We start from the raw sequence: 57671 nt of genomic DNA on the forward strand, positions 1-57671 counted from the left end.
GACATTAAGTCGGCTTTTTCTTTTTCTGCTGCTTTACAATAAAAACGCGACGCCCCGGGGTGCCGCATCAATTATTATTCCGCGGCGTCTTCTTCTGCTGTTTTCACTACTTCCAGTAATTCAACTTCAAAGATCAAGGTTGAATTAGGAGTGATGTTACCTGTGGCACGTTCACCATAAGCCAGTTCAGAAGGAATGAAGAAACGGGTTTTGCCACCCTCTTTCATGGTTTGAACGCCTTCGGTCCAGCCTGGGATTACCCGGTTTAGTGGGAATACGGCAGGCTCACCGCGCGAGTATGAAGAATCAAACTCAGTGCCATCCAGTAAGGTTCCTTTGTAGTGAACCTTAACCGTGTCGGTGGCAACCGGGCTGGCGCCTTCACCTTCAGCCATCACTTCATACTGCAGGCCTGATTCAGTGGTTACTACACCTTCTTTCTGACCGTTTTCAGCCAGGAACGCTTCGCCTTTAGCGATGTTTTCTTCAGCCATTTTGCTGGCCAGTTCCTGTTGCTTGGCTTGCATTGCCTGCTCGCCAGCTTGTGCCAGTTGCTGAATTTCTGCGGTTTCAAACATCAGGGTGTTACCCATGCCGTCTTTGATACCTTGCATCAGTGCTTCTTTGTCGATGCTTTCACCAAACTGTTGCATTTGCTTGTCGCGGGTAAATACGAACATACCCATGCTGGCACCCATCGCGTACGCTTGTTTTTGCGTATCGGTCATTTCTTCTTTAGTCAGCTTAGGGTCCTGGGCGGGTTCGGTAGTGGTGCCCTGTTGAGGCTGACAAGCTGCCAGACCCAGTGTAGCCATGATAGTTAGGGCAACGAGCGACTTTTGCATAAACTTCTCCGTTAGTTGGTCTCTTGCAACAGCGCCTGTGGTGCTGCTACAAATAAAATTCTAAAAATGTAAACCAGGTTGTTAACGCATTACTGTAACACGCCTGATGCGATAATCACGAATATCGCTACCACATTGCGTCTAATCCCGGGATCAGCGACGTATATTACGATTTCGTGCTATGTTAATGCGAGCATTCGCAATAAGAAAGGCCTATGACAACACCACAACTGAAAATGTTCACTCATCGTCTGATTGTTACGCTACTGGCGGGATTTAGTTTAGCCGGGTGTATCGTACCCGACACCACGCCGGACAATCAGTGGCGCATTGTAGAGGATGGTGCGTACGCTGCAGACGTATCAGTGGATGGTCAGTTAAGTGTGGTGTCGGGCATTAATAACGGCATACATGTGTGGCGTTATGGAGAGGCGCAGCCGCTGTTTCAATGGAGCCATCAAAGCGAAGACGGCGATCAAAGCAATAACCTGGTGGCAAACGTGCATATTAGCGCGGACAATCAGTTTGCCGTGACGTCGGATCGCGAGGCGTTTGCTATCTGGAGTTTAACTTCCGGCGAACCCATTGGTTTTTGGCGTATTGATGAATCGACGATTCGTGACGTTGCACTGGCCAATGGCGGCCGTGGTGTGCTGGTGGGGCGCTCCAGCGGCAAAGTGATGTTTTTTGAACCGGAAAGTGGCCGGCGCATTGAGTTTCTTGGTCATCAGGAACGCATTAATAGTGTGGATATTACCCCTAATGGCCGTTACGCCCTCACGGGGGGAAACGACTATGTGGCTTACCTCTGGAACACAGATAGCGGCCAGGTGATCCACACCTTCACTCATCCCAGTCGCGTTACCCTGGTGGCACTGGATGATGAAGGGCGTTATGCCTTTACTGCCGACAGTCAGCAAAAATCGCAGATCTGGAACGTACAAACAGGTGAACCGATTAGTCAATTGCAGTATATTGCGCGCCAGAAGATATTTACCGATGCCGTGTTTTCTAAAGATGGTAAGTACTTGCTTACCGGAGCCCCTTCCCGAAGGTTGTATTTGTGGGAAGTCGCCACAGGTGAACAGGTGGGAGAATGGAAAGTCGCGCCTCGCGAGAATATGTCACCCCCTTCGGCCGTGGTGTATGGTGTGGGCTTTTTGGATGGCGAGCACGTGTTATCGGTAAGTAGTAGCGGATTGGCTGAGCTGTGGAGTATGCCCTGATATGACAACGAACAACGAAACACTGGCTGGCGATTTAGCCAAAGCAGAAGACGCTATTGCCGAGCTTGAAACTAAGCTGGCATTTCAGGAGCACACCATAGAGGCTCTGAACGAAGCGTTATCGAGTCAGCAAATGCAAATCGATAAAATGCAGTATCAGTTGCGGCATGTTATCGATAAGATCAAAGGCATGGAGCCTTCCAATATTGCCAAAATGTCGGAAGAGACCCCGCCGCCCCACTATTAAGTGCTGCGTCTAAAGCTTGCCTGCCAGTAATACCTGTAACCAACGAATATCCTCCTGCCCGAGACGTGCTTTGGCATGCAGGGCCGGATCGGCCAGAATATCCTTATACACATGACAAACCGCGGTTTCGGTAAGGTTGCGCCAGTGTTCGCTGTTTAGCTCAGGCAGACTGGCCCTGGCCAGATTAGGATCGTGCAGCGGATCGTGCTGTGCTTCGCTGGTCCGCAAGGCAAATTCCAGTTCGTGAAGAATGGGGTTAATCACTTTAAGCGTGGTGGACTCTGAAAACTGACCCAGTACATGCTGTTCTGCTTCGTGGGCCCTTTTCTCCAGTTGTGCCCGGGTTGCTTTTTCGCCTAAGGGCTTAAGACCATGCCTTGCCAGTAAGGCTGAGATGCCAGGTAAAACCGCTTTAATGGCAATCCCCGCACCGATGAGCGGATTAAACACGGCGGCAATCGCTCCGATAAGCAGCATGCCATAGGTCAATTTAGTATCCAGCGCGTCAATATCGTTAGCCAGTTTTTCCAGCGAGCTGACATTCCCCTGATGAGAGGCGTTAGAGAGGTTGCGGGCTGCTTCAATCATGTAATGGCGTAGCGTGCCCTCGTAATGCTCATTGGGAAAGTGAAAAATCCGTCGCTTGGGGAGCGCATTAACCTCTGGCACGCCTTTGGGCAGATAGCGCATGGTATGCAGAGAAAAACCGGCGTCGCTGGTGAAGTTGGGGATCACAAAATAGTGTTTTTCATCGTACAGGCGTTCGCTCTCTTCGCCACGTTCCAGCGAGATCAACACAGGTAATTTACCCACCTGCTGTTTAATCAGAGTTGCGGTGTTATCCAACTCTGATTTCAGGCTATCCAGTCCGTCGCTCAAACGGTTGAAGAATGACTTCATAGCCGGTTATCCTATCAGCCCGGCTAACAGTTTGTGCCCGCTTTCGGTTAGCAGGTAACCCAGACCAACCAGATTAAGCAGTACCGTAAACCAGAACATGGCTTTAAAGTCGCGCTTTGCGGATTTATGACGCAGCCACTGCTGCGCTAAATAAGCGCCGGGCCAGCCGCCAACTAATGCTATCAGGTGTAATTGGCTTTCAGGAGTACGCCAACGGTTCTTGCGGGCGGCTGATTTATCAGTGGCATACATCACCAATGCAATCAGGCTGGCCAGTAGATAGACATAAGCTACCTCAACGGGTAATCGGCCAAACAAAATGGCGCCACTGAGCAGGGCAGCAAAGGGCAATAACACCGGTAGTCGCATCTTGTTCCTGTTGCCTGGGGGGGGCGGCTTCGCTGTTTTTCGGCGACTGGGCTTAGCGGCCGAAGGGCTGTCGTTAACCAGACTCACCTCTACGGCTTTAATTTTACCTTTGCGGTCCTGACGGGTTTGGTACTGGATCATATCGCCGCTCTGCGGGCGGCGGGAATAAAAGCTAAACGCTTTAATGTGTACAAACGCTCGCTGGCCGCCACCTTGGGGCTCAACAAAGCCGAAGCCCCGGTTATCGTCCCAATTTAGCAGTTTGCCCCGTAACTTCACGAGTTCAGGCCGGGCAAACGGCTACCGGCGCCTGGGGCGCGGTAGCAAGGCAGGAAAAAAACATTAACTGTTTGGCTTGTCATCTTCTGCCGGGGTTTCACTGGCGGCGGATTTAGCAGACTGGGATTGCGGTTTTTTCGCCTTGGTAGTCACCAGGTCGCCGTCAATTACGGCACTGCCCTGAATAAGGTCTTCCAGTGTGCCATCTTCAGCATCCACTAAACCCACTTCGCGCAGTAAAGAGTCCACTAACGGGGCATTGGCGCGGTAGTTAAGTGCCGCGCTGGTAACCTGATCCGCCAGGCCAGCACCGCCGCTTTCGCCATTACCGCCAGCACCACCAAGACTGTTGCCATAGCCTTGTAAAATCTTAATGCCGTCAATGTTTTCTAAAGGTTTAACCGCATTGGCGATAATGTCTGGCAGTATTTTAAGAATGGCCAGAGACCGTTGCAGATCAATCTGTTCGTCTTTAAGCGTGTTTTCGGCTTCATACATGGATTTCTTACCGGCCGCTTCCACTGCAAACACTTTCTCGTCGGCTTCGGCTTGCAATTTCTTGGCATCGGCGCTGGCCCGGGCTTCGGTAAGAATGGCCTCTGAAGTATTAATCGCCGCTTCACGTTTCGCTTCAGCTTCAACGGTAATGTTCACCGCTTCACGCTCTGCTTCCTTACGGGCGTCGATCACTTCAATTTCCATGCGGCGATTGGCTTCTGCTACCTGGCGGGTAGTGATAACGGCTTCTTCTTTTTCTACTTTGAGCTTCTCAGCTTCGGCCGCTTTGGCCCGTGCAGCCGACTCTTCTTCTGATTTACTGGCAATGGCGATTTGCTTGTTCTGCTCAGCCACTTCAATTTGTTGCATTTGCAGAATGCGCGCTTCGTCGATAGCTTTACGTTTTTCTATCTCGCGGGCTTCAATGGTTTGCGCTTTTTCGATTTCTGATTCTGAAATCGCTTTCTCTTTAGCAATTTCAGCCTGGCGTTCTTCCTGGTCTTTTTGCTCGCGTTGCTTGGCGATTTCGGCCTTTTGCTCCTGGCGTTTGAAGGCCAGCGATTGTTCCTGCTGGATGCGGGCTTCTTCTTCGTCGCGTTTAATATTTAACGACAGTTTTTCCGCTTCCAGGTTACGCTGTTCAATCTTAATTCGGTTTTCTTGCTGAATATCGTTCGTTTCTTTGCGCTTTTCTTCAATGATTTTAGCTAACCGGGCCCGGCCTTCGGCATCGAATGCATTGTTTTCGTTAAAGAATTGCAGGTCGGTCTGGTCGAAGCCGGTTAAGCTCACCGATTCCAGCTCCAAACCGTTCTTTTCCAGATCGTTAGCTACACTTTGCTGTACCTTTTGCACAAAGTCGGCACGCTGCTCGTGCATTTCGGTCATGGTCATCTCCGCCGCTACTGCACGCAGTACGTCAACGAACTTGGATTCCATGAGCTTTTTGACTTCTTCGGCACGGGTAGTACGTGTGCCCAGGGTTTGTGCCGCCATGGAAATGCCGGCGGCGTTTGGCGCTACGCGCAGGTAGAAATCGGCTTTTACATCTACCCGCATGCGGTCTTTGGTGATCAGCGCATCTTTAGAGGTTTTCTCTACCTCAATGCGCAGGGTGTTCATGTTGACCGGAATAATTTCGTGAACCACCGGCAGTACCAGCGCGCCACCATCTTTAATCACTTTCTCACCGCCAAGGCCGGTTCGAACAAAGGCGGTCTCTTTTGTGGCCCGGGTGTATAAACGGGCAAAAATAAAACCAATAACGAGCAGGCCAATGACGGCTGCGCCAATCATTACCAGCATAAAAGGTAAATTACCTAATCCTGAAGTTTCCATAGTTACAGCTTCCATCGTAAAGAGTTAAAGGTCGGAATAGCGACTTGCTAACCAGCGGTAGTCCCGCTTTTGTATTAATAATATTTTTTCGCCCTGGCTGAATTGCTCATCAGGCTCAAGGGGCTCTACCAGCAAATAGTGTGGCTGGCCATGGGCATCAACAAATTTGCCCTCTGCCGGGCTGTTCTGGCGGGCAACGCCAACGGTGATGTGACCAACCGTGCCAACCAGTTCATCGGCTGTGGTGGCTGATGACTCCTGTTTAGGGAGCAGGCGGGCGATAAAGGTGCCGAACCGGGCCGTGAAAAACAGGCCGGCTACCACAGCCAGAAGCGTTATCAGCCAACGGGCAAAATAGGTGTCCAGCAGCGTAAGAGAAAGAAAATTAAATGTCAGACCGGCAGAACCGAAAGTGGTAAGCAGTAATACCAGCCAAACCAGCAGGGGGACTCTATCGAGCGCCAGCCAGCTACCAAACTCGGTAAAACCTGAAGAAGTATCAGCGTCGGCATCCAGTGCCGCCTGATCGTCGACTAGCCCTAGCAGGCTAACCCCAAAAAACATCCCTGCCATTTCCAGAATGAAAAGCGCTATAACAATGCCCAGCGCACAGCTAAACCAGAAATTGGCATCATCTAATAAGAATGACAACATGCCACCGTCCCTGATGGTGAATCCATAAGCAAGAAAATAAGTTTAATCCCAAAGTATTGGGTTGGCAAAACATTTAGAAAAAGCCTGACTGACTTGCTTAAATCAGTGATATCGTTAATCTACTCTGAACAGATTATAATCAGCAGTTAATAACCGCTTTCAGCTATGAAATGCTGTTAGCAAGACAACGGAAGTTCACATGGAAGGCTCTATCCACTATACCTTTGCCGGCTTTTCGCTGGAAAGCGGCACCGGCCGTTTGTGTTACAACGGTGAAGCCCGGCAAACTACAGGTAAAGTCGCGGATTTTTTGCTGCTGCTGGTTGCCAATCCAGGTGAGGTGGTCACCAAAGACCAAATTCTCGATTCATTATGGCCGGATCAATTTGTTAGCGAAGCCTCTATTTCGCGATTGGTGTCTGACACCCGGCAACTTCTCAATACCGATGAACCTGAAAATGAATTTATTCAAACCGTGCGCGGCAAAGGGTTTCGCTTTGTCGCACCGGTTGCCATAAAAGAAAATACCGTTACTCAGCCGTCACCGTCAGCTAACAGCAGGCCTCGCTGGAAGCTGTATGGCGGAGTGGTTTTTCTGGCGGCGCTGGCCTTCGTTGCCGTGTTAGCCGTAGCCAGATGGTGGCAGTCACCGGGTAGCTACGTGGTGGAGGCCGACCAACGAATTGTTGTGCTGCCCGTATGGGTCCAAACCGGCGATATCCAGGACAGCTGGGCGGAGTTTGGCATTATGTCCATGTTCACCCAACAGCTTAGAGAATATCCGGATATTCAGATTGCCGATGTCGACTCGGTATTAAGCGGGCTCAATGCCCTGCCTTACAACGCCAATGCAAGCCCGGCCGACAAGTTTGAACTGATATGTAGCGCGTTGGGTTGCCAGGCATTGGTGATCCCAGAACTTAAAGTACTAAAGGGTAAGCCGGTACTTACTTATCGTATCGTTCAGGCCACCATGCAGTCTCCGGAATTTATTTTTAATCATGCCAGCGTGATGGAATCCGCCCGTCAAATGCTCACCCATGCAGTGGGCCAATTGGTCCCCGTGATGCAGGAACGCCTGGAGCTCAAGCCGCTGTACAGTGACAACCAACGGGCCAATATGCAGTTTGCCATGGGCGTGAGTGCGCTGTATCACGGAGATTACGTTTCAGCGCAACAATCACTGCGTTTAGCTATCCAGCAACAGGATGATTTTTTCTGGGCGCGTGCCTATCTGGCCGATGTGCTGTACCGCACCGGTAATTACCAGGGCGCAGAGCTTGCGGTCACAGCTTTAACCGAGCAAGCCTCATCAGCCCGGGCCGAGCTGTATTTGGGTAACCTTACGGCCAATATTTTGTATGCCAGGGGGCAGTTAAAAGACTCTATCGATGCCTCCGCCCCATTAATTGTAGCCGCTTCAACCGCCAGTGAATATGAGCTTCAGGGCAACCTGCTGATGAACACTGGCTCCAGCTATACGGCGCTGGGGGAGACCGCTGAAGCGATAGATTACTTGCAGCAGGCTATCACCGTGTATAGCCAGTACGAGCTTACTCTTAGAGAAGGGCAGGCCCGCCTGAATCTGGGTAATGCCTTGTTTTTAAGTGAGCCCAACTCGGCCGAATCTACCCAGCAATACGAGCGTGCTGCAGCGATTTTTCGTCAGTTTCAGGCTAAGGCCTATTTAGCTTATGCCTTGTCTGCGCTGGCTCAGCAAAAGCGTCATTTAGGCAGGTTAAAAGAAGCCAGTGCGCTGATTAGCGAAGTAGCTAACTTGTACGCGCAGGCGGGTGATGAGGAAGGCCTACTGTTTGTTAAAATCGAGCAGGCCGATATTGCGGTGCTACAGGACGACCTGGCAGGCGCATTGGCATTGGCCACAGAAGCCTTTGAGCAGGCGGGTAGTCAGTATACTTATGTGCGTTCCTATTCGTCTGCCATGATGGCGCTTATCTACCTTGCGCAGGATAATCCGCAGCCAGTGCCGGCGCTGCTTGCTGAGCAGGACAAGTATGAATGGTTTGATCCCCGCGCTAATTTCAGTTTGCTAAAAGCCAGCTACGCACACTGCACGGGAAAACTAAAACAAGCTTTAGCCGAAGCGCAGGCAGTGAAGGCTGAGCTGGGTGAGCAGTGGTCAGATGCACATCAGGCTTATCTTACTATTTACCAGCAAGATGCTCAGACCGGCAGCAGGCGGTCGGTGGATTATTTGAAAGGGCAGGTAATCGATGGAATTTAACAAAAAGGTCGTTATCAGCAGTCTGGTTTACTGCCGGCATTTCTGGCAATGATTGGTGTAATTTTACTGGTACTTTCGTGGTTACTGCTTCGTTTTGAAGGTAAGTCGCTACGTGCTATTGGATTTAACCAGCCTGTTAAACGCAGTGCAGAATTTGCCTGGGGCATACTGCTGGCTTCGGCTTTTGTTGTGGTGCAGTTTTTACTGATAGCTTACTTTGCCGGCTTTGAGTGGCGCCTTAACCCTGATTTTAATCTGAGAGATGTTTTACTTAGCGCACGCTGGAACGTTAATTCAGTGTTGTTTGAAGAGTTTATCTTTCGCGGTTACCTGCTTTACAAAACTATCTCAATGGTAGGCACTGGACGAGGCTGTTGGTTGTCGGCTGCCGCCTTTGGTATATATCACTGGTTTTCTTACAAAGTGTTCGGCGCTCCGGTACAGATGATTTACGTATTCGTGCTAACGGGCATGTTTGGTTTGATGCTGGCCTACGCTTTTGCCAAAACCGGTTCGCTGTTTTTACCGGTAGCGCTACATCTGGGTTGGAATTTAACTACGGGGATGGTGTTCTCTAACGGCCCATTGGGCGAGCAACTGCTGATCCCTTCTCAAGCAGAAATGGCGGTACTCTCCGTTGTGCAACAGTTACTTACCAGTATAGCAATTCCTATGGTCCTGGTCGGGCTGGTTATCTGGCTGCTGCACTATCAACCCAGTCGCTCTGGTCATTAAGCTCAACTTTTCAGAAACTTTCAGACTTGTCTTCTCCGGTTTTCAGGCTTTTCAGTGTTAATGCTGTCAGCATTCAGGCTGACTCAATATGCCGGAGGCCCTTATGCTTAACCTTACCCGACACCCCTATCGCCTGTGTTTTCTGATTGTCGCCATTACGCTGATTATTCTTATTGCATGCCAGCCCGGGAAAGGTGCGATAAATACCTTCATAAGCGAAACCGATAAGTTTTATACCTGCCCGGACAGCTTTACCTTCGAATCCCGTCATCAGGCGGCGCGCTGCATTCGCTATCCACAGGAAAGCTTTGTTGCGCCTGAGCCCTGTAACGCTCCTTTTTCAAGTTACCGCATGGACTATCAGCATCATCAGGATAGCTGCCTCAGCGCCGCCTCTCAATCAACTGAATTAACCTGCCCTGATGGCGCAGAAATTTATGTTCAACCCGGAAATGATCTTTGTGTAAAGCGTTTGGAAGGCGCCATCAGTGCACCAATGGTGTTAACAAAACGGTAAGTTAACACATTGAAATTAATGGCTTTCAGAAAGTTTCAGACTGGATTCAGGCAACTCAGAAACACAAAGCGCAAAGTGACATGGTCAGGTTCAACAGGAGAAGACCATGGACATAACTCAATACCCAGTAGTTACCCGCGTAACCACCTTAAGCCTGCTGCTCGGCACACTGAGTGGCTGTGATTTATTTAATAAGGACGATGAAACCGAAGCGCCTGAGGCTAGTTTTTCAGTTAATGAAACCAGTGGCACCGCGCCGGTAACGGTTGCATTTACCGATACGTCTGAGGACGGCAGCGAGGATATTTATCAGTGGTTATGGGAGTTTGGCGACGGTAACACCAGCAGTTTGCAAAACCCGCAACATGACTACCCCATCCCGGGCACTTATACCGTGAGCTTAACGGTGACCTCGGAAGATGGCGCTGATACCGAAACCCGTACCGACTTAATCAGTGTTGAAGCCCTGCCTCCGGTTGCGGCGTTTAGCGTAAGTAGCACCACCGGTGATGCGCCTCTCACTGTAACCTTTAGCGAAGACTCAACCCAGGGCACTGGCACAATCAACCAGTGGGCGTGGGATTTCGGTGATGGCAATGCCAGTACCGAGTCATCACCAGAACATACCTACACCGAACCCGGTGAGTACACAGTAAGTTTAACCGTTAGTGATGAATACAGCTCCCACACTGTTACTGCCACTGAGCCTGTTGTTGTGCTGGCGGTACCGCCTGAGGCCGCAATGGAAGTATCGGTAACCTCAGGCGATATGCCATTTACTGTGACCTTTACCGATACCTCTTCTGCCGGCAGCGGTGAAATTACACAACGGTTGTGGGATTTTGGTGACGGCACTACAAGTGAAGAGGCAAATCCGACGCATACTTATACTGAAGCCGGGAAATACAGCGTTACGTTAACCGTGACTGCAGATAGCAGCGATAGCGTTACGCAGCTAGACTGGATTGAGGTAGTCGACCCATATATCACGTTAACCATCAATATGCGTGGCAGCGAAGGTGAAGATATTAGCGACGTAACCGTATTATCCTCTGATTACGAGATTGAAAGCTATTCCAAAAATGAGTATCAACAGCTCTTAATTCGCTTATTACCGCAGGATAACGCCAGTCTCTTAAGGATAGCGGCAGACGGGTATACTGATGCGTTAGTTTATTTCGACGGTGCGATGATTAACCAGAGTAAAAATGTCACCTTCAAAAAGCTGGGACAAGGATTTGAGGTGGACACCACAATCGGCGGCGAATTTGTTACCGGTGATGGTGCAAAATTAACCGTACCGGCTTATTCGTTGCAAACCATTGATGGAACTATTCTTTCCGATACGGCAACGCTGACTATGACTACCGTGGATATTAGTGATGCGCTGGATCGCAACGCCTTCCCTGGCAGTTTTATGGGAGAGGCAACGGATTTGCCAGGGGAACCGGTTGAAATTGCCAGTTACGGTTCAGTGGAAATGACCTTCACCTATGAGGGAGAAACCTTACAACTTATTCCCGGATATACCATGGAGCTGGAAGTGCCCTTGTTTGTGGCACAGCATTTGGGAGGCGATACAGTACACGAAGGCGACAACATTCCGTTCTGGATCCTTGATGAAGAGACAGGGATATGGATGCAGGAAGGCATGGGCGAAGTAGTGACTTCCACTAATAGCCCCACCGGGTTTGCCTTGAAGGCAACTACCAGCCATTTTTCCTGGTTCAATGCCGATGCATGGAGCTATCCTGGCGCAGGTCCTGTCGCCCCAGGCTCAGATCTTCCCGGTGAACAACGTTCCAAATGGTGTGATATCACTATTAATATTACTGGCCCCAATGAAGGCTCAGGTCTGGCCGGGCGCATGGCTAGAACAACGCCGGGCTGGCCTTACAGCGTGATATCTTCCGCTATTACCTATTCTGGGAAGCCGGTTGAATCACGAGTAATGTCGGGCAGTTATTACAGTTTTACCTTATCTGATGGTTTTAATTATTCGAAGCGTTCATTTGTGTGCCTGGGTGAAGATATTGAATTAAACATGACCCTGCCTGATGATGAAAAGCCTCAGTTTACTTCCTGGAGTGCCTCCCTGTTACCCAAGTTTGAGGAAGTAGATGGCCATCAAACCATTACCAAAAACATTCTTACTGTTGGTGGAGGTTTTATTCAGGATGAAGACAATACAGTTGAAGTATATTCAATCGCTATCACTGGTGGAGGAACCCGCTTGCCTGAGGGGGCAGAGGCCAAATATTTAGTAGAGGAAGATGATGCCGCTTCGCCAATTAATGTTTATGCACTGCTGGAAAATAGCTATGGCGACACAAGATTAGACTTTTCACTGTCTTATGTCAGCGAGCAGGCGCCAACGGTTTTCTACTACTATCTTTATGCTGATCTTGTGGGGAAGGCGAGATTATCATGGAAAACAGAAGGGGCAGATAATGTAGATATTGTCTACTTTCCGTCATCTACTCTTGAACAACCGATATCATTTATAGGGAATTTGAGTTATGAGCAGGAAGGTGAGCATAACTTTTTGCTGTCTGATTACGGTATCGATAGCCTTGATGGGTATATTCAAATTCGTTGGTGGAACCAATACGGAGAGCAAATTTACTATATTGAGCTTGCCACAGAGACTCAGTGTTTAACAGATATGTGTTTTGCAAGTTAAATATCGTTTGTGTCAGGAAGCATCGCTTCCTGACACATTTAGTTTCCCCAGCTGGTATAACCGCCAAATCGTAAAGCTGTTCACCATCAGCAAAGTCGCTTCCAGCAATGTACCGCCAATGGAGCCAACAATAATGTTGTTAGCAAGCCAGCAAATAGCACCGCATAAAAACGCCAGGCGCATTTTAATGCCCGACAAACAATACAGCGCATACGTGCCTATGCAGGTGCCTAAGATGGGAAATAAGTCGTACCACACATCGGCCAGATAAATTCCCAGTGCCAGCGTAATCACAATAAACAGGTAAGCCACGATGCGTGAGCGGGTTTTAATCGACAAGCCGGTTCTTACCACGGATAACAACGCACTCAAACAGGCGGTAGTGGCGCCAAGTAGCGCAAAATGCAGGGCGTGATTCAAGTTCATCACTACCATCATAATGCGCAGATGCTGATCGTCTTTCTGATAGAAACACAAAATGCCGAGCACAAAGCTCAGCATGCCAAACGCTTGGGCGAGATTAAATTCGGGTAAGTCGGGTAGCAAAATAAACGGTTTGGTGATTATTCGGGTTTAAACACGCCAATCACGTTGGCGTTTTTGCTGGCAGTTTTCACTTCTTCCTGGGGTTGTGATTCGGCATAGCCGCACTCCACACAGGTAAGCTTTTCGATGTTGTTTTCGAAAAATAACATAATGGTGTCGGTGGCTTTGCATTTGGGGCAGGTGGCACCGGCAATAAAGCGTTTTCGTTGGCGTTGACTCATGGGGTAAACCGTTGTGAATAATTAAGGTTGTTACGCACTGCGCGCAAATGCAGATCGCTTGCAGCGCTTCTGGTAAACTACGCAGCCAGACTATGTTATCACAGGTATTCGCAGTTTTATGATCCAGTTATCCGACGTCACCTTGTTGCGCGGCAGTAAAGTACTGCTGGATGGCGCATCGGCACAGGTTTTTCCCGGCCATAAGGTTGCCCTGATTGGCAGCAACGGCTGCGGTAAGTCCAGCCTGTTTGCTTTATTGCGTGGTGAGCTGAGCGTGGATGCCGGAGACTGCGCAGTGCCTGCCGACTGGCGAATAGTGAGCGTGGCCCAGGAAACGCCGGCAGTAGAGCGCAGCGCCATTGATTATGTCATCGACGGCGATAGTTATTTACGCGGCCTTCAGCAAAAACTCAGCGAAGCCGAAGAAGCCCACCATGGCGAAGATATCGGTAAATACCATGATTTGTTAGCGCAGGCTGGAGCTTATGATGTAGAAGCCAGAGCCGCCACTATTCTGGCCGGTTTGGGGTTTGCTCAAAGTCAGCTTACCGCACCGGTTACCGATTTCTCGGGTGGCTGGCGTATGAGGTTGAACCTGGCTCAGGCACTGTTGTGTCCGTCAGACTTACTGCTCCTCGATGAGCCCACCAACCACCTGGATTTGGATGCCGTGATCTGGCTGGAGCGCTGGTTGCAGCGTTATCAGGGTACGCTGTTACTCATTTCCCACGATAAGGCGTTTATCGATAACACAGTGGCGCAGATCATCAGCGTTGAACAGCAGCAACTGATTGCCTACACCGGTAACTACTCAAGCTATGAAACCCAGCGCGCCGAACGCCTGCGGTTGCAAGATATTGAATTTCGTAAACAGCAGGACAAAATCGCACATTTAGAATCGTTCATTACCCGCTTTAAAGCCAAGGCCAGTAAAGCCAAGCAGGCACAGAGCCGCATTAAGCAGTTAGAACGGATGGAAACGCTGCTGCCGGCCCATCATGCCAGCCAGTTTAGTTTTGAATTTAAAGCGCCCACCGCATTGCCTAACCCGCTTATTCAGATGGAAAAGGTCATGCTGGGCTATGGCGAGCATATCGTGCTGGAGCAGGTAAAACTTAACCTGGTGCCGGGTAGCCGCATTGGCTTACTGGGCCGCAACGGTCAGGGTAAATCCACGCTGATTAAATTACTGGCCGGCGTGCATGAGCCGAAAACCGGGGTATTTACCACGGCTAAAGGGTTAAACGTGGGGTATTTTGCCCAGCATCAGCTGGAATATCTGGATCCTCAGGCCTCGGCCTTACTGCATTTACAGCGTCTCGACAGCAAAGCCACAGAGCAACAACACCGCGACTTCCTTGGCGGCTTTGGCTTTCACGGCGATGAAGTCACCGGCCCGGTAGCGCCCATGTCCGGCGGTGAAAAAGCCCGTTTAGTGCTGGCTCTTATTGTGTATCAGAAGCCGAACCTGTTGCTGCTCGATGAACCAACTAACCACCTCGATTTAGAAATGCGTCATGCGCTGAATATGGCCTTACAGGGCTTTGAAGGGGCCATGGTGCTGGTATCGCACGATCGTTTCTTATTAACCGCGGTGTGCGAGGAGTTTTATCTGGTCGACAGCGGCGAAGTCGCGCCATTCAGTGGCGATTTGGATGATTATCGCGACTGGATCCTCGCTCAGCAATCGGTGGATAAAGCGGCGAATGCCGAGCCGGTGGAAGACAAGCCCAAGGTTGATCGCAAAGCGGAAAAGCGCCGCGAAGCTGAGTTTCGTCAGTCTACTGCTCACCTGCGCAAGCAAATCCAACAGTCTGAAAAGGCAATGGAAAAGCTCAACGCTTCGCTGGCAAAGGTTGAGGATGAGTTGGGGCGTAGCGAACTCTACGAAGCCGACAACAAGCCCGAGTTAATGAAGTTTCTGGATCAGCAGGCAACTCTAAAATCTCAAATAGAGGATGAAGAGATGCAGTGGCTGGATGCACAGGAACAACTGGAAGCGGCTAAAGACGCCTATGACATCAGTGCCTGAGCTAACACCTGAACTGTTCTGGCAACACAGCCTGCAGCACTACGCTAAGCCTAGTGTTGCGGATGCCTGCCTGGCATTACAGGATAACTATCAGGTAAACGTTAACCTGCTGCTGTTTTATCATTGGTGTTTTACGGTAAACCAACCGTTACCCCAGGCATTGCGTAAAGCCCTGGATGAAGCAGTCGCGGCAACCGAACCGGCCATCCAAACACACCGTGTCAGGCGCCGCGCGGCGAAGGGTAGCAGCGACTACGAGGCGCTTAAGCAGCAGGAGCTTGAGCTGGAAGCGGCACAGCAGGCAGAATTGCTAGCTGCCTACCAAAAAATAATGGGGTCAGAGTTACTTATTGCAGATAATATGGAATTAAGTAACTCTGACCCCATTATTGAATTAGTCACAGCTAACCGGCTGTTGAGCTGGCTGAACCTACGGCAAAATTCAGCAACTCAGGATTTAATCACAACAGTATTACAGGCATGACCATACGGACCAATCAATCACACGGAAGCATTGTTAAAAGCAGTTTTGTTGCGCCGCGCTGGGCACGTAACCGGCATATTCAAACTATCTGGCCGCGCTTTATTCAGCGCCGACTACCACTGAAGCACACCATGGAACGGATAAAGCTTGATGACGGCGACTTTCTCGATTTAGCCTGGGGCCCGGCGCCGCAAACACTCACCGGGCTGGTGATCATGTTTCATGGCCTGGAAGGGTCCATTCATTCTCATTACGCTAACGATATGATGGCCACACTCAGTCAACATGGCTGGCAGGTGGTGCTGATGCATTTTCGCGGCTGTAGTGGCGAAGCCAATTTAACGCCGAGGGCGTATCATTCTGGTGAAACCGGCGATCCGGCGTGGGTGATTAACCTATTACATCAGCGTTACCCGGCTACTCCCAAGGTGGCGGTAGGGTTTTCGCTGGGCGGTAATATGTTGCTCAAGCTGTTGGGTGAACACCCGGACAGCCTGGGACTAACCGCAGCGGTAGCGGTATCAGCCCCACTAAAACTCGATGAATGCGCCACCAGTGTGAACCAGGGTTTTTCAAAGGTGTATCAGAAATATCTGCTCGGCAGCATGAAGCAAAACCTGCTGAAAAAAATGCAGCGCATTGATTACCGCGATATATTGCAAATCAGCGAAGCCGACGTAGAAGGCATACAATCCTTCTGGCAGTTTGATAACCTGGTGACAGCGCCTTTACATGGTTATGCCGATGCCAAAGACTACTACGAGAAATGCAGTGCCTATTACTTTTTAAAAGCGATTCATTGTCCAACGCTTATTCTTCATGCGCTGGACGACCCTTTTATGAATCATCTTGTTATCCCCCAAGAGCAGGAACTGGCTCACAGCGTAACCGTAGAATTGAGTGAAACCGGCGGCCACGTGGGCTTTATGCAGGGCACGCCCAGCGCACCAGAAGTGTGGATGCACCAGCGTGTACTGCGTTACTTCAGCGATTATTTACCCACCACATCGGAGTTTGCATGATCATTCCTATCGACCAAATCGCACCGGATACCCTTAACAATATCGCCCGGGAATTTGTGCTGCGCGAAGGCACCGATTACGGTGAAATTGAGGCGGCCTTTGCAGATAAGGTTGAGCAGGTGATTGCTAAATTAAAAAGCGGCGAGGCAATACTGGTGTATTCCGAACTGCATGAAACTGTGGATATCCGCCCGGCTGACAGCTATCAGGCCGATGCTGAAGAATAGATCCCGTCGGTCGAGAGTCTGTAAAACCTCAAAATCTTTTCAAAGTATGTCAGAGTGTTGACCAATCTTTAAACAGCGCGCATGCTGGGATTAATAAAAACAAACTCATGCCGGTTAATGGCACTGGGTTTTGCTAACCATCCCAACTCTAACGACACAAGAGAACACTATGAGAAAACTCTCTGTTATTGCAGCGGGCGTCATGTCTGTTTGGCTATTTGGCTGTAGTCAACCGGCTCAGAACGATGCACAGACCAGCAGCGCGGCAGATATGCCCGATGCCAAAACCATTGCCGATGCCGCCAGCGGCGTTGATATGAACGTCGATTACAATGTTCCGGTGGAATACTTCACGCTCGATAATGGTCTGAAAGTGGTCTTATCCAAAGACGAGACCGCGCCCACCGTAACCGTTGCCGTGTACTACAACATCGGTTTTCGTAACGAACCCAAAGACCGCACCGGCTTCGCCCATTTATTTGAGCACATGATGTTCCAGGGCTCAGAAAATCTCGGCAAAATGGAATTCATTCAGTTAGTCAATGACAACGGCGGCGTGCTCAACGGCTCTACCCGTTTTGACTTTACCAACTATTTTGAGATTGTTCCCGCGCATAAACTCGAAACCTTTTTATGGGCAGAAGCCGATCGAATGAAAGGGCTGGCCATCACCCAGGATAATCTCACCAACCAGCAGGGCGTGGTGAAAAACGAAGTTAAAGTCAACGTACTTAACCAGCCTTATGGCGGTTTCCCGTGGCTGGATATGCCCCAGTACGCCTACAATAACTGGTATAATGCGCATAACTTCTATGGCGATCTGGCCGACCTCGATGCGGCCAATCTTGAAGACGTCGACGCGTTTTTCGATATGTATTACGCGCCCAATAATGCTGCGCTGGCGGTGGTGGGTGATATCGATGTGGCTGAAGCAAAAGCCCTGATCGAGAAGTACTTTGGTGATATTCCGGCGGCTGAGATTGCGCCTCAACCAGATTTATCTGAGCTACGCCAGGAAAAAGAAAAGGTCTTCAATAAGTACGACAAGCTGGCGCCTAAACCCGCTTATGCCTTTGCTTATAAGATGCCGCCGCGGGATACTCCTGAATACTATGCTATGGGTATTATCGACCAGATCCTGGTACAGGGTGAAGACAGTCTGTTGTATCAGGAACTGGTAAAGAATAAACAGATTACCGGCAGTGTGGGCGGTGGTATCAACTACCTGCTGGGTAATATGTTTAACTATAACGGCCCGATGCTGTGGATGAGTTCGTTTACTCATGATGACACCGTGAGTCAGGAATCCATTACCAGTGCCATCGACTCTGTGGTGAATCAATTGGCGGAAAAGCCGCTCAGCGAAGAAGAAATGTCCCGGGCAATTGTGAAGATCCGCTCCAGCCTGTTTGATTCCATTGATGGTTTTTATGGCTTTGGTCGTGCCGATTTGCTGGCCAGTTTTGCTTTGTTTGATGATAAACCGCAAAAAATTAATGAGCTGGAAGGCAACTTTAAACAGGTCACCCCAGAACTCATAATGCAAACCGTAAAGGACTATCTGCGCCCTACCAATCGTACCATTCTAACCGTTACCCCCGGCGAAGCACCGGCTAACGAATCAACGGCTCAGGGAGAATAACCATGAAATTAGTAAAAACATTGCTGGCCTCCTCGTTGATCGCAGTACTGACTTTATCGGTGAATGCTAAAGAAATGCCCCCGGCTGGTGGAACGCCGGGTGATTTTACCGTGCCGGTGACCCAGGAAATGACGTTAGAAAATGGTTTGAAAGTGACGTTTATTCCTTATGGCAGCACGCCTAAAGCCACGGTCAGACTGGTAACCAATTCCGGTAATATTGATGACGGTGAACAAGTCTGGTTAGCCGACCTGAGCTTCGACATGTTGCGCCAGGGCACCACCAGTCAGTCAGCCAAAGCTTTGGCCGAAGCGGTTGCCAGTATGGGTGGCGAGATCGCTACCAGCGTGGGTATGGACTCCAGCTTTATTGGCATGGATGTACTCGGCGAATTTACTCCGGATGCAGTGAGTGTGTTAGCCGATATGGTGATGAACGCCAGTTTTGCCGAGTCTGATCTGGCGCGTCTTAAAACTGACAGCCAGCGTAACCTCACCGTGCAAAAATCCAACCCTTCGGCCATTGCTACCGAAGCATTTTATCAGTCGATTTACGGTAATCACCCTTATGGCCGTTTATATCCCACCGCTGAAAGCCTTTCGGCGGTGACGGTGGCAGACACAAAAACCTTTATTAAATCGAACTTTGTGCCGAACCGCAGTCATTTGTATGTGTCTGGTGTATTTGATCAGGCGGCCGTCAGTAAAGCCGTTAAAGCAGCGTTTGCAGATTGGCAGCAGGGTGATAGCCGCACGGCGAAAACGGTGCTCACCAAACCCGGCCCAACCCTTGAATTGATTGAACGTGAAGGTGCCCCGCAGTCTACGCTGCGTCTGGGGTTAACCGCAGTGGATGCAACGCACCCGGATTACACTAAGCTCAGCGTCATGAATACGCTGCTGGGCGGCGCGTTTTCCAGCCGCATTACTACCAATATTCGTGAAGATAAAGGCTATACCTATTCGCCGCGTTCTGCCGTAATCGACCGGGTAGGCAGTGCTGTGTGGTATGAAGGCGCAGATGTTACCGCCGAAGCTACCGGCGCATCGCTGGTGGAAATCTTCAAAGAAATTGAATTATTGTCTGGTGAAGCGCCGTCGGCAGAAGAGCTTAAAGGCGTGCAAAATTACATGGCGGGTATATTTGTGCTGCGCAACTCCTCGCGTAGCGCGATTATTTCGCAACTGGCCTTTTTAGAACTCCATGGTCTGGATAAGAGTTATCTTACTGACTACGTTAAGAATGTGCATAGTGTGACGCCAGAGGAAGTCAGCAATATTGCCCGGCAATATCTGGATAGTTCGAGGATGCATCTGACCATTGTGGGCGATACGGCAACGGTCACGCCTCAGTTAGAAGAGGTTAAAGCCTTAGAAGCCTACCAGTAGGCGCAAGACAACGCTTAGCAAAACAAAAAAATGCCGGATCCCACATCCGGCATTTTACTTCTGAGGTATAAAAAGCCCCGCCTCGTCCTTGTATGCAGAGCGTAAACTGCTACTTAAAACGCGTAACGGGCAGAAAGCTGAAATACATCCGCGTCGTCCATAAATTCATAATTGGCACCTACCGCAAATTGCGGGTTGAAGTAGTAATAGGCACCGGCTTTAAGGGTAATGTCGCCGTCGTCCAGATCCAGGTAGCCCAGCTCACCATTGAGTTCAAGCTCAGGTGTTAACATGCTGCGTACCCCTGCATTCAGGCTGTAGCCATTGTCATCGTAAAAATCCGCATCAATGCGTTCGAAGTTTGCGCCAACATAGGCATCGGTCGTGCTATTTAAAGCTAAGCGATAACCACCACCGAGAGTCAGAGTGGTGAAATCAATGTTGCCGGTCTCTGCCCAGCCAAACTCGCCGTTCACGTAAAAGTTGGGATCGAGTAAATACTTCCCATTAACCTGTAAACCGTCCGGATCGAAGCCACCATCGCCGTCATAGCTCAGGTAACCGCCTTCTACATAGCGCCAGTCGGGCGTATCAGCAGCGGCTGATAGCGAAAACATGGAAGCCGACAACGCGGTGATGACGATAATTGAAGATGCTTTCATCGTGGTACTCCTTAAGAAAAAACATAAAGCGTTTTGCTGTCAGGACTATCGCAAGCATTGGGCCAAGGTGTAAAAATAAGTTAAATAAAAGCAAATTAATGCTTATTAAACAGGTGTTTATATATTTTTGAGGGCGCTTTTTCGAAAAGGTTGGAGTGGTGTTTAGGTTGATTTTTAAACAAGTGTTTTGTGAAAAGTGTTGCTAAATACCTACACCCGATTAGCCTAAAGTATAATTTTCACAGTGTGTTTTTTGAACAGTTATACTCATTATGAATTAATTTAACCTCTAACCTTCTAATAAATAATGTTTTTATTTTAATTTGTGTGCAAAGTAACAAGGTTGGATCGGCATTTGCTCTAGTCACTGTAGTTTTTCTGGCTGCTTTGAATCAAATGGAGATAGCAATGCCACCAACCAAACGGTTTTTCCCTCATTATCTGGCTGCTTTAACAGCCGGCGGTCCGGTTTTCAGTGATCGCACAATCGTTTACTCTGTTCGCACTTTTGCGTGCGTCATTCTTATGCTGTGTGGCGCGGCGGTAACTCAGGCCGAGGAAATCTCGGCGCAAAACCTGCCGCCGGAATCGGCGCCTATTTTAAACAGCGTAATTGAAGAAGCGCGCCAGTCGGCCACTCAGGCTTATGAAACAGACGATCATGAGCTGGCAGACGCGTTAAAAGAAATGAATTACCAAACTTACCGTGCAATCCGATTTAAAGCCGACAAGAGCTTATGGCGTGGTGAGAATCCCTACGAAGTGCAGTTTTTCCACCCCGGCTTTTTGTATCAGCAGCCGGTTACTGTGTATACCATTGGTGCCGATAATCAGCCAAACCGACTTCCTTTCGACCGTGAAGCCTTCCGTTACGACGGTAATGCAGCTCCGCTGGCACAGGAAACCGACGATGACAATGGCTATGCCGGTTTTCGTGTTCACTTCCCGATTAAAAATCAACAATACAAAGACGAATTTGCCGTATTCCTGGGCGCTTCTTATTTCCGCCTGATTGGTAAAGAGCACGTGTACGGCATTTCAGCGCGTGGTCTGGCTATCGATACTGGCCTGCCTGAAGGAGAAGAATTTCCACACTTCACCAAGTTCTGGTTAATTGAGCCGGGTCAGGGTGAACCCATGATGATCTATGCCCGCCTGGAGAGCCCTTCGGTAAGCGGAGCGTATAAATTTATTATTACCCCGGGTGACGAGACCAACGTTAAGGTACAAAGCTGGTTGTTCGCCCGCGAAGACGTTGCCAAGCTTGGCGTTGCCCCTTTCACCAGTATGTTTTTATACGGTGAAAACACCGCCGTGGTACCCGATGACTATCGTCCGGAAGTACACGACAGTGATGGCGTGAATATGATCACCGAAAACGGCGAACAAATCTGGCGTGTGCTGACCAACCCCTCGCAACTGCAAATCACGTCTATGAGTGACAGTGCGCCAAAAGGGTTTGGTGTAATGCAGCGCGACACCGACTTCGCCAGCTACCTTGACGGCGAAGCTAATTATCATCAGCGTCCGGGTTTATGGGTAACACCACAGGCGGGTTTTGAAAAAGGTCGTCTGGAAGTAGTGGAAATCCCCACTAAATCTGAAACCCATGACAACATTGTGGCTTACTGGGTACCTGAAGCGCCGTTTGTGGCAGGTGAGAGTCGCTATTTTGCTTACCAGCTTGAAACGGTAACTGGTGCCCGCAACAGCGACTTAGCGACGGTTGTTCGTACGCGCCAGGGCGCAACGGTATTACCGGGCGAAGAGCCGCAAGAGTCACAAACCCGCCGCTTTTCCATTGATTTTAAGGTACCTGAAGGCATGAGCATTGCTCCTGAGATGCTCAACCTCACAGCTACCACCAACCAGGGGCAGATTCAGCAAGCGCGCGTGTTCCCGGTTAACAACGGCAAATTATTGCGCGCTACCTTTTTGCTAACCCCGCAGGCCGGTCAGCCAGCGGATATGCGTCTTTACATTCATCAAGAAAACCAACGTGTCAGTGAGGTATGGAACTATGTCTATCATGCAAAATAAAACTCACTCGGACTCTGAAGGCAGTACTCCAAAGGCAACGCCGGTATTACGGGCGTGGGGATCAGGCGTACGATTATCCATAATGGCGATTCTGGCCATTCCCACCGCAGCTTTAGCCGGGTGGAGCCTGTATGAAATCTTTTCACCAAACCGCTTAACCGAAATGGAAATCGCCCAGCTGGCATTAAGTATGATGCTGTTTCTGTGGTTGGCGATGTCATTCTGGACAGCCGTAATCGGCTTTGTGCTAAAGCTGTTTAATATCGATCCGCTCAGTCTGCGCAAAGCGCTACCCGCACCGCGTACCGATGCCCCGTTAACCAAGCGCCACGCGGTGGTGATGCCGGTGTATAACGAGGACACCCGCCGTATTATGGTGGGGTTTGAGGCCTGTGTGCGCGAGCTGCTGGATACCGATAACGGCAAGCAATATGACTTTTACATGCTCAGTGACACCACCAAGCCGGAAATGGCTGAGGCCGAACTGGCCGCCTGGGAAGCGCTAACTGCTCGCTTGGGCGATAAAAGCGGTCAGGTGTTTTACCGTCGTCGCGAAAAAAATACCGGCCGTAAAGTAGGTAACCTGGCCGACTTCTGCCAGCGCTGGGGTAATCGCTATGAAGCCATGATTGTGCTGGATGCCGACAGTATTATGTCGGGCGATCGCATGAACGATTTAGCCTATCGCATTGAGCAAAACCCGGACACGGCGCTGGTACAGACCATTCCTATGCCGGTGCGTCAGCACACCTTCTTCGCCCGGTTTGTGCAGTTTGCAGCGCATCTGTACAGCCCGATGCTGGCAACCGGTTTGTCATTCTGGCAAACCGACAGTGCTAACTATTGGGGCCACAATGCCATTATCCGCGTGGAGCCTTTTATGCAGCACTGTGGATTACCAACGCTGGAAGGCAAAGAGCCCTTTGGTGGCGATATTTTAAGTCATGACTTTGTGGAAGCGGCCTTATTACGCCGTGCTGGCTGGCAGTGTTTCTTGTTAACGGACACCACCGGCAGTTACGAGGAAGTACCGTCTAACATGATTGAATACGCTACCCGCGATCGCCGTTGGGTACAGGGCAATATTCAGCATTTGGGATTACTTGGTGTAAAAGGCTTAAAGGCAACTAACCGTCTGCATTTTCTGTTTGGTGCATTTGCTTATATTTCTTCGTTGCTGTTGTTGCTGGTGTTGGCATTTGGTACCGCCGATGCCTTATACCGCGCACTTACGCCGGTAGAGTTCTTCACCGCTGAATATCAGTTATTCCCGGACTGGCAAATTGCCCGACAGGGGTTAATGGTGGCCACCATGTGGGGGACTGCAGCGTTGTTATTCATGCCTAAAGTACTCGGTCTTATTCTTGCGTTAATTCAACGTCGAGACGAGTTTGGTGGTGCGTGGCGCTTAATTAAAGGCGGCGTAATGGAGCTGGCCATGGCCATTCTTATTGCACCGCTGATGATGTTCTACCACAGCTACTTTGTGATCAGTGTATTTGCTGGCATTTCGGTGAAGTGGGAAGCACAGGCCCGTGAAGGCAGCATGGTACCGTGGATGGACTCACTTAAACGTTCAAAGGTTGCGACTATCGTCGCTTTAGCCTGGGGCGCAGCCACTTTCATCTACACACCGGCTCTTTTTATCTGGCTGTTACCGGTACTAATCGGACTCATTCTGGCAGCCCCGCTGATTCGGATTACCTCAAGCCTTGGTCTTGGCCGGGCAGCTATGCGCGGTGGTATTTTTGTGATTCAGGACGAAATCAACGAATGCCGCGCGTTAAAACGGGTACGGATTGGTATGGCGAATATTGGCCAAAGTGAATCTAACAATGTTAAAGCGCCGGTGCCTGCATTACCAGAAAGCCGCTGGGAGCCCATGGTGATCCAGGATTTCAGTGCTCACCCTGAACCTCGTGGGCCTTTGGCGCCTGAGGCAGCCTGATAACTATTACTAAAAACCGTCGTATGACGGCTTTTTGTTAAGGCTGTAATGTTCCTTATTTGTGGTGGTTGTCGTCTATTCCGATCTATTCCGCGCGACGCCGCGTAGCTAACTTGTAGTTTTGTATAAAGTACGGGGTTAAAAAAACGGTGTTCCCAGCTTAAATTGTACCCGGAGGTTCACTCAGCTCACCCGCTTTAGAATGAATGGAGGCAGTATGGAAGAGAGGCAGCAAAGTACGCCATCGCTATTACTCGCACTAACACCTGTTGTGTTGACACTGATTATTCTGGGCACGCAGATATTTTACTTCGGTGTATTCGAACCCCATATTCCGCTGGCAATTGGGGTGGCGTTGGCCAGCTTTGTGGGGATTTACCTGGGGCTTAGCTGGGAAGATATTCGCACCGGTATTTTCAAAGTTATCCATGTGGCTTTACCCTCAGTAAGTGTACTGATTGTGGTGGGTATGATCATTGGGATATGGATTGCCAGCGGAACGGTACCGACCATTATTTACTACGGCTTAAAAACATTATCCCCCGAGATTTTTCTGGCGGCTGGCATGGTGATATGCGCGGTGGTAGCCGTGTCGCTCGGCACCAGTTGGGGAAGTGTCGGAACCGTTGGCCTGGCATTAATGGGCATTGGTGACGGGTTTGATATTCCGGTTTACTGGACCGCTGGTGCGGTCGTCTCCGGCGCGTTCTTCGGCGATAAGGTCTCGCCACTATCTGACACCACTAATCTTGCTCCGGCCGTCACCGGCACCGATGTGTTTTCACACATTAAAAATATGATGGCGACCACTATTCCCGCCATGGTCATTGCTTTGCTTATTTACATTGGGGTCGGTTATTTTGTCATTGATACCCAAAGCGTGTCGTTTGAAAAAATTGAAGGGATTACGGCGGCGTTAGACAGTAATTTTTATATCTCTGCCTGGGCCTTGCTTCCTGCTTTAGTGGTAATGGTACTGGCGCTGAAGAAATTCCCGCCACTCCCCTCATTATTTGCAGGGGTCATTGTTGGCGGCGCGTTTGCCATGGTTACACAAGGGCAAAGCCTGCAATCAGTGTTTGATTACGCCAATAACGGCTATAGCATTCAAACCAATATCAGCGAAATAGACAACCTGCTTAATCGTGGTGGTATTCAATCCATGATGTGGACTATTTCGTTAGTACTCATTGCGTTAAGTTTCGGTGGTGCCCTGGAAACTACAGGCTGCCTGCGCAGTATCATTAATTCCATTAAGAGCAAAGTGAAAACCTTTGCCGGTACCCAGGTTGCCTCGGTAGGTACGGCGTTTACCACCAATCTGGTGGCGGGTGACCCCTATTTATCGGTAGCATTACCCGGGCGAATGTTTTCGCCTGTTTATCGCGGTATGGGGTATTCAACGTTGAACTTGTCGCGAGGCATTGAGGAAGGGGGCACATTAATGTCGCCCCTGATCCCCTGGAATGCCGGTGGCGCGTTTGTTATCTCGGCCCTTGGTCTTGGCATTGCTGGCGATAGTTTAGAGAACTTACTGTACATTCCCCTGGCCTTTGCTTGCTGGACGGCGCCGTTAATAGGCATAGCCTATGCCTACTTGGGATGGTATTCGCCCAAAGCAACCGACGAGGAACGCGAAGAATGGGAATCATCAGGCGCTGATATCGCCAAGTTTAATGACGACGGTACACCGGTGGCGAACTAGGACGTAACAAGGTATAGCGCGGTAAGTTTATCGTTACCCAAGATGGCATGATGTGTGAAGAACCCGGCGGTGAAGACATGCCGGGTAAGTTTGTAACCAGAAATCGCGAAGCCTATCGCGTCGATAAGCAAATCTCTGTATTGCTCCAGAGAACCACATTTTCTTGTTTCCATTTCTCTGCTTCAACACTCTTGAGCTTGTCTTTAAGTGCTTGCTCTAACGTCGCAGATAAATTCACTTTTAAGCTCCGGGCTTTCTGCAATAAGTCGCTGTTTAACCATCACTGAATGTATGCAGATACAGCGCTTCCACTTTATCCCTGGCCCACTGCGTTTTGCGTAAAAACTTTAGCGACGATTTAATCGACGGATCGTTATTAAAACAATTGACTCTGACTTGCTGATACAGGCCTTCCCAACCGTAATGTTGCTGCAAGCGAGTAAGAATCTTTTCCAGCGTCAGGCCGTGTAACGGATTATTGGGTTGTTGGTTCAAAGTGGATGCCCTGTAAGGATAATCTTATGACTATTATCGCGTTTACATGATGGTCTGGAAAGCCCTGATGAGAGTTTGTTAGCAGGTTTATTTCGCGGCTAGCGGCAACAGCCTGTTCAGTTCACACTTAAATGATTTACCCACTTTGAGTCGCATTTGATTATCCAGCATCACAGAATCGCTGTCTTTACCGATAACCGAGGCATTACGGACCACAAAAGATTTGTGGATCTGGGTAAAGGCCTGCTCGGGCAGTTCTGCCAGCAGCTTCTTTAAGGTGCTGTTGGCCAGTAGCATGGCATCGCCCTGCCACACTTTTACGTAGTTGCCATAGGCTTCCAGATAGGTGATATCACTTAGTGTTATGCGGCGTAGCTCGCGGTCTACTTTTATTACGATTTCCTGGGGGGACGTTGAAGGTTGTACCAAAGCGCTACGTTGGCGCACTTTAGCCAGTGCCGCGGTGAGGCGTTCTGCACTGACCGGTTTTAATAAGTAATCGGTGACATCCAGTTCAAAGCCCTGCAGGGCAAATTCTTCATAGGCGCTCACAATAATTACCTGGGGACGGTTGGCCATTACGGTCAGCATGTCCATGCCGTTTAGCTGGGGCATATTGATGTCGAGAAACAGCAGATCTGCGTTGTTGGAAGCTAACCAGGCCAGCGCTTCGGTGGCGCTATAGCATTGCTTGACCACCTGCATATCCGGGTGAATGGCGAGGTGATGCAAAATCACTTTATGCGCCAGAGGCTCATCATCCACAATCAACGCTGTTAGCATGGTGCCAGCTCCATTTGCAGGCGGGTGTACCAGGTAGCGCCGCGCTGTTCGCTGATTAACTCGTGACGGTTGGCAAACTGCAGGCTTAGCCGACGCTGTAGGTTTTCAAGACCGAGCCCGCTGTTGCCTTTGTCGGGCTGAATATGTCCATCTTGCACTACCGGATTTTCACATTCAAATATCAGAAGGTTGTTGTTGAGAGTGAGTGTTAACTTAAGTTCGCAGGGTTTGGCGGCTTTTTCGATACCGTGTTTAAATGCATTTTCCAGCAAAATAATTAGCAACAGCGGTGGCAGTTGCCAGCGCTCGGGGTGCTCAGGCCACGCACAGTGAAACTGGCAGTCACCGGTAAAGCGCAGGGATTGCAGGGCCAGATAGTCTTGCAAATAGTGAATGTCGTCGGCCAGGGATACCTGCTCTTTCTGCCCCTGATAAACGGAGTAGCGCAGCAGTCCGGCCAGCTTTTCCACCATGTCCGGTGCCTGTGGCGAGCGTTCCAGGCATAGCGCGTACAAATTATTCAGCGTATTGAACAGGAAGTGGGGGTTCACCTGTTGCTGTAGCAGTTGTAATTCGGTACGGGTTTGTCGGCGGGCAATATCCGCTAGTCGGGCATCTTGTGATTTGCGCTCAAAGGCCAGGATAATAGGCGTGCTGAACACCAGCAACCAAAAGGTAAACTGATAGTTAAAGGGGTCAAAAGGGTTGTGGTTTTCCGATGCAATTAAGGTGAATTCCACTATGTTGTTGAGCGGCATAAGCAGTAGCAGAGCGCTGACAGGCGCACTAAAGAGAAGTATAAACACCAATCCACCGGCCAGAAAGGGAAGTAAGCCATGCACTGCCAGTAAATGGCGGATCAGCACATAACGGTTAAACCCATATACCCCAAACAACACCAGTGCCATCAGGCTGAACTGCCAGAAATAATGCATAAAAAGCGGCAACTCACTTGCTACCTGGCCTAAGTCGATGATCATCTGCAGTGGCTGATTGACCATGGGATCTTTGGTATAAAGAAACACGCCAGCCATGGTAAACGACCAGATAAACAAGCATAACGCCACCATGGTATCCAGCGATAGCAGGTGAGAAAGCCAGCGCCGGGGCCCTTGTTTAACCCGTCCATAAAAGTGGTGTATAAACCACAATACACTGGCGCCAATACCCAGCAATACGCCCTGTATTTCCAGCAACTGCCACTGGCCATAGGCACTGTTGGTATGCGCCAGAATATTGGATAACAGCGGATAACCGATAAAGCCGGCAGTCCAGACCAACAGCGCTTGTTTGCCAGTGAGTTTCCACGCCAGATAATGACCGACAAAAAACGGTAGCATCTCCAGCAGCAGTTGCGCGTGGATTGCCAGGTAAACACCGGCTTGTGGTTGTTGGTATGAAACAAAACGAATGGACGCTTCCAGTAACAGAGCGGCAAAAATAGGTAGCAGTGCCAAACTGTTATTGCGCAAGTTAACCACCATGTTACTGAGCCCTTGTGTAAGTAATGCGAGTAAAGCCTGCCTGAAAGAGGCGGTTCACACACGCTGCGAATGATGAACCTACGCAATTTAATGATGAAAGTAAAACCTTGTGCAGTAATGCCTTTTGTCACGGCAATGGCGTGCTTTGTCATTGCTCGCTGTTGCGCTTTGAAACGCCGCGTTAGGGTGTGGTCAGTCTCGAATCACAGGATAATGACCACATGCTCACCATGAACCAGGTGTCTAAAACCTACTCTGACGGCACCAAAGCCCTGGATAATATTTCACTCACCCTGCCATCGGGGATGGTCGGTCTGCTCGGCCCCAACGGCGCGGGTAAATCAAGTTTAATGCGCACAGTGGCCTGCTTACAGGCCCCGGACAGTGGCCAGATAACGTTTAACAACACGGATGTTCAGCAATCACCACAACGATTGCGAGAACAGCTTGGTTATTTGCCACAGTCGTTCGGCGTATACCCGCACATGAGTTGCCTGGCATTACTTCACCATATTGCTGCACTCAAGCATATCCCCCGCGTGCAGGCAGCACAGCAAATTGAAGAATTACTCACGTTGACCAATCTCACGGAGTTTGCCAAAAAGCGCGTGAGTACATTTTCCGGCGGCATGCGCCAGCGATTTGGTATTGCCCAGGCATTACTGGGCGACCCAAAGTTATTAATTATGGATGAGCCCACGGCAGGGCTCGACCCTCAGGAACGTCAGCGTTTGCATAGTGTGCTGATCCGGTTGAGTCAGCATAAATTAGTGTTGCTCTCTACACATATTGTGGAAGACATCGAGCACCTTTGCCCCCATGCGGCCATTATGATGCAGGGCGCTATCGTCGACAGTGGCGCCATGCCGGCACTTATTGCACCGATGCTGAATAACGTGTGGGAAACCCCGGCAAAGCCCTCAACTGGTGTGCTGTTGGGAGAGCGTTATCATTTCGGTCAGTCGGTATGGCGGGTTTACCATCATAAAAAACCCGCCGATGATGCACGTGCCTGTCAGGCAACCTTACAAGACCGCTACTTTCTCGAACTCGCCAATCGGGAGACCAACTGATGCTTGTCAGTAACGAATGGCGTTTGTATGTGCGTCAGCCTCTGGTGTGGCTATGTGCGCTGGGCTTGCCCGGTTTGTCTGCGTTGTTGGTTCAGGGGCTCACCGTAGCCGATTTGCATCTGGCTAAACGGCTGACGATGCTGAACATTACGGTGGTCATGCTGGCTTTGCCTGTCGTCGTGGCGGCACTGACACCGCCCTTGCTGCAACGAGACAGGCTCTACAATATGCAGGAGTTAATTGGAGCGGCCAGAGCGAGTCAGTTTGCCCTGCGGCTTAACCGATTTGTGGCCTTTCTGAGTCTGGTGGCGGTGATTAGTTTATGCGGCTCAGTGTTGCAGCTGCTGATGTTAAGTCAGCATCCGTTGTTTGATGCCGGGATAATCCACACGGCACTTAAAAACGGGCTGTTTATTGTGGCGCCGGCATGCTTTCTGTATTGCGCTGCCGCGTTACTCATTGCTCAGCGGATCAATACTGCGCTGCCGGTTTATGCTTTTTCCGCGCTGGTGTGGATAGGTTATGTCATGCTGGCCTCCGTTACGGGGTCGCCGGTTCTGGCCGGCAGTAGCATCATCCATCCGGCTGTATATGATGCCATGTTGGTCATGGACCCGCTGGGTTTTACAGCGGTTTTCGAGCAATTTTCCAGCGGCCAGACACACTGGTTTGTGGATGTGACCATAGTGTTCAATCGCCTGGCCTGGCTGGGAATGAGCCTGGTGTTGGTGTGGCTCGCACTGAATACTCGCCGCGCAGTTAATTCACTGGCAAAGCAAATAAAGTGGCCATTTATTAAGAGGCGGGCTACCCGTCCTCACTTCTCCCCCAACGCGGCTATCTTATACCACCCTTTGTACACACTGGTTATGGCCGCAACCAAAACACTACTGTTAAACCGCGTAATGTTACTGGTTCTCAGTCTCTACGGCGGTGCGATTTTTTCAGAGGTTCTCGCCGCCATCGATTATGCTGAGCCACATGCGGTGCTCACCCCACTAAGCATTGATGCACTGAATCGGGTGGTGTGGGATATGTTGCCCTTTGCTGGCTGTGTGCTCATGGCGTTATGGAGTTGGCAACTGGGCTGGCAAAATCAGCGCACCGGTGCTGCAGAGTTGATTGCTGCGACCCCGGCAACCAGCTGTCAACTGGTGGCCGCTCAGTGTTTAGCGCTGTGCATCGCCTGGGCCACCCTACTGAGTGTAACGGCTATTGCTGTGATGGTGGCACAGATACTGGCCGGTAGTCTCCCTGATGCAGTGGCTTATTTGCGTTTGCTGGCTATGACCGGCATGCCTGTTTTGCTGTTCGGCTGGCTGTGCCTGGCTATTCATCACGTGTGTCGCAGTGCTTTAGGCGCGGGGGGCATTTGTTTGTTATTGCTGGTCGTTAAATTTACGCCGTTACTCACTCTGGCTGGCATTTCACACCCTTTGCTGGATATTGCCGGCACGCCGTTACAGCCCGCCGACTATTTAATCGGGTTTGCGCGCAGCGAGCATACCTTTTGGCGCTACCTGTTAATGTGGCTGACCGTTGCTGTTTGCGGAGTGTGCCTGGCGATCACTAAAACGCATCGGGGGACGGGTTTTGTGTTGCGGCCCTGGCGCACGCTGCCATGTTACGGCTGGGTAGCTATGGGCGTGGCAGGCATAATGTTGTTGGGCTTTCACCTGTTGCTACAGCAGGAGCGCCCCCACATGACCCCGGATGACAGGTATGCCTTACGTGCTGAGTATGAAAAGCAGTTCGGGCATTGGTCGCAGCGCGCTCAGCCAGTTGTTCGGCACATTGATGCCCAGGTGGATTTTTTTCCTGAGCAACGCCAGGCGACGGTTAAACTGACCATGCAACTGGTAAACCTGACTGATGAGGCCATTAACGAAGTGTTAGTAGGCAGCTATCCGGGATTTAAAGCCAATAAATTGGTGCTCAGCCCGGGGCAGTTGAAGACTCAGGACACTCGCTTACAGCAGTCTGTATTTACACTGGCATCGCCCTTGTTGCCGGGGCAAACACTGAGTTTACAGGCTGACATTGTGGTCAACGGGGCGCGTATGTGGTTGCCTGTCGGACATCAAATTCTGTTGCCGGAATACAGTTACCTGCGTGGTATTCCTTTATTACCTAACATTGGGTTTAATCGTCAGTACACGTTGCGGGATGACGTACTCAGAGCCGAGTTTGGTTTGCCGACACTGCAGATGCCCCTCCCCAGTACTTTTGTTGATGCCGCCCCGCCAACTATAATCCAGTCGCACCCGGTGACGATTCGCAGTATTGTCTCATCGCCGGTTTCGCACACCGTGCATGCGCAGGGAGAGCGGGTTAAACAGTGGCTGGACTCAGCGCGCCGCTATGTTGAATTTATTGCCGCCACGCCTGTTCGCAACATTCCGATTTGGCTGGCCACCAGGCAAACGAGTACGGCCCATAAAGTTGAGGCGGGTGGTCAGCAAGTGGATATCCACCTTACAGGCCTGACCGATAACCAGCAGAGCAGTCAACCAGCTGCCTCGCAGGTGGTCCATTTGCAGGCAGTCACCGATACTCTGGATTGGTTTTCTGCTCACCTTACGCCCTATCCTTACAAGCAGTTATCCTTGCTGTTTACGCCAGAATTCGGCCTCAGTGGTTATGCACTGCCGCAGGTTATTTTAATGTCTCATCGGCTTGCCGTGCGCGCCCGCCCTGCAGACACTGCGGGTTTTGATCAACGTTATCGGCGTACCGCGCATGAAGTGGCCCATCAGTGGTTTGGCCATCAGATTGGCTATGGCGTGGAGGCTGATGGTTCTTTTTTAATAGAATCGCTGGCGAAATACGCCGAGCTGGTGCTGATTGAGCGGCGCTTCGGTAAAGAGGCCATGCAATCGCTGGTGGACTATGAGCGGCAGCGCTATAAGCACGCTTTGCGGGGACGGTTAACAGCCACCAGAGCCATTATTGATGCCACCAGTTCGCCGGATGTGTATGCCAGAGCCACCCTGGTATTTGCCCGGCTGCGGGAATTGGTCGGCGATGAGCCTATGGTCAATGTCTTGAAACAGTTACTGGAGCAGAACGCTCCGGGCCGAAAAAGTGTTACCTCGATGGATTTTGTTACGCGGTTGCTGGCTTCAACTGATGCTCAATATCACGAGGAGGTAAAGCAACTACTGCTGGAGAAGGACGTAAAGGGTTTGTTGAAACAAAAAAGGAGCAGATGACTGCTCCTTTTTTATGGGATTAAGCCCAAGGCTTATTCCATTTCAAAGGTCACAGAAAAGGTGACTGGTGACGTTTGAGTAATGCTCTTTAAGCCTGCAATGTTTTGCAGCATATCCAGCCCGGCCGTTAAACCAAAGGTTTCTGCGCCAATCAGGGTGGGCGATACCGTGCTTACTACCAGCGTATCGGCAGACAACTTGCTAACGCTTACATTAAAGCTGACCGGCGCTTCCACACCATGGAGTGATAGCGTGCCGTTAACCTTTGCAGTAGTACTGCTGCCCGCCTTGAGTTTGATTAACTCAGATGGCACGTCGGCAGTAAAAGTGGCTGCCGGGAACTTCGCTACATTAAACAGCTTTTCCTGCATCCGTGTATTACGAATAGGAATGTTGGTGTTGACTGAACTAAGTGGCACCTCAATCATCAGCTTACCGTTGTCTGACACTGAGCCGGAGAGCTCCTCGAAGGCATGCACCTCGGTTACCTGGGCATTTTTGGTCGACATAAAGTGCAGGCTGGATTGCTCTGGTGCAACTGTCCAGGCGGCAAAGGCCGGTGCTACCAGTAAACTGCTGAGAAGAACTAATGATTGCTTTAGCATAAAAACACTTACTCCCTAATATTGAATAATGTCCCGCCACGGCACATTTTGATCGCCCAGTACTATAAAGTCCGGGTTCTCAAGAGTATTACGCTGATTGTAGCTAAGTGGCTCAAAATCAGCAGCATAGATGGCACCACCTGCTTCCGCGACGATGCACTGCGATGCGCCGGTGTCCCATTCTCCGGTAACGCCTAAACGCATAAACACGTCGGCTTTGCCCTCTGCAATAAAGCAGGACTTCAGCGAACAACTGCCTAACGGCAGCGTTTGGTACACCCGTTTGGCGCAGAGTTTAGAAATGACTCGTTCCCGAGGCTGGCGACGACTGATAGCCAGAACCACCACACTGTTGTTCGGGTCATCCAGTTTGCGTACGCTAATCCGGCCATTGGCTTCAGGCGAATCTTTATAAGCACCATGCCCTGTTAAAGCATAGTAGAGGCTTTGTCCGGGCGGCCAGAAGATCACCCCTATCTTAGGCTTGTTGTCTTCAATCAGCGCGATATTCACGGCAAAATCGCCGCTGCGTGCGATAAATTCCTGTGTCCCGTCAATCGGATCGATTAACCAGTAACGCTTCCAGGTTTTGCGTTCTTCCAGACTGGCATGCTTGGTTTCTTCTGACAGGATAGGAATATCTGGTGCCAACCGGGTTAAATGCTCAGTGATAATTTCATTGGCTTTATAATCGGCGCTGGTAACCGGTGATTCGTCGGCTTTCTGAAAGCTTTCGAAGTCGCCCACATCATACAACCGCATGATCGCTTCGCCAGCCGCCAGGGCCGCGTCTTTGGCTATCTGTAGTAAATCATGATCAGAATTATCAGGCATAGTCTGGATGCTCCTTTAACCACTTTTGAGCAAGAAACAGCGCGGCAATACATCGCGCTTCAATAAAGTCTTCGCGAGCCAGCAGCTCTTCCGCCCGGGCTATTGGCCAGCGTACCAGTTCGAGTGGTTCCGGCTCGTCGCCAGGCAGGCTTTCGGGGTATAAATCATGGGCGATAACAATGTTCATTTGAGCATTAAAAAACGTCGGCGCCATATTCACTTTGTGGATGGCTTCGAGTTGTTTCGCACCGAAACCGGCTTCTTCTTTCAGCTCTCGGTTTGCTGCCTCTAAAACGCTTTCACCCTGGTCGATAAGGCCCTTGGGGAAACCCAGTTCGTAAGTATGGGTACCCGCCGCATATTCTCTAACTAATAAGAAGTCGCCATCCTGAACAGCAACAATCATTACTGCACCGCGGCTATAACCTGCCATACGCTCAAACTGACGGGTTGCGCCATTGGTAAACTCCAAATCTACACGCTCAACCCTGAAAAAGCGGCTTTCAGCCACAATTTCGCGCTGATGGATTTGCGGAAGCGTTTTGTCCTTATCGATATTGCTCATGTTGTTTGGGTCAGTCTTTCGTTATCATATTGTCAAACTTAAGGTTAACGTATTTAGAGGAAAAGCGCTTGCCATTTCTGCCCTGGAAAGAAATCAATACCGTCTTGCTGGATATGGACGGTACCTTACTCGACCTCCACTTTGATAATCAGTTCTGGTTGGAGCACCTGCCTAAAAAGCTGGCCGAGAAAAGTGGCCGCTCTCTGGCTGACTGCCGCAAGGAGATGCATGAGCACTATTCACGAGTGAGTGGGCGTATTGAATGGTATTGTCTGGACTACTGGGCGAAACATCTCGATATGGATATTGTGGCGGCCAAGCGGGAGATTGAGCATCTGATTGCGATGCGTGACGATACCCTACCTTTTCTGGATGCCCTGCATAACAGTGGCCGCGAAGTGGTACTGGTAACCAATGCGCATCCTGGCAGCTTGTCGTTAAAAGTTGAGCATACCAAGCTCGATTCGCACATTGATACGCTTATTTCCACCCACGAATTTGGCGTTACTAAAGAATCTCAGGCGTTATGGCATGCTTTACAGGCGCGGCTGGGTTTCGATCCGGCCACCACACTCTTTGTCGATGACAGTCTTAATATTCTGGAAGCGGCTAAAACCTTCGGCGTTGGGCATGTACTGGCGGTGAAAAATCCCGACAGTAAGCAACCCGTTCGGGAGGTTGAAGGCTATCCGGCCATCAGCGATTACCGCACCATAATCGATGATATTACTAATAACCCTTTTGAAAACGCATAAACGGAAACGGTGGAATGAAAATAGTTGTTGGCTCCAGAAACCCGGTCAAGGTAAATGCCAGTCGTGTCGCCCTGCAACAAGTCCTGGGCGCTGAACAGGAATTGGTCGTCATTGGTGTGGATGCGCCCAGTCTGGTGGCTGATCAACCTATGACTGAAGCCGAGACCCGTTTGGGGGCGGTAAACCGTGTAAAAGCCTGTCTTGCTGCCCATCAGGCAGACTGGTATGTGGCCATAGAAGGCGGCGTTGATAACTTTACTGATGGCCCGGCGACCTTTGCGTATGTGGCTATTTGTAATGGCGAGCAGTGGTCAGTTGGACGCAGCGCTAACCTTCCGTTACCCGGTTCGGTTTATGAGTCGCTGGCTGCCGGTGAAGAGTTGGGTAGCGTGATGGATAAGCTGTTTGATACCCAAAACATCAAACAAAAAGGCGGTGCTATTGGCTTGCTTACCCACCATCTGGCCACCCGCCAGAGTGTTTATGAACTGGCCATCATCCTGACCATGGCAAAATTTAATTTTCTGCCGTTGTTTTTGACGTAAACATCTCAGGGTAAAAATGTTTGCCCAAAGGTGCAGCAATGGTGGAGACAGTTTCAATTTCTTTATCGGTCAGACGTTTTTTCCAGGTGTCCAGGCTCGCTTTCGCGTCGCGGGCCTGAAAGCTGGTACCTTTGGCTTCTGAAGGGTTGCCGGAGCTGGTTGTTCCTTCAATGTACGCCTTTGTTGCGGCCGTAAAAGGTAAGTTGAGTGCATCAAACAACTCAGAAAATCCGGAGAGCGGGTCAAGGCTTATTTCTTCGTGATAACAATATTGCCAGTGCGGGTATTCCTGCTGATACTGGCGAATAATTTCGTGTAGAAGTACCCAAAGCCAGGCGGATTTTTCAATAAACGAAAAGCGCTCAGGGTGCTCTGCCAATTCATCTATTGTACTTTGGTAACCTTTATAGCGACTCTCCATTAATGGCTTTTGACGTGCAAAATGACGGAAATCAAATGCCCAGACTGCCGTCTTCAGGCTGGCAGAAAATGCAAACGGGTTGCGGATCATCACCACTACCTCAGCGCCCCATTCCTTATGGAACCAGTCTGAGGATAACAATGCCAGCGGGTCTTTAAACAACATTCTTTGCTTAAACAATCGCATCGAAAAGTATTTAGCAAAGCGACCAGGTGTTTTTATATCCATCCCATTATCAAGGCAAACCTGCAATGCGTAACGCCAGGCTGGCCATTTAATGGTAGTGGACACTGCATTATGGATAGCCGTTTGTTGATGGGAAGAAGCGAAGTGAGCAAACCAGGTTTCTACTTTGAGGTGGGTGCCATCCAACGGGAAGTCCACATTGAACGGCTCATTCACATAATAAATATCACCGGCTTCCGCCAGTGTTCTGCCTACCCATGTTGTTCCTGAACGATGGGATCCTGTAACCAGAATTGGCTTATCGCTGGCCATGTTTTTCCAAACCTTCCATGAAAATTAAAATTGATGAATGTTGTGCCCAAAAAAGACAGCCGCTCAAAGCTCAAACTGAGTGTAACCGTTTGCATCCGGGCGGCCAAAAAACAAGGCTGCCTCATGGACTTCCTGAGGAAGTGACGGGTCGGGTTTGAACTGTCCTTTTACCTTTAACTCTGAAAAATCCTGGCGGGCTGATGCCTGCATACTCAGACCAAAGGCATTGGGCTCTTCTACATTAATCACAATTTGTTCATTCTGGCAAAGGATTTGCGCTGAAAAGGTACCTAACTCGATTGGTCCCTGGGTGCCGGCTACCCGTGCGTTTAACCAGTCGCCATAAGCCATCATTTGGGCGCAGCCCTGAGCAGAATAACTGAGTGTTTCTATATTCACCCGGAAACGGCCTCCGGCGTTCACCGGCAGCGGAAGTTGTACTTCAGAAAGCACACGGTCAACCGGTAAATACAGTAAAAACTCTTCGGCAGAGAGGGCCTGAAAGTCGAAAAGACTCATGCTAAGCGGCCCGTTAAAAGCAATAGATGCGGCATCGCGCATATTACCCGCATCGAGCTCAACAGACAGCTGACCGGTCAACAGCGCCCACGGCGAAACATCCCAGCTCAATTGATTAATCGGAATATTATTGACCACCACCCTGTCGACCTCACCCTGCCATAGGGTACCTTGCACGTTACCCACTTTAATGTTGCCTGGCAGGTCTATCCGGCTGACCACCTGAGAAGCAGGCAGATAAGCAACCAGTAAACACAGATAGAGAAAAATACCGGCTGACAGCCAGCGCCAGTTAATGCCCATCATTTTGTTAGTACCAAACGTCTGACTTTAATAATCCCCGGCGTATTGGCTTCAGCAACGTCGAGCTGTTCAATCACTATTCCCCGGGTTTCTAATTCATTCAACCAGCTAACCAGGTTGTTAAACGGCGCTTCGTCAATCCAAACCTGAATCTCATCGCCCTGCGGCTGCATGCGTGAAATAGACAGTGAGTGGTTACTACTTGTACTGGTTACCAGTTGTGGCAACGACCCTGAAACACGTTTCGGCGCGGATTGGGTGCGACGTAGCTGAGCTGCTTTTTGACTTTGTTCTTCTACCCAGCTAACCAGCTTTTTATTGGTTTCCAGTAACTGGCTCTGCTGACTGATACTTTGATTAAGCGGTGCCCATAAACCCCAGTAAAAAATACCAAGTACAATGACCACGCCGGATAGTACTACCAGGCGCTGCTCTCGTTCTGTCAGAGCGGTAAACTTCTGCTTTAAAGCGTTCATGAGGCTCCCCGGATATTCATGGTGCCAATGACCGTGTCGTCGCGATTATTGATGGCGCCCTGTTCAACAGTGAAGCCTGCGGCCTCTGCGCTGCGTTTAAACGTATCCAATGCATTAAAGTCTTTGCCCTGTGCCTGCATACGGATTTCGGTACGGTTAGCATCAAAGCGGAGTGTTTGTGGCGTGATTTGTGATGTAGCAAAAGCCGTGTTCAGTTGCGATAGCATCACCAGCAGTGAACTGCCGTCGCCGGACTGTTCCAGACGCTGCATTTCCTGTCGCACTTTCAGGCGCACATTGCGGTATGTGCCGATATCCGGAAAGCCTTGCTGTACCAGACTATCAATTTGTGCTGTGAGGTCGGCATTTTGCTGTTGCAGTTGATTGAGTTTTAACGTTTTATCGCCAATGGTCAAAACGATAACCAGAGCCAGCAAAATCATCGGGACACGCCAGACCTGCCATGCCTGACTATGTTGTTTCCTGGGCTTGTATTGCCCTTGCAGCAAGTTAAAAGACGCTTTGCCCACATGTTTGGCCAGAACGCCAATTGCTGGTAGGTCGTCGTTATTGGCGTCCTGATGAATATTCGGTACCGCGTGAAGGTCGATATCGGTCAGTGCGCTCAGGCGAACCGGTTCGGGCTGCGTTTTAGCCTGCAATGCCAGCACACCGGTCAGAAATGCCTGCTCTCCCTGCATGCCTTGCCAGTTTCCCTGGCGAACTAATAATTGCTCTCCCAGAGCCAGTGCTACCCACTGGTTATCTTCGTCATAAGGTAATGCCAGAATATCAGGCAGGATCACATCAGCGGCCAACCCGGCCTGCGCCAGCCAGCCCTGCCATTTCTCCATTTGCCGGTGGCTGACTATCGCTACCGATTGCTCTGAACCCCGTGACGGCCCCATAGCAAAAAATAACTCGCCGATATCTTCGGCCAGCTCGTCTTCCAGCATAAACGGAATGGCATTTTGTAGCTTGCGGTTAACTTTACCCGGCAGAGTAACGTTGCACAGGCGCACATCAGCGCCCGGTACCAGCACGATTGCCCGGCGTAAACTGGTGCGCTCGGTAAGGCTGTCGAGGGCATCGGCACCGGCTAACTCGCCACTGGCTATAACGTCCTGGCTCTGGGCAGACCATACCACCCAGTGCACCGGGTCGTGTAGGTTAGTGCCCAGCCTAACAACTAACTGTTCCATTACTTTATGACTCCAAATTCGCGGCGCAACACCGCTATTTTGCCTGATGAGGCGGCGTTTAACACGGTTGTCATGGCAAACGTTGCTTCATTGTAACGGCTCTTGGTATGTAAAATAAAATACTCTGTGGTTACACTGAACCATTGAGTTTGTTCCGGTTGCAAATTCAATGCTGCAATATCCGGTTCAGCTAAAAATGTATTTACATCATCCCAGCCGTCCAGCGGGCGGGCGGCGATCACCGAGGACGCCTGAGACAGGCTCAGCCCGGTTAAGGCTGCCAACACCGGCGCACGCTCTTCACTCAGGGTGTTTACATTGATCACTAGCTGGTCGTTATCGGGGATCACACAAACCTGAGGCAGCAGATCTTCCAGCCATTCAGCTTCCACCCCATTAACCAGGCGCAACTCTGACTGACTGCTCATCTGACTGTTGGCGGCCAGATAAGGAAAAGCCCGGGACGCGTACTCGCTGTCTTCCGCTCCGTAAGTACGCATACGATCGTCAGTATCAAGCCAGTCTGCCAGTGAGTCCCTAACCGTATCTACGGTAAAGCTGGGGATCTCTTGATTACTCAACTGCAGTAAGCGGCCAAATGCGTTCATGGCTTCTGTGGGTTGCTGGCCGTTGACATTGGTTTGGTTGGCGTTAGGCAGTGCGTTGAGGTTAAAACAGCTTTGCATATCTTCCAGGTTAACGCTGATACCGCCTTCTTCCATAGGGTATTCGAAGGCCTGTGCCCAGGGCTGATTCAGGGTGATTTTATCGCCGGTTTCTTCCATCAGTGTTATCAGTGACATGCGGGCGTACTCTTCAGCGCTTTTGGCGTACCAGTATGCCTGATTACTGCTTTTTATATTGCTGGCACGCTGTACTTGCAGTTGCAGTCTGGCCCCCATCTCTGAAGCGAGGATAGCCACCAGAGCGACTACCATCAGCACAATTAATAGCGCTGCGCCACGTTGCCTGCCCGCCATCATGAGGACTGCTCCGTAAGCGCAAACACCCGCTGGATATCACCCATGTCAGCCAGCGTAATCGTAATTCTGATGCCTTTTGGCAGGGTTTCGCCGAGGTAACTGTCATGCCACGCGGCTTCGCCGGTTTCACTGCCGCCAGTATTAAACTCGACGGTAAAGTTCGTCACGTTGTCGAGGATCTCCCTGACCTTGGGTTCGGTGCCCAGCACACTGTCGACATAAACCGTATTCAGACGCTCTAACTTATTTTCGCGCAGGCGGTAGGCCACGCCCTGTAATGTACTGCGGGGAAGGGCCAGCTTTGGGTTGTGCCAGCCGCCGCGCACAAAGGCCAGGCCTCCGGCGTCGCTGTCGTCGGTTTCTTCTCCGCCTCGCATGACCACACTATTTTGCTGCCCTTCCATGCGCACGGCACGAGGCATTGCTTGCTGGACATCCCGCTCGAGGATCATCATAAAGCGTTGCAGTTGTTGTAACCGCGCAAACTTTTCGCTGGAGAGTTCGTCGCTGTCGATTACGGTGGACAGTAATGCGGTAGATGCCAGCCCTAACATGGCAAAAATCGCCATGGCGATAAGAATTTCAATGAGTGTGAAACCGCGATTGCTCATCAGCTGCTCTCCGCTGGTTTGGCAAAGTAGGTGATCACTGTGGTGATGGTATCGTTGAAATCCTCGTCGAGGCTAACGCTCACTTCTACGGCCTTAAAATCGCTGTCGCCGGTGTCTTTAACAACCTGCTTCCAGTACCAGGTGCGCTCAGCCATCTCGGCCCGCCCCTTGCGGTTATTTTTTAACGGCCAGGGACGCTCCAACTGGAGTGCATTTAACTGATTGTTGGCAACCCAGGTGGCAATGGTAATTTCTTCAATCTGGCCAACGCCGTTAAGATGTTCCGAGGCCGCTTTCATAATGGCGCCACCGGTCATGGCAAAAATAAATAACGCCACCATGACTTCAAGGAGAGTCATGCCTTGTTGCTTGCTGGTTAATCCCATTCTGGTCGCTCCAGTGGGCCGAGTAGCTCGAGCGGCGGCATGTCTTCGCAGTTTAATACATAGTAAGCCGGCAGGTCGTTGGTGAATTCGGGTTCGTAATGAAATACCAGGCTGAAAGGGGTGATCTCCCCGCTCGACATAATCAGGATTTGCGGCGGTGGTGGCGGCGCCTCTTCCTCACCAATTTCAATATCTTTGTCGTTTACGCTCAGTGAACTGTCGAACATCTCCCGATCAAACAACCGGTCTTCGGTTTGCCAGGGTAAGTCATCGAGGTTAAGGGTAAAAAAGAAAGGATCACTCAGGGTTACCGGCTCATACAGGGCATTGCCTTCAATGAATTGCCATTCATCCTCTTCGTTGAGTTGCATAAAACTATATGTGCGGTTTTCCTGGTCAACAAAGATGCCCAGTTGCTGCTGGTTGAGTACCGCATAGTCACTGGCCATATCAATGACTACCTGCAGCCGCCGGGCTTCACGCTCAAGTTGTTCTGACGGATCGGTGGAGAACGCATTAAAGATAACATAGCCAGCTGCCAGGCCCATTAACAGTAACACCAGCATAACTTCAAGCAGCGTAAAGCCACGCTGGCGACTGGCCGCCAACGATGCCAAAGCGAAGCTATGCCGGTGACGGCCTGGTGCACGCATAAAAAGCGCTATACCCTAGTTCAGATAATCATTGATGTTCCAGTTACCAATATCATCGTCGGTGCCGGGTTCACCATCCGGTCCATTCGAGAAGATATCGATGGTGCCCATTTCTCCCGGGCTGATCAGCACATAAGGATTACCCCATGGATCATCAGGCAGACGCTTGATGTAACCATCTGCCGGATAATTACGCGGAATAGGATCCAGGGTCGGCGCACTGACCAGGGCATCAAGGCCTTGTTCAGTGGTAGGGAAACGGTTGCTTTTCAGCTTGTACATTTCCAGTGCACTTTCCAGTTGCTGAATATCCACCGCCGCTTTCTTAAGCTGAGCTTCCTCCTGATTACCGAGGATTTGCGGTGCAACCATTGAGGCGAGAATACCAATGATTAACAGCACCACCATAATTTCGATTAAGCTGAATCCCGACTGTCGTTTAAGCATTTTCATTACACATTCACCATATTATTTAATGCCAGAATTGGTTGGATGATGGCCATGACGATAAATAACACCACGCCCGCCATGGTTACAATAAGCAAAGGTTCAAACACCTTTAGTGAGACACTGATAAGCGACTCAAATTCCCTGTCCTGATTATCGGCAGCCCTGCCAAGCATCTGTTGTAACTCTCCTGAGCGTTCGCCCGAAGCAATCATATGCATCATCATCGGCGGAAAAATCCGGGTATTGTCCAGTGCGGCCCGTAAACTGGACCCTTCTTTTACATGCACTGCGGCTTCAGCAATGCGTTCTTTAATATACAGGTTTTGCAGCACGTCTGTTGAGATACGCATTGATTCGAGCAGTGGCACTGCACTGGCGGTAAGAATACTCAGGGTTCGAGCGAAGCGGGCCGTATTGAGCCCCCGACTGACTTTACCAATCATGGGTACTTTGAGCAGTGCACGATGATAACGCAGACGAATAGCGGGCTGCTGAATAAGACGCTGGAACACAACAATAAGCAGCAATATGGCAATGAATAAATACAGCCCGTAATTTTGCATCCATTCACTAATGGTGATCAGCACTGTGGTGATAGTTGGCAGGTCCTGACCCATATGATCAAACTGACCAACAATTTTAGGTACTACCACGGTTAGCAATACCACTACGATCATCATGGCAAAAAACATCATGATAGCGGGGTAAATCAATGCCTGAATAACCTGACTGCGGGTTTGCTGACGCCGCTCGGTATAATCGGCAAGCCGGTTTAATACCGTATCCAAATGACCTGACTTCTCGCCGGCGGCCACCATGGCGCGGTACAAATCGTCAAACACACTGGGAAATTCGCTGAGTGCGTCGGCCAGGGTGTAGCCTTCCACCACGCGACTGCGGACCGCCATCATCATATTTTTATGACGGGGTTTTTCACTTTGTTCAGCGACGGCCAGCAAAGCTTCTTCAATGGGCAGGGCGGATTCAACCAGGGTTGCCAGCTGGCGGGTAAGCAGCGACAAATCGCTGGCTGAAATTCGCGGGCGAAATAACTGGAATCCGGATGACGATTGTTTCGCGCTTTTTTCGGCAACCTGTTCCACTTCCAAAGGCACGAGGCCTTTTTCCCGCAATTGCTGGCGGATTTGCCGGGCGTTATCGCCCTCCAGAACGCCACTTTTATTGCGCCCGTTGGCGGCAATGGCTTTGTATGCAAAAGCGGCCATTAATCCTCCCGGGTAACCCGCAGTACTTCTTCCAGAGACGTTTGTCCGCTGAGTACTTTATGACAACCGTCTTCACGAATACTCGGGGTGGTCTGGCGAATATATTTCTCGATTGCCTGTTCGCCCTTGCCTTCATGCATCATGGTACGCACAGCTTCGTCAACAATAAGTAGCTCATGGATGCCGGTTCGGCCGCGGTAGCCGGTTTGGTTACAGGCTGCGCAACCCTTCGGCGAATAAATCACTACGCTGGTATTGTCATTGAGACCGAGTATTTGCGCTTCCTGCTCGCCCGGTGTGTGAGGTGTTTTGCATTCCGGGCATAACGTGCGCACCAGGCGCTGGGAAAGCACCGCCAGCAAGCTTGATGACAACAGAAAGGGTTCGATCCCCATATCTTCAAGCCGGGTTATGGCACCTGCCGCTGTATTGGTGTGCAGGGTCGATAATACCAGGTGGCCGGTTAAACTGGCCTGCACGGCAATCTGGCCGGTTTCGATATCGCGGATTTCACCCACCATTACCACATCTGGATCCTGGCGGAGTATGGCACGCAGGCCGCGGGCAAAAGTCATTTCGACCCGAGGGTTAACCTGTGTCTGACCAATCCCCTGTAAATCAAATTCGATGGGATCTTCCACCGTCATGATGTTGCGATCTTTGGAGTTAATCTGGGTCAGGCCGGCATAGAGCGTGGTACTTTTACCTGAGCCAGTTGGTCCGGTGACCAGAATAATACCGTGCGGCTTACGAATTAAGGTGGAGAAATGGTCGCGATTAACCTGGGTCATTCCCAAATCAGCTAAATTCAGTCGTGCATTATTTTTGTCGAGTAAACGCAGCACTACCCGCTCGCCGTGACTGGAAGGTAAGGTGGATACCCGCACATCAACGGCCCTGCCGGCTATCCGCAGGGTAATACGGCCATCCTGTGGTACCCGTTTTTCAGCGATATCGAGCTTGGCCATTACTTTTATTCGCGACACCAGCATCGAAGACAGCTTGCGGTTTGGCCGCAGTATTTCGCGTAGCACGCCGTCTACCCGAAAACGCACAACCAGTTGGTTCTCAAAGGTTTCAATATGAATATCCGAAGCGCCTTCTTTAATCGCTTCACCGAGCATCGCATTAATCAGTTTAATAATGGGCGCGTCGTCTTCGCTGTCGAGCAGGTCCTCGGTATCGGGAAGCTCCTCTGCCAGCGAGAATAAATCACTCTCATTGCCGAGGTCTTCCATCAACTGCTTGGCCGCCGAGGAGTCCCGCTGATAGGCCTGGGTCAACAAAGGCTCAAACTGATCCTGTGGCAGCTCTTTTAAAATCAGCGCACCGGCATGATAACGGCGAACTTCGCTGAAAATCTCCAGCGGCGTGTCGCTGGTATGGTAGAGCAAAGCCGGATCCTGATTGAGTTCCAGCAACACCTTGTGCCGCTTGGCAAAGCCAAACGGCAGTTGCTGTTCGTCAACGGCTTCTTCCGGTAACAGCTCTTCTGCCGATTCAGCAGCGACACTGGCTACTGATTCGGTAAGTTCGGGCTGCTGCGTTTCGGTGTTCATTCGTTGCCTTCCTGGGCTTGTTTGGCTTTCTGTTGAGCCTCTTCTTCTTCGCGACGCTTGAGATAGTCTTCGTAGGTCGGCGGCAGTGCCAGGCTCTCGTTCCACTCAGGTAGCACTGGCGTTTCGGTGCGCGGCATTAACGCTACACCCCGCGATTGACGATCTAATTGCTCGGCACGAATATAATTGTATTTGCGCTTGCTGATTTCATTCATCGTAACGCCGTCACGAATGATTTTGGGGCGCAGGAATACCATCAGGTTAGTCTTACGCTTACTGCTGCTGGTCGATTTGAACAGGTGGCCAAGAATCGGGATGTCACCCAGTAACGGTACCTTGGACTCACTTTCCTGAATATCTTCGTCAATCAGACCGCCAAGCACAATGGTACCGCCGTCATCCACAATGACCGTGGTTTTGATTTGCCGTTTATTGATGGAAATATCCACTGCTGTGGCGCCGGAAACACTGGAGACTTCCTGCTCGATGGTCAGCTGGATGGCGTTGCCTTCGTTGATTTGCGGGGTAACCTGCAACTTAATACCCACTTCCTGACGGTCGACAGTCTGGAACGGATTGGAGTTATTCGCCCCGGTGGTCTGGCCGGTAATAATAGGCACTTCCTGACCCACAATAAAGAACGCTTCTTCGTTATCCATGGTGGTTAAATGCGGCGTGGCCAGAACATTGGAATTGGTGTCGTTGCTGACCGCCTGAATGACCGCGCCCCAGCCGTTTTCTACGATACCGGCGATTAAGCCATTGGCGCTGCCCAGCAGGCTGGCCAGTGTAGTGAAATCACCCTGAGTAGTATCCTGCGTGGTAACCACTTCACCGTTAGCGGTAACATAAGTTGACTGCGTTGTCTGATCTTCGGCCTGACGCAGGGCTACGCCCAGCGCGCCAACAGGTACCACACCGTTATTAAACTGGGTGCCGCCGCCCGCTTCTGACACAAACTGCATGCCCAGTGAGGTGCCATCGCCTTCGTACATTTCAACAATGATGGCTTCTACCTGTACCTGGGCACGGCGAATATCCAACTGTCGAATAACTTCTTCCAGCGAACGCATCATGTCCGGCTCAGCGGTGATCACCAGTGCATTAGAGTCTTCGTGTGAATCGATGCTGACATTGCGGTTAGACGAAGAACGTCTGGCATTGCCGGCACCGGTGGTTTCTTCCGCCTGAATACTGTCGCTCACGCCCTGCAGCACCTTAACCAGGTCTTCCGCTTTGGCGTAGTTGAGGAAGATTACCCGTGTATTGCCGTTGGTTTCGAGCTCCTGATCCATGCGCTGAACTAGATTAATCAGCCGCTTACGGGCTTTGGAGTCGCCACTTACAATGACGCTGTTAGTGCGGTCATCGGCAACTACGCGCGGCTCGCTTTTACCGCCAGCAGCCTGTTTGCCCTGTGACTTATTGATACTTTCGATAATGCGCACCATTTCTGATGCTGAGGCGTATTGCAGTTTAACAATATCCACTTCTTCGTCGCCGGCCCGGTCAACCCGCTCGATAATTTCTACCAGACGGTTAACCACGGCTGCACGCCCGGTGAGCATCATCACATTTGATGGATCGTGGCTCACTACGTTACCGCCGCCGGCCTGATCGTTTAGCTGGCGTAAAATTGGCGCCAGCTCACGAACCGGTACGTTATACACCGGAATAACCCGGGTGATCATTTCGTCACCATCGAGGTTGGCATTCTCAACCACCGGGATATTGGACGTTTTGGCATCCTTGGAGCGAACGATTTTTAAAATACCATTGGGCATTTCAACCACGGCAAAGTCATACACCTGCAGCACGTTTAAAAAGAACTGGTAATACTGTTCTTCATTCAGCATGTCGTAGCTGATAACGCTGATTTTGCCCCGCACGTTGGGGTCTACAATGATGGTTTTCTGCAGATTCTTACCAACAATCGTAATAAATTCGTTGATATCCGTATCCTGAAATTTGGGCATACGATCGATTGCCGCGGCCTGCATACACACTAATGTGGTGCAGATTGCTACGCTCATTCGGGTCAACCAGGTTCGACCAACTCGCCTCATGTTTAATTCCTGTTTTACTTGCTTAAATTATTGCTCTGGCATATCCAGGTACAGTGTAATGTACTCGCCTTCGCGGGTCACTGTAAGCTCAATAGACTGCGCCGTTCTTAATTCGCCCATGGCTTCTCTGGCCTGAGCCGGATCGGTTAAATCCAATCCGTTGATCTGTATAACAATATCGCCGTTTTGGAGTCCTACCGACTCGAATAAGCTGGGGTTTTTACCCGGCTTCACTTTATAGCCGGCCATTTGGCCCCCTTCGAGTGCCGGGGTGACCGTAATAAAATCAATAAAACTGGATGGGCTTTCCCGCAGCGTCTCGGTGGCGGCAACGGCCTCATCGCTAAGCTCTCTGGCAGGCTGGGGACTGTTATCAATTCTGCCCATGGTGGCACTGTTTTGATTATTCCGTCGGCTCACCGTACCGGTAACCGGTGATTGTTGTGAAGCGCGGCGCTTGGTAAAATCCAGTCCGTCGAGCATAAGTGTTTCGTGACGACCGCCATTTTTAATAATCACGCGATCGGTATGCACCTGTGAAAGCGTGGCGTTGGTGCCGTCAATTTTTTCGCCAATGGCGTAGGTCGCCTGTTTGCCGCGGTTCTCAATGATGGCTGTACCCTGATCTTCGGCGGTCGTTGAGACCACACCGGACAGCACCAGATTCAACTGGGTTTCCGGTGCATCGGTAATGGTTTCCTGCACGGGCGCCGGGGCAGCTTTATTTACCTCGCCAAATAAGTTCAGGCGTTGTATTTGGGAGATATCGACCCCACGTTGGGGATCAGATGATGAACCGCCGGCGCGAGCGCCTGCGGTATTGAGCCCGGTCAGGCTGGCATTGCTGTTTGGCTCGGGAATGAGTTTCCAGGTGATGTCAGCAGCAAAAGCGATGAGATACAGGCACAATAGCACCACTACCACGAGACGAATGCGAGGTTGGTGGGCGCTAAAAACGGCCGGTAAATTTTGTAAGCTGGTTTGATTTAATATCATCTGAAAACAACTAATTGGTGAACAAATAACCGCGAAAAAACGTTTCCATCATAGCCTAGTCTGCGCGGGGGCAACAACATTAATCCGATCAGGTTAAAATTATATTACAGTTTAGTAAGTAAACGCATGAGAAAAACCGATGGCGAATGATGCAACCAACGAACTAAAAGTTCGGTTAGACAAGTGGATCTGGGCGGCGCGGCTAACCAAAACACGTGCACTGGCAAGAGACCTGATCCAGGCCGGAAAAGTTCACTATAACGGGCAAAAAAGCAAACCGGGTAAAATTGTTGAGCCCGGCGCGGCCATTCGGGTGCCTGCCGGCTGGGACGTTAAAGACCTGGTGGTGCTGGCGGTTGCAGAGAAGCGCCTGCCCGCAAAAGATGCTCAGCTATTATATGAAGAGACACCGGAGAGTATCGCGAAGAGGGAACATAATCAGGAAGCCCGAAAAATGCAGAGCTTCCATAATCCGCGACCGGAGAGCCGACCGGATAAAAAACAGCGCCGCGAACTAATTAAATTTAAACATCAGTGATAGCACTGGTGAGAAGACAGGAAATACCATGAATCAGTTTGATCAGTTACACCGTTATTTATTCACTGATGCCAGCGTGCGTGGTGAATTGGTAAGATTACAGGACACCTTAAAGCCGATTATTCACAGCACCGATTACCCGCTGGCGATTCAACAATTACTGGCGGAAATGGCGGCGGCTACCAGTTTATTAACTGCAACGCTGAAGTTTGAGGGGGAAGTCGGCCTGCAAATTCAAAGTCAGGGGAAGGTTCGCTATGCAGTGGTGAATGCCAACCATGAACAGGCCTTACGGGGCGTCGCCCGCTGGGATGAAGAGGCTGATTTGTCGACCGCAAGTTTTGCCGAACTGGTGGCTAATGCGGTGCTGGTGATCACCATCACGCCCATCGAAGGTGAACGTTATCAGGGCGTTGTGGCACTGGATAAAGGCTCGCTGGCCGGCTGTATCGAGGATTACTTCGAACGCTCAGAGCAGTTGGCGACCCGTGTATTCATCCATACTGATTTATCGGAGAAAGAAGCGCCAAAAGTCGCGGGGATGTTTTTGCAGGTGGTGCCAACCAGCAGTGAAGCGACCAACGTGACCGCTGACAGCGAGTTTGAGCATTTGTGTACATTAACCGGTACCATGACCGCCGAAGAACTATTCGCGCTGCCTGCGCAAGACGTACTGTACCGTTTGTATCACGAACAAACTGTTGAGGTGTATGCGCCGGAAGCGGTTACCTTTGCCTGCACTTGTTCCCGTGAGCGCAGCGCGGAAGCACTGCGAAATATCGATAAAGCGGAATTGCTGGCCATTGTTAAGGAAGAAGGTTCAATTAACATGAATTGCCAGTACTGCCACACGGAGTACCGCTTTGATGAAATTGATGTGGAAGCGTTAAAAAGTGGCTATAGCAACGCACCGGATGCCTCGCAATAAGCGCTTTATCGATGGCGTCTTCCAGACGCCGTCACCAACCAATCAAAGCGGAATAACAATAAGTAAATCGCTATTGCCGCAGATGAGCCAGCGAATACAAATCACGGGTTTCATCGGTTTTCCGCTTTATTTCCTCCATGGCCTTAGCCTCGCTGGCATCGAATAAAGCATTGATTAAGCGATCGAAATGTTTGTGCATTGCACGCCTTGCCTGAGCCGCATCTTTTTTAGCGATAGCCGCATAAATTTCTGCATGTTCAGTAATTCGGTGGGCTTTATTGCCAGAACATATGTTCTGGTAAGTTTCGATGATAAAGGGGTCCGTGCGCCGTAACCGCCATAGGTCTTCAACACACTGGAGCACCGCGCCATTGCGGGTTGCCCGGGCAATGATTTCGTGAAATTGTTGGTCGGCAGCTTCCGCTTTATTAGCGTCCTGCATGTCTTCTATGGTGTTTTTAAGAGCGAGTAACTCATCATTAGAAATAGCTTGCGCGGCCAGTGCAGCTGCTTCGCCTTCCACCAGGGCGCGGGCTTGAGTGAGTTCAAAGGCACTAATGGTTTTTGTGCCCGACTCTGCGCGCTGGGTTTGCGTAACGTAGACTCCGGAGCTGGTCTTTACCTCAACCCTCTCCCTTACCTCTAAAGCTATGATGGCTTCCCGTATCGTGGGTCTGCTAACATCGTACATCTCCGCAAGCTCTCGCTCCGGGGGTAAACGGCTGCCTGCCGAGTAAACGCCTTGATCGATCAATAACTCTATTTTATCAACAATATTCCAGAATAGTCGCCGGGAAGTCATACATAAATACCTGTTCTGTAAATTTTGGTCATACCACTTTTATCTTTTTACCAAAATGTCATACAATTTATAAGCGCTTATAGCACAGGCTTGGTGAGAAGTTATTCTTCAATTTAGCTTTCTGGTTACGCTTTTTTAATGTGCTTTAAGATTTTTTGGTTGACCATTTTTATTGTATTGGTTTGACGTTTTGTTTTCAATTGATTAATGCTTTGTTAATGCATTGTGGTGTTTTGCATGAATTTGCTTATTCAGGCTACAATCGCGGGTACAGGTAATAAGTTACGTTGGTTAAGGGCAGGTAAATGAAAAAGCGGCGCCGTTTTTGGACTGTAGTTGAGAAGCTCGAAGAGTTAATCGATGAGGGGGTTTATCCCGCGGGAAGTCGTTTGCCTCCGGAGCGAGAGCTTGCGGAGATGTACGATGTTAGCAGACCCACGATACGGGAAGCCATCATAGCTTTAGAGGTAAGGGAGAGGGTTGAGGTAAAGACCAGCTCCGGAGTCTACGTTACGCAAACCCAGCGCGCAGAGCAGAGCAGCCAAAGCATCAGTGCCTTTGAACTCACTCAAGCCCGCGCCCTGGTGGAAGGCGAAGCAGCTGCACTGGCTGCGGCGACCATTAAGCAGAATGAGTTAGATGATTTACATCAGACCCTGGCTGATATGCGTTCATCTGATATGGCGGAAGCCGCCGATCAGCGCTTTCATGAAATCATTGCTCATGCCACGCGCAACAATGCCATTGAGATGTCGATAAAAAATCTATGGGATATTCGCCGTAACGATCCAGGGGTGAATGCTGCTTATGCAGACGTTTGTTCACTGAGTATTGAAGACCGGTTAAACGAGCATACTGCGATATATGAAGCAATAGCCAAACGTGATACTTCGGCAGCACGCAAAGCGATGCACAGTCATTTTAACCGCTTGATTAATGCTTTGTTTGCAGCCAGCGAAGCACGTGCACTGGAAGAAATAAAACGCAAAACTGACGAGACTCGCGGCCTGTATTCAATTAACCATCTTACCCAGTAATCTAAACCGCGGCCGGCCGTTCGGATTAGGTTTAAACGGTGGATCATTTAACCAATAAAAAAGGCAAGTCATTAAGACTTGCCTTTGTTTTCTAGGTTTGACTTTCACTTAGAATCTATAGCTGGCACCAAAGGTAATCCGGCGGTCTGTCAGGCCCTGGAAGCAGAGCAACGCACCTTCGTTTACACATGATTGGGTCACGTCTGACTTCGTCAGGTTGATAGCTTCAACACCAAGGTTCAGCTTGTCGTTCACGTCGTAGCTTACACTGGCATTTAATTGCCCGCGGTCGTGTGTGACCACTGGGAAGCCAAGCGTACTGTTACGTGTAGCACCACCTGCTGTATCATCGGTACGGAAGGCTTCGCGCCAGGTATAGCGTAGTCTGGCTGACAAGCCATACTTTTCATAGAAAACGGTAACGTTGTACGCATTCTCAGAGAAGTCCAGCAAGCCCTGAACTGCTTCAACCGTTACAAACTGGCTGTCATCATAAACACCGTTAATGGCGTTAAAAATGTCAGTACCACGCGTTGCTGAGGAGTCAGTGGCGTCACCGCCGTCAAAGTCCTGGATGGTATAGTTAGCCATAATACCGAAACCCGATGCCCAGCCTAATTTGTCTTCAAAGCCGGATAAGTCGTATTGAACTGCGAACTCCAGACCTTGTTGAGTAGTGCTGCCTGAATCGTTGATCGTTGTCTCGATAGGTACACAAAGACCATTTCCGGGGGTATCTGACAACACATTCCGATCCGGAATTGGGTTAAAGATCCCGCCGCCTTCACAAGGTGCAGTAATATCACGGTATCCGTTGGCGTCCACAGCTACATCTTCTAACTGGGTAACAAACAGATTGGTCCGTTTTTTGTGGAAATAACCTACGCTTACCACCGCCGCTGGAGCAAAGTACCATTCTGCTGCAATATCAAAGGAAACCACTTCTTCCGGCTCTAATCCGGGGTTACCAATTTGCACCGCATTGTTAGGACCAGTACCAAATTCGACTGAGGTTGATAATGCATCAAAGTTTGGACGTCGAATATCCTTACCCCAACCCAGGCGAACCAGGACATCATCGGCAGGATTAGCGACAATGTTCAGGCGTGGTAAAAAGAAGCTGTAATCACCCTTGGTGGTTACCTGAGTCACTACATCGCTGCCTTCAGCAACCGTATTACCCAGTGATTCGATGTCAGTTTGCACGTAACGTGCACCAAAGTTACCGCGGAAAATGCCATATTCAAAGTTAGCCTGTGCATATAACGCATGGGTTTTCTCTTCGATATCAAAAAACGCGGTGGTACTGGCAGATGGATCCGACAAGGTGCGCGCCCCTGGCTGAGATGCCAGTGCATCCTGCAACGTAGAGAGTACGCGGTCCGGGTCATTAAAAGACAGGTCCGGATCAATTAGCAGAAAGTTCCGGAAAGCCAGTTCGCGACCGTCAGCCGAGCCAAAATTGCTTGGTCCAGGTACCAGCAAGTCAGCGAACAATGAGCCATTTGGGCTGTCTGACATTCTGCTCAGGCCAATGCTTGAGCCAATGTCATTAAAGGTACTGGCAGTCTGATTGTATCGATAACCAAAATCGACCGACATAAGATAGTCATTGTCAAAGAAGTAGGTAAAGTCTGTTCTGAAAGCGTCTTCTGAGTTTTCAGTGGAGTCCCGACCCACAGTGACAGCATCCAGCACAACATTGTTAGGATTCAGCAAGTCATCCACCGTTGGAGCAAATGGTGAATCAAAGTTGATGCCGAAAGCTAATGCTCCACCGGTCAGGTCATACATAAACGGCACACTATTATCGTTACTGGAACCATCTAAAGGTGCATTAGGGTTAATAAAATTTAATGTGGTACTGAGGTTTGGATTACTGGTATCTGACGAAGACGTCGAAATTTCCACACTGGCAAACAAATGCTCGCCTTGCCACTCACCACCTAAACGGAAGATTTCGCTTTTGGTCAATCTGGCCCCGGTATCGCTTGAGAAACGCAGGTTTGGATCGTCATCATCCACACCAAGATTAGGTTCAATAAAGCCTCTGACAGCAACGGGAATACTCCCCAGATCTACGCCATCCAGACTGCCAAAGTCAACGTCTTGGAATTCAGTTGGTACGTTGTGGTCAAGTACCGCACTAACGCCTGAGCCCTGCACCCTGGAACTGTCCTGACGACGCTCCTGATCATTGATTACGGCATCAAAGAATAGCTTGGTGTTATCATTGGGTGCCCACTCAAAAGTGGCTGCCAGGTTTTTCGTTTCATATTCATAGTTCTCTAGTTCCTGATTTAGAAACTGAATACCTACAAAGTCAAAGGCCTGGGCTGCAGGGCGGTCTGCCGGATCCTGTAAATTACCGCCTCGTACTACGTCTGCATTGACATTTTCTACCAGGCCACCATCGCGGTCTACACGAGGTCTGAACGACGTTGCTTCCTGCTCGGTGTAACTACCACTAAGCACGAAGCCGAATTTACCGGAACTGGTTTCCCAGTTTTTACCAAAAGCACCTGATATCCGCGGTTGAATGCCATCAGTGGTCAGGCTGCTGTCTTCGCCCTGAACGCGAATGTTGCCCAGGGTTTCGGTGAGCTCAAGTGGGCGAATAGTGCGAAGGTTAACAGTACCACCCACTGAGCCCTCAATGGTTTTGGCTTCAGGTGACTTGGTTACCTCAACAGCGGCGATAATGGATGCATTTACATCTTCAAAGTTAATTCCGCCCCGACCTGAGCCTGAACCCACGGTAGAAACGCCATTGATTTCTGTTCGGTTTGCGTTAGTACCACGAATCTGAACGCCGGTACCAACGCCGGCGGTCCGGGTAATTTGGATACCCGTGACGTTCTCCAGTACTTCTGCCAGGTTCTGATCGGGTAACTTACCAATATCAACAGCCTGGATTACCTCAATAAGGTTATCCGATGAACGTTTTTCTGCCAGTGCATTGGTCAATGACTGGCGAATACCTGAAACCTGAATGATTTCGACATCATCTGTTGTTTCAGCTTGGTCTGTTGCGGATTCCTGAGCATGTACTGCAGTCGATATATTTAAGGCAGTGGCTGAGAGTACCGCTAAGGAAATTTTAGATAATTTGTGCCCCATGATTTTTTCCTGTGTCTTTCAGTGTCATAGCATTTATGCCGATCGCTTTGTGTCGTTCAAATTTAAACTTCACAAAGAATTTACTTAATATTTACAGCAAAAACAGGAAAGGTCAACCTTTTGGTAAGTTAAATTGGTTTTTATTTGCGCTAAATGGTTATTACCAATATAAGTCTTATTTATACGTAAGGATCCCTAATATCGTGGGGGATAGAATTAATTGCATTAAAAACAGGGGCTAATAGTAGCTTTTACGGCTAGGTAGCTGTTGTTTCGAGTTTTCTGGTTGAGATTATTAGTGGCTTTTTTGGTCAACAAAAAATAGTTGGCTGTGTTAATAGAAATGTTATTGGTTGACCAATATGAAGCTTTTGGTTAATGTCATGTAAGTTTTGTGCGGTGGAAATGTAATCTAGTCGCACAACAATATTTTGACTTAACAACGGGGATAATTATGACCGGTGTAATCAAATTTACCAGTAATCGAGTATGGCGGACCTATCCGGGCGGTAAGTTACTGGATGCCATAGAAAACAACGATACGCCACAAGATAGTCATTTTCCGGAGGATTGGATAGGTTCAACCGTGCAGGCCAATAACGTGGGACGGGAGCATATTGCTGAAGGCCTGACCATGGTGATTAACGACGCTGGTGAGCAAGTCTCATTTAAAGATCTGCTACTTAGCAACCCGGATTATTATCTCGGAGAATTCCAGGGGCGGACCCGGCAGATTGATGATATTCCGTTGGTTAAATATCTGGATAGTGCTACACGCCTGCATTTTCAGGTTCACCCTAGTAGTGACTTTGCTCAGCAAAGGTTGGGTGCGCCGCGCGGCAAAACAGAAGCCTATGTGATACTAGCGGTGCGTGATGACGTTGAAGTGCCCTATATTTATGCTGGATTTCAGCACCCGCCGAGCCGGGAGCAGCTGCGCAGTTGGATTGAGCGGCAGGATATATCGTCAATCGAGTCGTGTTTTGAACGGATCCCGGTCAAACCAGGAGATGTGTTTCTGCTGCCCGGTGGTCGGCCACATGCATTGGGCGAAGGATTGCTGATGCTGGAAATCATGGAGCCGTCAGATTTAGCCGTTCGATTTGAATTTGAACGTTGTGGCTATGTTATTCCTCAAGCAGCACGATTTATGAACCGTGACATCGAAACTGCGCTTGATGTATTTGATTTCTCTGCGGTAACGGGCGAAAAAATTGATCAGGAGTTTCGTTGTAAACCCAGCGAAATTACTCGCCGCGACGGAAATATCCTTGATTGCCTGATTGGCCCGCAGCATACCGGGTGCTTTACGGTTAAACGCGCTTTGGTTAACACGTCATTTAGACGGCACGAGAGCGAGTGTTTTTTTGGCATCGTTACCGAAGGTGATGGTGCAATTAAAATAGCGGATCAAGTGATCACACTTAAGCAATGGGACCGGTTTTTTTGCCCTGCCGGTGAATCGTATTTTGAATACCTGACTGATAACGCAATGACCGTTTTAGAGTGCTACCCCGGTGGCGCGAATGTCACCGGTTGAACAACAGGAAAATCAGTATGCGCAATTCAGCTGGTAAGGTCGTTAAGCATCTGCAGCAAGGGTTAGCGGTATTCTTACCGGGTATATTCCTGCTTGGTTTTAATATCGGTACCGGTAGTGTTACCGCCATGGCAAAAGCAGGGGCTGATTACGGTATGTCGCTGTTATGGACCCTGGTTGCGTCCTGTTTTTGCACGTTTTTCATGATTAACTTATACGGTCGATATACGCTGGTAACCGGTGAAACAGCCCTTGAAGCATTTAGAAAGCATATTCATCCCGGGGTCGGCATTTTCTTTCTTGTCGCACTGGGTGTCGGAGTGTGTGGCAGTGTTATGGGGGTAATGGGCATTGTGGCAGATATTTGTCATCAATGGTCCTTGAGCTGGCTTGACGGCGGCATTCACCCGGTTTGGTTTGCACTGTTTTTTATCAGCCTGGTGTATGTCATTTTCTGGCGCGGTAACACACATTTTTTTGAACGCTTCCTGGCATTGGTTGTAGCGTTAATGTCAGGGTGTTTTTTACTGAATTTCTTTTTGTTTATGCCACA

At 50.0% G+C, this 57671-nt stretch carries 54 protein-coding genes (1 of these 54 running past the window's edge); 24 read left to right on the plus strand and 30 right to left on the minus strand.

Annotated elements, in window-relative coordinates; all coding sequences use genetic code 11:
- Positions 1-74: 74 nt before the first annotated feature.
- Entirely contained in the window at positions 75-845 is a 771-nt protein-coding gene (gene fkpA, locus AC27IB_RS02720) for an FKBP-type peptidyl-prolyl cis-trans isomerase (RefSeq protein WP_296049184.1), read from the minus strand.
- 236 nt (positions 846-1081) lie between these two features.
- On the opposite strand from fkpA, the gene AC27IB_RS02725 reads away from it, so the two are divergent.
- Positions 1082-2071, plus strand: a complete 990-nt coding sequence (locus AC27IB_RS02725) for a WD40 repeat domain-containing protein (protein ID WP_296049186.1) — start codon at positions 1082-1084, stop codon at positions 2069-2071.
- A gap of 1 nt (position 2072) precedes the next feature.
- On the plus strand, positions 2073-2318 hold the full coding sequence (locus tag AC27IB_RS02730; protein WP_296049182.1) for a SlyX family protein: 246 nt from the start codon (positions 2073-2075) through the stop codon (positions 2316-2318).
- 9 nt (positions 2319-2327) lie between these two features.
- Here the strand turns inward: AC27IB_RS02730 and AC27IB_RS02735 are convergent, their stop codons facing one another.
- The 4 genes from AC27IB_RS02735 to AC27IB_RS02750 all read right to left on the minus strand — a co-directional run bounded on the left by AC27IB_RS02735 (position 2328) and on the right by AC27IB_RS02750 (position 6356).
- The gene (locus tag AC27IB_RS02735; protein ID WP_296049181.1) at positions 2328-3218 is read right to left on the minus strand and encodes a hypothetical protein; all 891 of its coding nucleotides are present in this window, start codon (positions 3216-3218) and stop codon (positions 2328-2330) included.
- Between the two features lie 6 nt (positions 3219-3224).
- On the minus strand, positions 3225-3866 hold the full coding sequence (locus tag AC27IB_RS02740) for a cold shock and DUF1294 domain-containing protein (protein WP_296049179.1): 642 nt from the start codon (positions 3864-3866) through the stop codon (positions 3225-3227).
- A gap of 63 nt (positions 3867-3929) precedes the next feature.
- Positions 3930-5702, minus strand: coding sequence for a flotillin family protein (locus AC27IB_RS02745; protein ID WP_487118740.1), 1773 nt, complete (start codon positions 5700-5702; stop codon positions 3930-3932).
- A gap of 24 nt (positions 5703-5726) precedes the next feature.
- A complete protein-coding gene (locus AC27IB_RS02750; protein WP_296049175.1) occupies positions 5727-6356 on the minus strand; it encodes an OB-fold-containig protein in 630 nt (209 codons plus the stop codon).
- A 199-nt stretch (positions 6357-6555) separates the two neighbouring features.
- On the opposite strand from AC27IB_RS02750, the gene AC27IB_RS02755 reads away from it, so the two are divergent.
- From AC27IB_RS02755 to AC27IB_RS02770, 4 genes are all read left to right on the plus strand, one after another.
- The gene (locus tag AC27IB_RS02755) at positions 6556-8601 is read left to right on the plus strand and encodes a winged helix-turn-helix domain-containing protein (RefSeq protein ID WP_487118742.1); all 2046 of its coding nucleotides are present in this window, start codon (positions 6556-6558) and stop codon (positions 8599-8601) included.
- A gap of 48 nt (positions 8602-8649) precedes the next feature.
- On the plus strand, positions 8650-9336 hold the full coding sequence (locus AC27IB_RS02760; protein WP_487118744.1) for a CPBP family intramembrane glutamic endopeptidase: 687 nt from the start codon (positions 8650-8652) through the stop codon (positions 9334-9336).
- Positions 9337-9439: 103 nt separating this feature from the next.
- Positions 9440-9853 carry a hypothetical protein gene (locus AC27IB_RS02765; RefSeq protein ID WP_487118746.1) on the plus strand — a complete coding sequence of 138 codons (414 nt, stop codon included), beginning with the start codon at positions 9440-9442 and terminating at the stop codon, positions 9851-9853.
- A gap of 106 nt (positions 9854-9959) precedes the next feature.
- A complete protein-coding gene (locus AC27IB_RS02770) occupies positions 9960-12536 on the plus strand; it encodes a PKD domain-containing protein (protein WP_487118748.1) in 2577 nt (858 codons plus the stop codon).
- Positions 12537-12548: 12 nt separating this feature from the next.
- Here the strand turns inward: AC27IB_RS02770 and AC27IB_RS02775 are convergent, their stop codons facing one another.
- Positions 12549-13082, minus strand: coding sequence for a YgjV family protein (locus AC27IB_RS02775; RefSeq protein WP_487118750.1), 534 nt, complete (start codon positions 13080-13082; stop codon positions 12549-12551).
- A gap of 17 nt (positions 13083-13099) precedes the next feature.
- Entirely contained in the window at positions 13100-13303 is a 204-nt protein-coding gene (locus AC27IB_RS02780; RefSeq protein WP_105933032.1) for a YheV family putative zinc ribbon protein, read from the minus strand.
- A gap of 118 nt (positions 13304-13421) precedes the next feature.
- On the opposite strand from AC27IB_RS02780, the gene AC27IB_RS02785 reads away from it, so the two are divergent.
- The 6 genes from AC27IB_RS02785 to AC27IB_RS02810 all read left to right on the plus strand — a co-directional run bounded on the left by AC27IB_RS02785 (position 13422) and on the right by AC27IB_RS02810 (position 20098).
- The gene (locus tag AC27IB_RS02785) at positions 13422-15335 is read left to right on the plus strand and encodes an ATP-binding cassette domain-containing protein (RefSeq protein WP_487118753.1); all 1914 of its coding nucleotides are present in this window, start codon (positions 13422-13424) and stop codon (positions 15333-15335) included.
- Positions 15319-15819, plus strand: coding sequence for a TIGR02444 family protein (locus AC27IB_RS02790; RefSeq protein WP_487118755.1), 501 nt, complete (start codon positions 15319-15321; stop codon positions 15817-15819). The genes AC27IB_RS02785 and AC27IB_RS02790 overlap by 17 nt, the downstream gene beginning before the upstream one ends.
- Positions 15816-16841 (plus strand): hydrolase, encoded by a 1026-nt coding sequence (locus AC27IB_RS02795; protein ID WP_296049160.1) that lies wholly within the window; start codon positions 15816-15818, stop codon positions 16839-16841. Before AC27IB_RS02790 ends, AC27IB_RS02795 begins: the two co-directional genes overlap by 4 nt.
- The gene (locus AC27IB_RS02800) at positions 16838-17068 is read left to right on the plus strand and encodes a YheU family protein (protein WP_296049158.1); all 231 of its coding nucleotides are present in this window, start codon (positions 16838-16840) and stop codon (positions 17066-17068) included. The genes AC27IB_RS02795 and AC27IB_RS02800 overlap by 4 nt, the downstream gene beginning before the upstream one ends.
- Positions 17069-17237: 169 nt before the next feature.
- On the plus strand, positions 17238-18710 hold the full coding sequence (locus AC27IB_RS02805) for a M16 family metallopeptidase (protein ID WP_296049157.1): 1473 nt from the start codon (positions 17238-17240) through the stop codon (positions 18708-18710).
- Between the two features lie 2 nt (positions 18711-18712).
- Positions 18713-20098, plus strand: a complete 1386-nt coding sequence (locus AC27IB_RS02810) for a M16 family metallopeptidase (RefSeq protein ID WP_487118758.1) — start codon at positions 18713-18715, stop codon at positions 20096-20098.
- A 113-nt stretch (positions 20099-20211) separates the two neighbouring features.
- Here AC27IB_RS02810 and AC27IB_RS02815 read toward each other — a convergent pair whose 3' ends face one another.
- Positions 20212-20760 (minus strand): outer membrane beta-barrel protein, encoded by a 549-nt coding sequence (locus tag AC27IB_RS02815; RefSeq protein WP_487118760.1) that lies wholly within the window; start codon positions 20758-20760, stop codon positions 20212-20214.
- Between the two features lie 525 nt (positions 20761-21285).
- On the opposite strand from AC27IB_RS02815, the gene AC27IB_RS02820 reads away from it, so the two are divergent.
- From AC27IB_RS02820 to nhaC, 3 genes are all read left to right on the plus strand, one after another.
- Entirely contained in the window at positions 21286-22800 is a 1515-nt protein-coding gene (locus AC27IB_RS02820) for an OpgD/OpgG family glucan biosynthesis protein (RefSeq protein WP_487119005.1), read from the plus strand.
- A complete protein-coding gene (gene mdoH, locus AC27IB_RS02825; RefSeq protein WP_487118762.1) occupies positions 22781-24748 on the plus strand; it encodes a glucans biosynthesis glucosyltransferase MdoH in 1968 nt (655 codons plus the stop codon). The genes AC27IB_RS02820 and mdoH overlap by 20 nt, the downstream gene beginning before the upstream one ends.
- Before the next feature lie 217 nt (positions 24749-24965).
- Complete coding sequence (gene nhaC / locus AC27IB_RS02830) at positions 24966-26453, plus strand: Na+/H+ antiporter NhaC (protein WP_487118764.1); 1488 nt, start codon at positions 24966-24968, stop codon at positions 26451-26453.
- On the opposite strand, the gene AC27IB_RS02835 is transcribed toward nhaC, so the two are convergent.
- From AC27IB_RS02835 to AC27IB_RS02850, 4 genes are all read right to left on the minus strand, one after another.
- Complete coding sequence (locus tag AC27IB_RS02835; protein ID WP_487119013.1) at positions 26450-26626, minus strand: hypothetical protein; 177 nt, start codon at positions 26624-26626, stop codon at positions 26450-26452. The genes nhaC and AC27IB_RS02835 overlap by 4 nt on opposite strands.
- Before the next feature lie 100 nt (positions 26627-26726).
- Positions 26727-26948 (minus strand): VF530 family protein, encoded by a 222-nt coding sequence (locus AC27IB_RS02840; RefSeq protein ID WP_487118766.1) that lies wholly within the window; start codon positions 26946-26948, stop codon positions 26727-26729.
- 87 nt (positions 26949-27035) lie between these two features.
- A complete protein-coding gene (locus AC27IB_RS02845; RefSeq protein ID WP_487118768.1) occupies positions 27036-27731 on the minus strand; it encodes a LytR/AlgR family response regulator transcription factor in 696 nt (231 codons plus the stop codon).
- The gene (locus AC27IB_RS02850) at positions 27725-29215 is read right to left on the minus strand and encodes a sensor histidine kinase (RefSeq protein WP_487118770.1); all 1491 of its coding nucleotides are present in this window, start codon (positions 29213-29215) and stop codon (positions 27725-27727) included. The genes AC27IB_RS02845 and AC27IB_RS02850 overlap by 7 nt, the downstream gene beginning before the upstream one ends.
- 221 nt (positions 29216-29436) lie before the next feature.
- Between AC27IB_RS02850 and AC27IB_RS02855 the strand changes: the two genes are divergently transcribed.
- The gene (locus AC27IB_RS02855; RefSeq protein WP_487118772.1) at positions 29437-30288 is read left to right on the plus strand and encodes an ABC transporter ATP-binding protein; all 852 of its coding nucleotides are present in this window, start codon (positions 29437-29439) and stop codon (positions 30286-30288) included.
- Positions 30288-33500, plus strand: coding sequence for a M1 family aminopeptidase (locus AC27IB_RS02860; protein ID WP_487118774.1), 3213 nt, complete (start codon positions 30288-30290; stop codon positions 33498-33500). The genes AC27IB_RS02855 and AC27IB_RS02860 overlap by 1 nt, the downstream gene beginning before the upstream one ends.
- Positions 33501-33532: 32 nt before the next feature.
- Here the strand turns inward: AC27IB_RS02860 and AC27IB_RS02865 are convergent, their stop codons facing one another.
- The 3 genes from AC27IB_RS02865 to nudE are packed head-to-tail and all read right to left on the minus strand — an operon-like array spanning position 33533 to position 35504.
- The gene (locus AC27IB_RS02865; RefSeq protein ID WP_487118776.1) at positions 33533-34105 is read right to left on the minus strand and encodes a YceI family protein; all 573 of its coding nucleotides are present in this window, start codon (positions 34103-34105) and stop codon (positions 33533-33535) included.
- A gap of 15 nt (positions 34106-34120) precedes the next feature.
- Positions 34121-34939, minus strand: a complete 819-nt coding sequence (gene cysQ, locus AC27IB_RS02870) for a 3'(2'),5'-bisphosphate nucleotidase CysQ (RefSeq protein ID WP_487118778.1) — start codon at positions 34937-34939, stop codon at positions 34121-34123.
- Positions 34932-35504, minus strand: coding sequence for an ADP compounds hydrolase NudE (nudE, locus tag AC27IB_RS02875; protein WP_296052369.1), 573 nt, complete (start codon positions 35502-35504; stop codon positions 34932-34934). Before nudE ends, cysQ begins: the two co-directional genes overlap by 8 nt.
- A gap of 68 nt (positions 35505-35572) precedes the next feature.
- On the opposite strand from nudE, the gene yrfG reads away from it, so the two are divergent.
- Together yrfG and yjjX are read left to right on the plus strand one after the other, a co-directional pair.
- Positions 35573-36259, plus strand: coding sequence for a GMP/IMP nucleotidase (gene yrfG, locus AC27IB_RS02880; RefSeq protein ID WP_487118780.1), 687 nt, complete (start codon positions 35573-35575; stop codon positions 36257-36259).
- Positions 36260-36273: 14 nt separating this feature from the next.
- A complete protein-coding gene (gene yjjX, locus AC27IB_RS02885; RefSeq protein ID WP_487118782.1) occupies positions 36274-36804 on the plus strand; it encodes an inosine/xanthosine triphosphatase in 531 nt (176 codons plus the stop codon).
- On the opposite strand, the gene AC27IB_RS02890 is transcribed toward yjjX, so the two are convergent.
- From AC27IB_RS02890 to gspC, 13 genes are all read right to left on the minus strand, one after another.
- Positions 36776-37723, minus strand: coding sequence for a sulfotransferase (locus tag AC27IB_RS02890; RefSeq protein WP_487118784.1), 948 nt, complete (start codon positions 37721-37723; stop codon positions 36776-36778). The genes yjjX and AC27IB_RS02890 overlap by 29 nt on opposite strands.
- A 63-nt stretch (positions 37724-37786) precedes the next feature.
- Positions 37787-38548: a type II secretion system protein N gene (locus AC27IB_RS02895; protein WP_487118786.1), complete on the minus strand. Its 762-nt coding sequence runs from the start codon at positions 38546-38548 to the stop codon at positions 37787-37789.
- Positions 38545-39021: a type II secretion system protein GspM gene (gspM, locus tag AC27IB_RS02900; RefSeq protein WP_296052379.1), complete on the minus strand. Its 477-nt coding sequence runs from the start codon at positions 39019-39021 to the stop codon at positions 38545-38547. The genes AC27IB_RS02895 and gspM overlap by 4 nt, the downstream gene beginning before the upstream one ends.
- Positions 39018-40223 carry a type II secretion system protein GspL gene (gene gspL / locus AC27IB_RS02905; RefSeq protein ID WP_487118789.1) on the minus strand — a complete coding sequence of 402 codons (1206 nt, stop codon included), beginning with the start codon at positions 40221-40223 and terminating at the stop codon, positions 39018-39020. The genes gspM and gspL overlap by 4 nt, the downstream gene beginning before the upstream one ends.
- A complete protein-coding gene (gspK, locus tag AC27IB_RS02910; protein WP_296052385.1) occupies positions 40223-41206 on the minus strand; it encodes a type II secretion system minor pseudopilin GspK in 984 nt (327 codons plus the stop codon). The genes gspL and gspK overlap by 1 nt, the downstream gene beginning before the upstream one ends.
- Positions 41203-41817, minus strand: a complete 615-nt coding sequence (gspJ, locus tag AC27IB_RS02915; protein WP_296052387.1) for a type II secretion system minor pseudopilin GspJ — start codon at positions 41815-41817, stop codon at positions 41203-41205. Before gspJ ends, gspK begins: the two co-directional genes overlap by 4 nt.
- Positions 41817-42203 carry a type II secretion system minor pseudopilin GspI gene (gene gspI / locus AC27IB_RS02920; RefSeq protein ID WP_487118792.1) on the minus strand — a complete coding sequence of 129 codons (387 nt, stop codon included), beginning with the start codon at positions 42201-42203 and terminating at the stop codon, positions 41817-41819. The genes gspJ and gspI overlap by 1 nt, the downstream gene beginning before the upstream one ends.
- Positions 42194-42856, minus strand: coding sequence for a type II secretion system minor pseudopilin GspH (gspH, locus tag AC27IB_RS02925; RefSeq protein ID WP_487118794.1), 663 nt, complete (start codon positions 42854-42856; stop codon positions 42194-42196). The genes gspI and gspH overlap by 10 nt, the downstream gene beginning before the upstream one ends.
- A 15-nt stretch (positions 42857-42871) precedes the next feature.
- Positions 42872-43309 carry a type II secretion system major pseudopilin GspG gene (gene gspG / locus AC27IB_RS02930; RefSeq protein ID WP_105933058.1) on the minus strand — a complete coding sequence of 146 codons (438 nt, stop codon included), beginning with the start codon at positions 43307-43309 and terminating at the stop codon, positions 42872-42874.
- A complete protein-coding gene (gene gspF, locus AC27IB_RS02935) occupies positions 43309-44532 on the minus strand; it encodes a type II secretion system inner membrane protein GspF (protein WP_487118796.1) in 1224 nt (407 codons plus the stop codon). The genes gspG and gspF overlap by 1 nt, the downstream gene beginning before the upstream one ends.
- Positions 44532-46091 (minus strand): type II secretion system ATPase GspE, encoded by a 1560-nt coding sequence (gene gspE, locus AC27IB_RS02940; protein WP_296053477.1) that lies wholly within the window; start codon positions 46089-46091, stop codon positions 44532-44534. The genes gspF and gspE overlap by 1 nt, the downstream gene beginning before the upstream one ends.
- The gene (gene gspD, locus AC27IB_RS02945) at positions 46088-48124 is read right to left on the minus strand and encodes a type II secretion system secretin GspD (protein ID WP_487118798.1); all 2037 of its coding nucleotides are present in this window, start codon (positions 48122-48124) and stop codon (positions 46088-46090) included. Before gspD ends, gspE begins: the two co-directional genes overlap by 4 nt.
- A gap of 60 nt (positions 48125-48184) precedes the next feature.
- A complete protein-coding gene (gene gspC, locus AC27IB_RS02950) occupies positions 48185-49153 on the minus strand; it encodes a type II secretion system protein GspC (protein ID WP_296053480.1) in 969 nt (322 codons plus the stop codon).
- A gap of 139 nt (positions 49154-49292) precedes the next feature.
- Here gspC and hslR point away from each other — a divergent pair, with 139 nt between their 5' ends.
- Both hslR and hslO read left to right on the plus strand, forming a co-directional pair.
- Positions 49293-49691: a ribosome-associated heat shock protein Hsp15 gene (gene hslR, locus AC27IB_RS02955; RefSeq protein ID WP_296053482.1), complete on the plus strand. Its 399-nt coding sequence runs from the start codon at positions 49293-49295 to the stop codon at positions 49689-49691.
- Between the two features lie 28 nt (positions 49692-49719).
- A complete protein-coding gene (gene hslO / locus AC27IB_RS02960; protein WP_487118801.1) occupies positions 49720-50619 on the plus strand; it encodes an Hsp33 family molecular chaperone HslO in 900 nt (299 codons plus the stop codon).
- A 70-nt stretch (positions 50620-50689) separates the two neighbouring features.
- On the opposite strand, the gene AC27IB_RS02965 is transcribed toward hslO, so the two are convergent.
- On the minus strand, positions 50690-51421 hold the full coding sequence (locus AC27IB_RS02965; RefSeq protein WP_487118803.1) for a FadR/GntR family transcriptional regulator: 732 nt from the start codon (positions 51419-51421) through the stop codon (positions 50690-50692).
- Between the two features lie 305 nt (positions 51422-51726).
- On the opposite strand from AC27IB_RS02965, the gene AC27IB_RS02970 reads away from it, so the two are divergent.
- Positions 51727-52458 carry a FadR/GntR family transcriptional regulator gene (locus AC27IB_RS02970; protein ID WP_487118805.1) on the plus strand — a complete coding sequence of 244 codons (732 nt, stop codon included), beginning with the start codon at positions 51727-51729 and terminating at the stop codon, positions 52456-52458.
- 108 nt (positions 52459-52566) lie between these two features.
- Here AC27IB_RS02970 and AC27IB_RS02975 read toward each other — a convergent pair whose 3' ends face one another.
- A complete protein-coding gene (locus AC27IB_RS02975) occupies positions 52567-55578 on the minus strand; it encodes a TonB-dependent receptor (protein WP_487118807.1) in 3012 nt (1003 codons plus the stop codon).
- A 454-nt stretch (positions 55579-56032) separates the two neighbouring features.
- Between AC27IB_RS02975 and AC27IB_RS02980 the strand changes: the two genes are divergently transcribed.
- Together AC27IB_RS02980 and AC27IB_RS02985 are read left to right on the plus strand one after the other, a co-directional pair.
- Complete coding sequence (locus AC27IB_RS02980) at positions 56033-57118, plus strand: class I mannose-6-phosphate isomerase (protein WP_487118809.1); 1086 nt, start codon at positions 56033-56035, stop codon at positions 57116-57118.
- A 17-nt stretch (positions 57119-57135) separates the two neighbouring features.
- Positions 57136-57671 carry the start of an Nramp family divalent metal transporter gene (locus tag AC27IB_RS02985; protein ID WP_487118811.1) on the plus strand. It continues 736 nt past the right edge of the window, so the window shows 536 of its 1272 coding nt (coding positions 1-536); it begins with the start codon at positions 57136-57138; its stop codon lies off the right edge, out of view.

Source organism: Alteromonas sp. 4NH20-0104 (assembly GCF_057547795.1).

Excerpts from the sequence above, each read along its gene's own strand:
- AC27IB_RS02890 (WP_487118784.1), bottom strand. The coding sequence starts at position 37,723 with ATGGCCAGCGATAAGCCAATTCTGGTTACAGGATCCCATCGTTCAGGA.
- AC27IB_RS02790 (WP_487118755.1), top strand. The coding sequence starts at position 15,319 with ATGACATCAGTGCCTGAGCTAACACCTGAACTGTTCTGGCAACACAGC.
- AC27IB_RS02755 (WP_487118742.1), top strand. The coding sequence starts at position 6,556 with ATGGAAGGCTCTATCCACTATACCTTTGCCGGCTTTTCGCTGGAAAGC.
- gspJ (WP_296052387.1), bottom strand. The coding sequence starts at position 41,817 with ATGAGCAATCGCGGTTTCACACTCATTGAAATTCTTATCGCCATGGCG.
- gspL (WP_487118789.1), bottom strand. The coding sequence starts at position 40,223 with ATGGAACAGTTAGTTGTTAGGCTGGGCACTAACCTACACGACCCGGTG.
- AC27IB_RS02860 (WP_487118774.1), top strand. The coding sequence starts at position 30,288 with ATGCTTGTCAGTAACGAATGGCGTTTGTATGTGCGTCAGCCTCTGGTG.
- AC27IB_RS02980 (WP_487118809.1), top strand. The coding sequence starts at position 56,033 with ATGACCGGTGTAATCAAATTTACCAGTAATCGAGTATGGCGGACCTAT.
- mdoH (WP_487118762.1), top strand. The coding sequence starts at position 22,781 with ATGTCTATCATGCAAAATAAAACTCACTCGGACTCTGAAGGCAGTACT.
- AC27IB_RS02820 (WP_487119005.1), top strand. The coding sequence starts at position 21,286 with ATGCTGTGTGGCGCGGCGGTAACTCAGGCCGAGGAAATCTCGGCGCAA.
- AC27IB_RS02965 (WP_487118803.1), bottom strand. The coding sequence starts at position 51,421 with ATGACTTCCCGGCGACTATTCTGGAATATTGTTGATAAAATAGAGTTA.
- AC27IB_RS02735 (WP_296049181.1), bottom strand. The coding sequence starts at position 3,218 with ATGAAGTCATTCTTCAACCGTTTGAGCGACGGACTGGATAGCCTGAAA.
- AC27IB_RS02970 (WP_487118805.1), top strand. The coding sequence starts at position 51,727 with ATGAAAAAGCGGCGCCGTTTTTGGACTGTAGTTGAGAAGCTCGAAGAG.
- gspG (WP_105933058.1), bottom strand. The coding sequence starts at position 43,309 with ATGAAAATGCTTAAACGACAGTCGGGATTCAGCTTAATCGAAATTATG.
- AC27IB_RS02725 (WP_296049186.1), top strand. The coding sequence starts at position 1,082 with ATGTTCACTCATCGTCTGATTGTTACGCTACTGGCGGGATTTAGTTTA.
- gspF (WP_487118796.1), bottom strand. The coding sequence starts at position 44,532 with ATGGCCGCTTTTGCATACAAAGCCATTGCCGCCAACGGGCGCAATAAA.
- AC27IB_RS02855 (WP_487118772.1), top strand. The coding sequence starts at position 29,437 with ATGCTCACCATGAACCAGGTGTCTAAAACCTACTCTGACGGCACCAAA.
- AC27IB_RS02805 (WP_296049157.1), top strand. The coding sequence starts at position 17,238 with ATGAGAAAACTCTCTGTTATTGCAGCGGGCGTCATGTCTGTTTGGCTA.
- cysQ (WP_487118778.1), bottom strand. The coding sequence starts at position 34,939 with ATGCCTGATAATTCTGATCATGATTTACTACAGATAGCCAAAGACGCG.
- yjjX (WP_487118782.1), top strand. The coding sequence starts at position 36,274 with ATGAAAATAGTTGTTGGCTCCAGAAACCCGGTCAAGGTAAATGCCAGT.
- AC27IB_RS02795 (WP_296049160.1), top strand. The coding sequence starts at position 15,816 with ATGACCATACGGACCAATCAATCACACGGAAGCATTGTTAAAAGCAGT.
- AC27IB_RS02785 (WP_487118753.1), top strand. The coding sequence starts at position 13,422 with ATGATCCAGTTATCCGACGTCACCTTGTTGCGCGGCAGTAAAGTACTG.
- AC27IB_RS02745 (WP_487118740.1), bottom strand. The coding sequence starts at position 5,702 with ATGGAAACTTCAGGATTAGGTAATTTACCTTTTATGCTGGTAATGATT.
- gspM (WP_296052379.1), bottom strand. The coding sequence starts at position 39,021 with ATGAACGCTTTAAAGCAGAAGTTTACCGCTCTGACAGAACGAGAGCAG.
- AC27IB_RS02850 (WP_487118770.1), bottom strand. The coding sequence starts at position 29,215 with ATGGTGGTTAACTTGCGCAATAACAGTTTGGCACTGCTACCTATTTTT.
- AC27IB_RS02845 (WP_487118768.1), bottom strand. The coding sequence starts at position 27,731 with ATGCTAACAGCGTTGATTGTGGATGATGAGCCTCTGGCGCATAAAGTG.
- AC27IB_RS02760 (WP_487118744.1), top strand. The coding sequence starts at position 8,650 with ATGATTGGTGTAATTTTACTGGTACTTTCGTGGTTACTGCTTCGTTTT.
- hslR (WP_296053482.1), top strand. The coding sequence starts at position 49,293 with ATGGCGAATGATGCAACCAACGAACTAAAAGTTCGGTTAGACAAGTGG.
- gspC (WP_296053480.1), bottom strand. The coding sequence starts at position 49,153 with ATGATATTAAATCAAACCAGCTTACAAAATTTACCGGCCGTTTTTAGC.
- AC27IB_RS02835 (WP_487119013.1), bottom strand. The coding sequence starts at position 26,626 with ATGGAAACAAGAAAATGTGGTTCTCTGGAGCAATACAGAGATTTGCTT.
- AC27IB_RS02815 (WP_487118760.1), bottom strand. The coding sequence starts at position 20,760 with ATGAAAGCATCTTCAATTATCGTCATCACCGCGTTGTCGGCTTCCATG.
- AC27IB_RS02780 (WP_105933032.1), bottom strand. The coding sequence starts at position 13,303 with ATGAGTCAACGCCAACGAAAACGCTTTATTGCCGGTGCCACCTGCCCC.
- AC27IB_RS02750 (WP_296049175.1), bottom strand. The coding sequence starts at position 6,356 with ATGTTGTCATTCTTATTAGATGATGCCAATTTCTGGTTTAGCTGTGCG.
- hslO (WP_487118801.1), top strand. The coding sequence starts at position 49,720 with ATGAATCAGTTTGATCAGTTACACCGTTATTTATTCACTGATGCCAGC.
- AC27IB_RS02800 (WP_296049158.1), top strand. The coding sequence starts at position 16,838 with ATGATCATTCCTATCGACCAAATCGCACCGGATACCCTTAACAATATC.
- AC27IB_RS02865 (WP_487118776.1), bottom strand. The coding sequence starts at position 34,105 with ATGCTAAAGCAATCATTAGTTCTTCTCAGCAGTTTACTGGTAGCACCG.
- nudE (WP_296052369.1), bottom strand. The coding sequence starts at position 35,504 with ATGAGCAATATCGATAAGGACAAAACGCTTCCGCAAATCCATCAGCGC.
- gspD (WP_487118798.1), bottom strand. The coding sequence starts at position 48,124 with ATGAGCGTAGCAATCTGCACCACATTAGTGTGTATGCAGGCCGCGGCA.
- fkpA (WP_296049184.1), bottom strand. The coding sequence starts at position 845 with ATGCAAAAGTCGCTCGTTGCCCTAACTATCATGGCTACACTGGGTCTG.
- nhaC (WP_487118764.1), top strand. The coding sequence starts at position 24,966 with ATGGAAGAGAGGCAGCAAAGTACGCCATCGCTATTACTCGCACTAACA.
- AC27IB_RS02895 (WP_487118786.1), bottom strand. The coding sequence starts at position 38,548 with ATGATGGGCATTAACTGGCGCTGGCTGTCAGCCGGTATTTTTCTCTAT.
- AC27IB_RS02770 (WP_487118748.1), top strand. The coding sequence starts at position 9,960 with ATGGACATAACTCAATACCCAGTAGTTACCCGCGTAACCACCTTAAGC.
- AC27IB_RS02975 (WP_487118807.1), bottom strand. The coding sequence starts at position 55,578 with ATGGGGCACAAATTATCTAAAATTTCCTTAGCGGTACTCTCAGCCACT.
- gspI (WP_487118792.1), bottom strand. The coding sequence starts at position 42,203 with ATGGGATTAACCAGCAAGCAACAAGGCATGACTCTCCTTGAAGTCATG.
- gspK (WP_296052385.1), bottom strand. The coding sequence starts at position 41,206 with ATGATGGCGGGCAGGCAACGTGGCGCAGCGCTATTAATTGTGCTGATG.
- AC27IB_RS02730 (WP_296049182.1), top strand. The coding sequence starts at position 2,073 with ATGACAACGAACAACGAAACACTGGCTGGCGATTTAGCCAAAGCAGAA.
- gspH (WP_487118794.1), bottom strand. The coding sequence starts at position 42,856 with ATGCGTGCACCAGGCCGTCACCGGCATAGCTTCGCTTTGGCATCGTTG.
- AC27IB_RS02810 (WP_487118758.1), top strand. The coding sequence starts at position 18,713 with ATGAAATTAGTAAAAACATTGCTGGCCTCCTCGTTGATCGCAGTACTG.
- AC27IB_RS02765 (WP_487118746.1), top strand. The coding sequence starts at position 9,440 with ATGCTTAACCTTACCCGACACCCCTATCGCCTGTGTTTTCTGATTGTC.
- gspE (WP_296053477.1), bottom strand. The coding sequence starts at position 46,091 with ATGAACACCGAAACGCAGCAGCCCGAACTTACCGAATCAGTAGCCAGT.